38 protein-coding genes are annotated in these 44,506 nt (G+C 68.2%); 17 read left to right on the forward strand and 21 right to left on the reverse strand.

Annotated features, from left to right (window positions below; translation table 11 throughout):
* The first annotated feature begins 81 nt into the window (after positions 1–81).
* Positions 82–321, forward strand: a complete 240-nt coding sequence (locus ABD987_RS34340; RefSeq protein WP_345403881.1) for a hypothetical protein — start codon at positions 82–84, stop codon at positions 319–321.
* Positions 322–379: 58 nt separating this feature from the next.
* Here ABD987_RS34340 and ABD987_RS44725 read toward each other — a convergent pair whose 3' ends face one another.
* Positions 380–640, reverse strand: coding sequence for a hypothetical protein (locus tag ABD987_RS44725; RefSeq protein WP_486303888.1), 261 nt, complete (start codon positions 638–640; stop codon positions 380–382).
* Between ABD987_RS44725 and ABD987_RS34350 the strand changes: the two genes are divergently transcribed.
* From ABD987_RS34350 to ispG, 4 genes are all read left to right on the forward strand, one after another.
* The gene (locus tag ABD987_RS34350) at positions 527–1,384 is read left to right on the forward strand and encodes a hypothetical protein (RefSeq protein WP_486303889.1); all 858 of its coding nucleotides are present in this window, start codon (positions 527–529) and stop codon (positions 1,382–1,384) included. The two genes, ABD987_RS44725 and ABD987_RS34350, sit on opposite strands and share 114 nt — an antisense overlap.
* Positions 1,385–1,734: 350 nt before the next feature.
* The gene (gene dxs, locus ABD987_RS34355) at positions 1,735–3,732 is read left to right on the forward strand and encodes a 1-deoxy-D-xylulose-5-phosphate synthase (RefSeq protein WP_345403887.1); all 1,998 of its coding nucleotides are present in this window, start codon (positions 1,735–1,737) and stop codon (positions 3,730–3,732) included.
* Positions 3,723–4,730, forward strand: coding sequence for a 4-hydroxy-3-methylbut-2-enyl diphosphate reductase (locus ABD987_RS34360; RefSeq protein WP_345403890.1), 1,008 nt, complete (start codon positions 3,723–3,725; stop codon positions 4,728–4,730). The genes dxs and ABD987_RS34360 overlap by 10 nt, the downstream gene beginning before the upstream one ends.
* Positions 4,730–5,839: a flavodoxin-dependent (E)-4-hydroxy-3-methylbut-2-enyl-diphosphate synthase gene (gene ispG / locus ABD987_RS34365; RefSeq protein ID WP_345403893.1), complete on the forward strand. Its 1,110-nt coding sequence runs from the start codon at positions 4,730–4,732 to the stop codon at positions 5,837–5,839. The genes ABD987_RS34360 and ispG overlap by 1 nt, the downstream gene beginning before the upstream one ends.
* A 60-nt stretch (positions 5,840–5,899) precedes the next feature.
* On the opposite strand, the gene ABD987_RS34370 is transcribed toward ispG, so the two are convergent.
* From ABD987_RS34370 to ABD987_RS34380, 3 genes are all read right to left on the reverse strand, one after another.
* Entirely contained in the window at positions 5,900–6,199 is a 300-nt protein-coding gene (locus ABD987_RS34370; RefSeq protein WP_345403896.1) for a hypothetical protein, read from the reverse strand.
* An 83-nt stretch (positions 6,200–6,282) separates the two neighbouring features.
* On the reverse strand, positions 6,283–6,846 hold the full coding sequence (gene cysC, locus ABD987_RS34375; RefSeq protein ID WP_345403899.1) for an adenylyl-sulfate kinase: 564 nt from the start codon (positions 6,844–6,846) through the stop codon (positions 6,283–6,285).
* Positions 6,847–6,851: 5 nt separating this feature from the next.
* Positions 6,852–8,174, reverse strand: coding sequence for an alpha/beta hydrolase (locus tag ABD987_RS34380; RefSeq protein ID WP_345403902.1), 1,323 nt, complete (start codon positions 8,172–8,174; stop codon positions 6,852–6,854).
* A gap of 227 nt (positions 8,175–8,401) precedes the next feature.
* On the opposite strand from ABD987_RS34380, the gene ABD987_RS34385 reads away from it, so the two are divergent.
* The 8 genes from ABD987_RS34385 to ABD987_RS34420 all read left to right on the forward strand — a co-directional run bounded on the left by ABD987_RS34385 (position 8,402) and on the right by ABD987_RS34420 (position 18,842).
* Entirely contained in the window at positions 8,402–10,909 is a 2,508-nt protein-coding gene (locus tag ABD987_RS34385; protein ID WP_345403905.1) for a UbiA family prenyltransferase, read from the forward strand.
* Positions 10,902–12,032 carry a radical SAM/SPASM domain-containing protein gene (locus ABD987_RS34390; protein ID WP_345403908.1) on the forward strand — a complete coding sequence of 377 codons (1,131 nt, stop codon included), beginning with the start codon at positions 10,902–10,904 and terminating at the stop codon, positions 12,030–12,032. Before ABD987_RS34385 ends, ABD987_RS34390 begins: the two co-directional genes overlap by 8 nt.
* 9 nt (positions 12,033–12,041) lie before the next feature.
* The gene (locus ABD987_RS34395; RefSeq protein WP_345403911.1) at positions 12,042–12,524 is read left to right on the forward strand and encodes a hypothetical protein; all 483 of its coding nucleotides are present in this window, start codon (positions 12,042–12,044) and stop codon (positions 12,522–12,524) included.
* Positions 12,517–14,214, forward strand: a complete 1,698-nt coding sequence (locus ABD987_RS34400) for a prenyltransferase/squalene oxidase repeat-containing protein (RefSeq protein WP_345403913.1) — start codon at positions 12,517–12,519, stop codon at positions 14,212–14,214. Before ABD987_RS34395 ends, ABD987_RS34400 begins: the two co-directional genes overlap by 8 nt.
* Positions 14,215–14,285: 71 nt before the next feature.
* Positions 14,286–14,939, forward strand: a complete 654-nt coding sequence (locus ABD987_RS34405) for a TetR/AcrR family transcriptional regulator (RefSeq protein ID WP_345404014.1) — start codon at positions 14,286–14,288, stop codon at positions 14,937–14,939.
* A gap of 137 nt (positions 14,940–15,076) precedes the next feature.
* The gene (locus tag ABD987_RS34410) at positions 15,077–16,363 is read left to right on the forward strand and encodes an FAD-dependent oxidoreductase (protein WP_345403916.1); all 1,287 of its coding nucleotides are present in this window, start codon (positions 15,077–15,079) and stop codon (positions 16,361–16,363) included.
* Positions 16,360–17,553, forward strand: a complete 1,194-nt coding sequence (locus ABD987_RS34415; protein ID WP_345403919.1) for a cytochrome P450 — start codon at positions 16,360–16,362, stop codon at positions 17,551–17,553. The genes ABD987_RS34410 and ABD987_RS34415 overlap by 4 nt, the downstream gene beginning before the upstream one ends.
* Entirely contained in the window at positions 17,550–18,842 is a 1,293-nt protein-coding gene (locus ABD987_RS34420; protein ID WP_345403922.1) for a DUF6365 family protein, read from the forward strand. Before ABD987_RS34415 ends, ABD987_RS34420 begins: the two co-directional genes overlap by 4 nt.
* Before the next feature lie 18 nt (positions 18,843–18,860).
* Here ABD987_RS34420 and ABD987_RS34425 read toward each other — a convergent pair whose 3' ends face one another.
* The 8 genes from ABD987_RS34425 to ABD987_RS34460 form a co-directional block, all read right to left on the reverse strand.
* A complete protein-coding gene (locus tag ABD987_RS34425; RefSeq protein ID WP_345403925.1) occupies positions 18,861–19,892 on the reverse strand; it encodes a Gfo/Idh/MocA family protein in 1,032 nt (343 codons plus the stop codon).
* Positions 19,893–19,922: 30 nt separating this feature from the next.
* Entirely contained in the window at positions 19,923–21,161 is a 1,239-nt protein-coding gene (locus tag ABD987_RS34430) for an NDP-hexose 2,3-dehydratase family protein (RefSeq protein WP_345403928.1), read from the reverse strand.
* Positions 21,158–23,212 (reverse strand): hypothetical protein, encoded by a 2,055-nt coding sequence (locus tag ABD987_RS34435; RefSeq protein WP_345403931.1) that lies wholly within the window; start codon positions 23,210–23,212, stop codon positions 21,158–21,160. Before ABD987_RS34435 ends, ABD987_RS34430 begins: the two co-directional genes overlap by 4 nt.
* 14 nt (positions 23,213–23,226) lie before the next feature.
* On the reverse strand, positions 23,227–24,240 hold the full coding sequence (locus ABD987_RS34440; RefSeq protein WP_345403934.1) for an alpha/beta hydrolase: 1,014 nt from the start codon (positions 24,238–24,240) through the stop codon (positions 23,227–23,229).
* Positions 24,241–24,359: 119 nt separating this feature from the next.
* Positions 24,360–25,871: an AbgT family transporter gene (locus ABD987_RS34445; protein ID WP_345403938.1), complete on the reverse strand. Its 1,512-nt coding sequence runs from the start codon at positions 25,869–25,871 to the stop codon at positions 24,360–24,362.
* A gap of 41 nt (positions 25,872–25,912) precedes the next feature.
* Positions 25,913–26,944 (reverse strand): polyprenyl synthetase family protein, encoded by a 1,032-nt coding sequence (locus ABD987_RS34450; RefSeq protein ID WP_345403941.1) that lies wholly within the window; start codon positions 26,942–26,944, stop codon positions 25,913–25,915.
* Positions 26,941–28,065 (reverse strand): pyridoxal-phosphate dependent enzyme, encoded by a 1,125-nt coding sequence (locus ABD987_RS34455; protein ID WP_345403944.1) that lies wholly within the window; start codon positions 28,063–28,065, stop codon positions 26,941–26,943. The genes ABD987_RS34450 and ABD987_RS34455 overlap by 4 nt, the downstream gene beginning before the upstream one ends.
* The gene (locus tag ABD987_RS34460) at positions 28,062–28,607 is read right to left on the reverse strand and encodes a GNAT family N-acetyltransferase (RefSeq protein WP_345403947.1); all 546 of its coding nucleotides are present in this window, start codon (positions 28,605–28,607) and stop codon (positions 28,062–28,064) included. The genes ABD987_RS34455 and ABD987_RS34460 overlap by 4 nt, the downstream gene beginning before the upstream one ends.
* Before the next feature lie 313 nt (positions 28,608–28,920).
* On the opposite strand from ABD987_RS34460, the gene ABD987_RS34465 reads away from it, so the two are divergent.
* The 3 genes from ABD987_RS34465 to ABD987_RS34475 all read left to right on the forward strand — a co-directional run bounded on the left by ABD987_RS34465 (position 28,921) and on the right by ABD987_RS34475 (position 32,113).
* Positions 28,921–30,327, forward strand: coding sequence for a M20/M25/M40 family metallo-hydrolase (locus ABD987_RS34465; protein ID WP_345403950.1), 1,407 nt, complete (start codon positions 28,921–28,923; stop codon positions 30,325–30,327).
* On the forward strand, positions 30,324–31,352 hold the full coding sequence (locus tag ABD987_RS34470) for a class I SAM-dependent methyltransferase (protein ID WP_345403953.1): 1,029 nt from the start codon (positions 30,324–30,326) through the stop codon (positions 31,350–31,352). The genes ABD987_RS34465 and ABD987_RS34470 overlap by 4 nt, the downstream gene beginning before the upstream one ends.
* Positions 31,353–31,612: 260 nt before the next feature.
* Positions 31,613–32,113, forward strand: coding sequence for a sulfotransferase-like domain-containing protein (locus tag ABD987_RS34475; protein ID WP_345403956.1), 501 nt, complete (start codon positions 31,613–31,615; stop codon positions 32,111–32,113).
* 109 nt (positions 32,114–32,222) lie between these two features.
* On the opposite strand, the gene ABD987_RS34480 is transcribed toward ABD987_RS34475, so the two are convergent.
* The 9 genes from ABD987_RS34480 to ABD987_RS34520 form a co-directional block, all read right to left on the reverse strand.
* Positions 32,223–33,416, reverse strand: coding sequence for an aminotransferase class I/II-fold pyridoxal phosphate-dependent enzyme (locus tag ABD987_RS34480; protein ID WP_345403959.1), 1,194 nt, complete (start codon positions 33,414–33,416; stop codon positions 32,223–32,225).
* Positions 33,409–34,722: a lipopolysaccharide biosynthesis protein RfbH gene (rfbH, locus tag ABD987_RS34485; RefSeq protein ID WP_345403962.1), complete on the reverse strand. Its 1,314-nt coding sequence runs from the start codon at positions 34,720–34,722 to the stop codon at positions 33,409–33,411. The genes ABD987_RS34480 and rfbH overlap by 8 nt, the downstream gene beginning before the upstream one ends.
* A complete protein-coding gene (locus ABD987_RS34490; RefSeq protein ID WP_345403965.1) occupies positions 34,719–35,495 on the reverse strand; it encodes an AfsR/SARP family transcriptional regulator in 777 nt (258 codons plus the stop codon). The genes rfbH and ABD987_RS34490 overlap by 4 nt, the downstream gene beginning before the upstream one ends.
* A gap of 133 nt (positions 35,496–35,628) precedes the next feature.
* Positions 35,629–36,450: a class I SAM-dependent methyltransferase gene (locus ABD987_RS34495; protein ID WP_345403968.1), complete on the reverse strand. Its 822-nt coding sequence runs from the start codon at positions 36,448–36,450 to the stop codon at positions 35,629–35,631.
* 398 nt (positions 36,451–36,848) lie between these two features.
* Complete coding sequence (locus ABD987_RS34500) at positions 36,849–38,102, reverse strand: glycosyltransferase family 4 protein (protein WP_345403971.1); 1,254 nt, start codon at positions 38,100–38,102, stop codon at positions 36,849–36,851.
* A gap of 61 nt (positions 38,103–38,163) precedes the next feature.
* Positions 38,164–39,942, reverse strand: a complete 1,779-nt coding sequence (locus tag ABD987_RS34505; protein WP_345403974.1) for an ABC transporter ATP-binding protein — start codon at positions 39,940–39,942, stop codon at positions 38,164–38,166.
* On the reverse strand, positions 39,935–41,677 hold the full coding sequence (locus ABD987_RS34510; RefSeq protein WP_345403977.1) for an ABC transporter ATP-binding protein: 1,743 nt from the start codon (positions 41,675–41,677) through the stop codon (positions 39,935–39,937). The genes ABD987_RS34505 and ABD987_RS34510 overlap by 8 nt, the downstream gene beginning before the upstream one ends.
* 89 nt (positions 41,678–41,766) lie before the next feature.
* Positions 41,767–42,579, reverse strand: a complete 813-nt coding sequence (locus ABD987_RS34515) for an ABC transporter permease (RefSeq protein ID WP_345403980.1) — start codon at positions 42,577–42,579, stop codon at positions 41,767–41,769.
* Positions 42,572–43,528: an ABC transporter ATP-binding protein gene (locus tag ABD987_RS34520; RefSeq protein WP_345403983.1), complete on the reverse strand. Its 957-nt coding sequence runs from the start codon at positions 43,526–43,528 to the stop codon at positions 42,572–42,574. Before ABD987_RS34520 ends, ABD987_RS34515 begins: the two co-directional genes overlap by 8 nt.
* Before the next feature lie 356 nt (positions 43,529–43,884).
* On the opposite strand from ABD987_RS34520, the gene ABD987_RS34525 reads away from it, so the two are divergent.
* Positions 43,885–44,445 (forward strand): hypothetical protein, encoded by a 561-nt coding sequence (locus ABD987_RS34525; RefSeq protein ID WP_345403988.1) that lies wholly within the window; start codon positions 43,885–43,887, stop codon positions 44,443–44,445.
* Positions 44,446–44,506 lie beyond the last annotated feature (61 nt).

Below are 44,506 nucleotides of genomic sequence, written 5' to 3' on the forward strand. Positions count from 1 at the left end.
CCGCTACCACGACTACATCCCACCCCACCGAATACACCGGGGCAGCCGGCGTGGCAGGAACGCTACGCGCGGTTCCTGCGGGTGCTGGTCGTGTTGTCCGGTGCCGCCGAGCACGTCCTCGACCGTCGGATCGTCGACCTGCGCGCCCACGTCGCGGCCATGTCCACCGTCGCCTTGGCCGGCGACCGCGTCCCCATGGTCGCGACCACCCTGGACTGGCTCCGCGCCGACGGCCCGCTGGCGCCGATCGCGGTCCCGTTGCTGGGCACCGACAGCACGCCGATCTCGCCGTTCAGCTGGCCGCCGACGGGCACGTCATGACCGCCGCCGACGGTACGGACCCGACGGCCCCGGCCGCGGTGGTCGAGCAGCTCGGCTCTCACCTCGGCTGCGGCAGCGCCGCTTCACGCTGCTGCCGCAGCGCGGCGACGGCGCCGCGTTCACCGAGGTGCAGGGACGGGCACCCGGGGACAGCACCGCGCCGGCGGAGCTGGCGGATCTCATCTCCTCGATCTCCACCGTCGGCGTGCTCCAGCCCGTCCTCGTAGAGGAGATCACCACCGGCGACGGCAAAGCGCCGTCGATGCGGCTGGCCGCCGGTGAACGCCGCCTGCGTGCCACCCGCTGGGGCGCGGTCCACCTTCCCGACAACCCGCACTTCGCCGCACTGCCCGCCGTGATCTGCCCCGGCCCGTTGTCGGACGAGGAACGACGGATCTGGCAACTGGTGGAGAACCTCGCCCGGGAGAGCCTGCGCCCCGGTGAGCTGGCGGCCGCGCTGGTGCTCGATCGGTGCGCGGTACTGCTGGGGGAAACTTCTGGCCGGTGGGCATGCCGTTGCGGCCGAGGTCTACGCGATCGACGACCCGATCGCCCGGTTTGCGGCGATGGAACGCATCCGCGGTACCGACCGGTCCTGCGCCGCGCCGTGGTCGGAGGTGCTGTCCCGGCTGGGGCTGCAGCTGAGCCCGCGCAAGGCGCGGGAGCTGGTCCGCGCGTTCGCCGAGATGCCGCGCGAGGTCTGCGAGGAGATGGACGAGGCGAAGATCTCCCTGCATACCCGCATCCGCTACGTCGAGCTGCACCGCGGCCGCGCCCAGGCCGCCGCCGACATCTGGGCCGCGGTCAAAGACACCGGCCAGACCCGGCTGCTGACCACCCACGCCATCTACCCCCCCCGCTGGCAAGTCGAGGCGAGCACCGCGCGGATCCTCGGGGTGCCCGACACGACCATGACGGTGCTGTTCGGCTATGGCGAAGACCCACTCGTGGAACGATTCTGGGCCGCCCGGCACCGCGACAAGCTCATCGACCGGATCGCCGCGCTGCGGTTCGACCTGGTGCTCGCGCCGAACTAGGCGGAGAAGCACCGTGCACGAGGTGATTCAGGGCACGGAGCCGTCTCCGATGACGCCTGATGGCCTCCGCCGTTCGGCCCGGCAGGGTCGCACTGGACTCGGCGGCGGAGTTGATGCCCACGGCCGAGGGGGAGGCCTGGCCGGCACCCGCGATCGATCGCCTCGGCACCGCGCAGTCGCGGGATTCACCCACACCTGCCGTGGCAGCCAGGTTTCCTGGCGGGGCGGTCGAAGTTGGCTGGAGCCTGGCGTCGGTTCTTGGTGGTGGCCCACGCCAATACACCTGGGGTGCGGCTGTCGTTGACGTCCGTCGCTCCGGGATCGTGCGATGGTGGTGTTACCGACTCGGGGCTGCCATCGGAGGTGGGTGAAACCAGTGACACTACTGGAGACTGTGCGTGGCCCGGCCGATGTGCAACGGATGAATTATGAACAGCTTACCGGGCTGGCTGCCGAGATCAGGGACTTCCTCGTAGAGAAGGTTTCCCAGGCAGGTGGGCATCTCGGGCCCAACCTCGGGATAGTGGAGCTGACTCTTGCGCTGCATCGGGTCTTCGATTCACCGCGTGAGCCGTTGCTGTTCGATGTGGGCCACCAAGCCTACGTGCACAAGATCGTCACGGGCAGACAGACGAGCTTCGACGGACTGCGCCAGTTGGGCGGGTTGTCCGGCTATCCGTCGCGGGCGGAGAACGACCACGACTTCATGGAGAACAGCCACGCGTCCACCGCGTTGTCCTATGCGGACGGCATGGCGAAGGCATTCCAGCTCATCGGCCAGACACGGCACGTGGTCGCGGTGGTCGGCGACGGCGCGTTGACCGGGGGAATGTGCTGGGAGGCGTTGAACAACATTGCCGCTGATCCGAGCAGGCCCGTCGTGATCGTGGTCAACGACAACGGCCGTTCGTACGCGCCGACTTTTGGCGGGCTGGCCGATCGCTTGGCAGCCCTGCGCATGCGGCCCGGCTACGAGCGCGCTTTGCACGGGGTGCGGCGCGCTTTTCTGGCTGTCCCGTGGGTGGGCAGGCTGCTCTACGGGGTATTACACGCGGTCAAGCGAGGATTCAAGGACGCGTTGAGCCCACAACCGCTGTTCGAGGATCTCGGTCTGAAGTACCTCGGTCCCGTGGACGGCCATGATCTGCCTACGCTGGAGGCGGCGTTGCGGCGGGCGCGGGCGTTCGGCGGGCCGGTGCTCGTCCACGTGGTGACGTGCAAAGGCCACGGGTACGGCCCAGCTGAGAACGACGCGGCCGACCGAATGCACCAGATCAGCCCGCCCGCCGTGACGGTTCCCCGCCAGGCGGAGATCCCGCGTCCAAAATGGACTAATGTGTTCTCCGACGAACTGGTGCGCATCGGGAGCGAGCGGGACGAAGTCGTGGCGATCACCGCGGCTATGCGCGGGTCGACCGGATTGGACGCCTTCGCCGCGGCGTATCCGCGACGCTGTTACGACGTGGGCATCGCCGAGCAGCACGCGATGACCTCGGCGGCGGGGATGGCGGCGGCCGGTCTGCACCCGGTGGTCGCCATCTACTCCACCTTCCTCAACCGTGCGTTCGACCAGTTGCTGATGGACGTGGCACTGCACAGGGCCCCGGTGACCGTGGTGCTGGATCGCGCAGGGGTCACTGGACCGGACGGGGCCAGTCATCACGGGATGTGGGATCTGGCGTTGCTAGGCATGGTGCCAGGCATCCGGGTGGCCGCTCCCCGGGACGAGCCCACGCTCCGCGAAGAGCTGCGGGAAGCGCTCGCCGACTCCAGTGGTCCCACCGCGCTTCGATTTTCCCGCGGCACGGTGGCCTCCCCGATCAAGCCGCTATGTCGGGTGGGGACGGTCGACGTGTTGCGGAAAGAGGGGCAGCGCAACGAAGTGCTGCTGGTGGGCGTCGGTGCCTTCGCGGAGCTGGCGATGGCCACCGCGGATCGGCTGGCCGATCAGGAGATCGGGGTGACTGTGGTCGATCCACGCTGGATCTTCCCTGTTCCGCACGTGCTGGCCGGGATGGCCGCCGAGCACGACCTGGTGTGCACGATCGAGGACGCCGGGAGGCACGGCGGGTTCGGGTCTGCGTTCGCTACCGTCCTCCGCGACCGGGTGGTTCGCTCGCCGCTGCTGGATTTCGCCCTGCCCCAGCGTTTTCTGGAACATGGCTCGCGGTCGCAGCTGCTCACGCTGACCAGGCTCACAGCGCAGGACATCGCCTCGCGCATCACCGAGAAGGTAGCCGAGCACCGCAGAGAGGCCGAACAGGCGGAGCCGGGCCTGCGGGCACCACTTGTCTGTACTGAGCACACACGAGAAGGTGAGGTGGAATGTCAACCGAGCGGCGGTCCGACGCAAGAGGTCGCGCGATGGACATGACCGAGCCGCGCTGGCGGGCGGTGGCCGGAGCACGCACGGTGCTGCTGGCGTCGCCGAGGTCGTTCTGTGCCGGCGTGGAGAGGGCGATCGAGGTGGTCGAACAGTTGCTGCGCCGGCGCGGAGCGCCGGTGTACGTACGCAAGCAGATCGTCCACAACTCCCATGTCATTCATGACCTCCATAGCCAGGGCGCCGTGTTCGTCGAGGAACTGGACGAAGTGCCGGACGGCGCTGTGCTGGTGTTCTCCGCGCACGGAGTTTCCCCGGCCGTCCGGCAGGACGCCGCGCGACGGGGTCTGGAGGTGATCGACGCGACCTGCCCCCTGGTGGCGAAGGTGCACAGCGAGGCACGCCGGTTCGCGCGGCGGGGCAACACCGTTTTCCTCATTGGACACGCGGGGCACGAAGAGGTGGAAGGCACCTTCGGTCACGCGCCGGAACACACTGTCCTCGTCGAGAACGTGTCGGATGTGGAGCGTCTGGAGGTTCCGGATCCTGACAGGGTGACCTACCTGACCCAGACCACGCTCGCGGTGGACGAGACGGCGGCCGTAGTGAACGCGTTGCGTGCGCGGTTCCCCCGCCTGCGTGGGCCCGCGTCGGACGACATCTGCTACGCCACCACGAACCGGCAGGACGCGCTGCGCGCGATCGCGGCCAAGGCCGATGTCGTCTTGGTGGTCGGCTCGGTGAACTCGTCGAACTCCGTGCGGCTCGTCGAACTGGCACGCAGGTGCGGTACCCGGGCCCACCTGATCGACGACGTCGGCGACATTCGGCCGCGGTGGCTGGCCGGTGCGGACGTCGTCGGCCTGACCGCGGGCGCGTCCGCACCGCCGCGGCTGCTGGACGCCGTCGTCGACGTGCTCGGCGAGCTCGGTCCGGTCGAGGTCGCCGAGCACGTCACGACCAGGGAGACGGTCCATTTCGACCTGCCTTCCCCGGTTCGGAAACCGAGCACACGTCAGGACGAACCCGAACCGCGGGAGGAGCGGTGATGAGACAGATCGATCTGGGCATACCGTCGGTCACGGCTCTGCCCGCGGCACGCAGGACCAGCAGAAAGGTGATGATCGGCCCGGTGGCTGTCGGTGGTGACGCCCCGGTTTCGGTGCAGTCGATGACCACCACCCTCACGGCGGACGTGGATGCGACGTTGCAGCAGATCGCCGAACTGACCGCCGCGGGGTGCCAGATCGTGCGGGTCGCCGTGCCGTCGCAGGACGACGCGGACGCGCTGGGCATGATTGCCAAGCGCTCTTCGATCCCGGTGATCGCGGACATCCACTTCCAGCCGAAGTACGTCTTCGCGGCGATCGACGCGGGATGCGCGGGCGTGCGCGTGAATCCCGGCAACATCCGCAAGTTCGACGACCGGGTCGGGGAGATCGCGGCCGCGGCGGGCGCGGCGGGTGTTCCGATCCGGATCGGGGTGAACGCCGGGTCGCTGGACAAACGGCAGATCGCACGCTTCGGCGGTGCGACCGCGGAGGCCTTGGTGGCCTCCGCGTTGTGGGAGTGCTCGCTGTTCGAGGAGCACGGCTTCCGGGACCTCAAGGTGTCTGTCAAGCACCACGATCCGCTCGTCATGATCGAGGCCTATCGGCTGCTCGCGCGGCGCTGCGCCTATCCGTTGCACCTCGGGGTCACCGAGGCGGGGCCGCTGACACAGGGCACCGTGAAGTCGTCAGTCGCCTTCGGGATCCTGCTCGCGGAAGGCATCGGGGACACCATCCGGGTCTCGCTGTCCGCGCCTCCGGTGGAGGAGGTCAAGGTCGGCACGCAGATCCTCGAGTCGCTCGGCCTGCGTACTCGTCGGCTGGAGATCGTTTCCTGCCCTTCGTGCGGCCGTGCCCAGGTCGACGTGTACAAGCTCGCTGAACAGGTGGAGGCGGCGTTCTCGGGATTCCCCGTCCCACTGCGGGTCGCCGTGATGGGGTGTGTGGTGAACGGGCCCGGCGAGGCCAGCGCCGCCGACCTCGGTGTCTCCTCGGGCAACGGTAAGGGGCAGATCTTCGTGCGTGGCGAGGTGGTCCGGACCGTCCCGGAGAGTCAGATCGTTGAGGCGCTGCTTGAAGAGGCACTCAGTCGTGAGTGGACAGAGTGAAGACGGCGGAATGACGGCGCTACCCCGCACCAGGAGACTCGGGTGGCGCTGTGTTCGGCCTCAGAACGGGAGCTCGACACCGCCAGCGGACGTGTGGAGGAGCACCTCGTCGGCCGCTGCGATGTCCAGCACCGCTATGCCGAAGAGGTTGCGCACCACGGTGTCCACGCTTCTGGCGCCGTCCTGCGCGGGCTCCCCGGGCCCGGTCAGCGGTCTGGGCCCGGACCATGCGGCCGAGGAGGCGGCGCTGGTCGTCGCAGACACGACGACCAGCAGGTCGCATCGCCGCACGACATCGGGCAGCAGGTAGTCGAGCGACACCTGGGCCGCGGCCCAGGTGTCGTGTCGCTCCCGTTGCACACGGTCCAGACAGCGAAACGACCCGTGCGGGCTCCGGAGAACATCCTCGCTCGCCGGGTGTTCCGTGGCCGATGGCCGCGTGGTCACCGGATCGTTCCTTCGCCCGGGGTCGCGCTCGATTCGAGGATGAACCGCGCGAGCCGGTTCGCCGACACGTCCACCGGTTCGTCCGAGGTGTCGATGGACAGGTCAGGTGCGAGAGGCGGCTCGTAGACGGCGTCGACTCCGGTGAGGCCGCTGATCTCCCCACAGGCCTGGCGCGCGTAGAGGCCCTTCACGTCCCGCTCGCGGCAGGTGCGCAGCGGGGTGGCGACGTACACCTCGGAGAAGTCGATTCCCTCGCCGGTGTGCTGGTCGCGCAACGCCGCCCGCGCCCGGGTGAAAGGGCCGATCGCCGCCACGAGGACGACCACCCCGTTCCGCGCCAGCAGGGTCGCAAGTGTCCCGATGCGGGCGAGATTCAGCTCGCGATCGGCGGGGGAGAGCCCGAGTTCGGGCCAGAACTCATGACGGACGACGTCACCGTCCAGCACTTCCACCCGGGTTCCGGCGGCGGCCAGCAACGTGGCCGCCGCCGAAGCCACGGTGGTCTTGCCCGCGCTGGGCAGGCCGGTGAGCAGGATGGTCCTTCCCGGTTCGGCACGCATGCGGGCTAACTAGGCCATACGGCCGGGAACGACGTGGCGGCCGGCGGTGTCAGATCGGTCAGGAAGTCGTCGATAGCCTCACGGGCCGGGCGGCTGAGGTTGTAGGCGGTGGTCCCCGCGCCCTCGTAGGTGATCACCGTGGCGCCCGGGATCTGGCTCGCCACCGACTCACCCCACTCGTACGGCTGGCCGGGGTCGAACCGCGTGCGGACCACCAGGACCGGCAGCGGCCGGTCGATCACCAGCGGCCGCGGCGGATTCACCACCGGCGCGGACCAGCCCTGGATGCCCATGGCATTGCCCCACTGCATCGGGTTGTTCAGCGAGTACGGCGCCCGTTCCGCCATTGCGGTCTTGATGTCGAGCACGTCGTCCCAGGCCGGTGTCTGGAAGCCGAAGTCCGCGCCGAAACTAGCGTAGATCGTCAGAGGCTCGTCCAGGTTGCGCGGGTCGAGGGTTCCTTCGGCGGCATCGAGGACGATCTTCGCGAGGCCGTGCCAGTTGTGCTCGCCGGGCTGCTCGGCGGGGTCGACCATGCCGCCGACCTTCGCGGTCATCAGTCGTTCGCCGATGATCGGCGCTTTGCGCCGCCACCGCTCGCGGGCTTCGAGGAACGTCGCTCGCGCGTCCAGGCCGTACAACGCATTGCCCGGGGTGCGTTCGGCCCAGTCGGCGAACGCGAGGAAGACGTCGTTGACCGCGCCGGCCTTGGCCACCAGGTAGTCCTTCAGCGTGGTGACGCTGTGGTCGAGGTTACCGTCGAGCACCATCGTGCGGACGCGGTCGCCGTACAACTCGCAGTAGTGCTGGCCGACGAGTTCGTTCTCCCGGCTGCTGATGAAGTTCAGCTGCTCCTCGCAGAGGGCACGGCGCACCACTTCGATGTCGCGTGCGTCGGAAACCGCGTCCGCGTGCAGTACCGTCGCCGGGTCCTTGTCCAGGGTCTCCCGCGTCCTGGCGGCGACGTATTCCCGGAGCCGCTGGTATTCCTCCGCGTTCCGCGGACCGGACGAAGGCACCTTCCCCGCCGGTGCGCAGTTCTGCGGCCACGGGTCGAAACCCACCAGGTCGAACCGGTCTTTCAACGTGTCGGAAAGGCGCAATGCCTCGAATTCCAGTGGCATGAAATAGCGGATGAACAACACGCCAATCCGCTCGTCCTGCCGCCGGGCCCGCCGCCGGAACACTGTGCGTTCCATCGTCGGCCCGTCGGGCGCCGTCCAGTCGACAGGCACGGTGATGACACCCTGTTCGGCCGTCTCGTCGTCTTCACTGGCGCGCCAGGCTATAGGCGGCGGGCTGGTGATGATGTCGGTGGGCCGTGTCATGCGCGCTCCAGGTGCGAAACGGTGAGGTGAACCGAAAATCAATCTACGAGATCGTCTTCCTGGGTTTTTCGAGAAACGATCCAGGCCCGTTCCAGGCCGTTTGCCGGAACGCGCCAGCGCGGTCGCCGGATCTTGTCGTCGTCACGTGGCGGTGGCTACCGTTGCTGACCGTGCCTGTCCATCAGGAATCGGTCGAAAACCACCACCGCCGGCACGGGGGAGCAGGTATGCCACGGGCACTTTCCGCGCATGTCGAGACCTGGAGGCCCTATACGCTGGGCTACGTGGGCCTGGTCGGGCTGTCCGGTGCCGTCCTGGTACCCGGCGACCATCCGGTGTGGCGGCTGTGCTGCGCCTGGCTGGTGCCGACCCTGGGCTGGCTCGCCGGGCTCTACGGCGGCGACTACTTCGACCGGGCGCTCGACGCGATCGCCAAGCCACATCGGCCGATCCCATCCGGCCGGATGGCCCCGCGCACCGCGCTGGGCGCGATGATCGGCTGCGCGCTGGTCGGCGGCGTGCTCGGCGTGCTGCTCAACTGGCGCACGCCGTTACTGGTGTGCGCGGCCTGGGCGCTCGGCATCGCCTACAGCAAGTGGTTCAAGGGCCGTGGCTTGGCAGGGAACCTGGTGCGGGGCGGAATCACCGCGTTCGCGTTCCTCTTCGGCATGATGGCTACCGCGTCCTCCCCGCCGTTCGCGTTGGTGCCGCTGGCGCTCGTGTTCTGGTGCCACGACGCGGCGTCCAATCTCGTCGGCGCGCTGCGTGACATCGACGGGGACCGCGAGGGCGGCTACCGCACCCTGCCGGTGAACCGGGGTGTGCGGCTGTCGATGACGGTGGTGACCGCGTTGTACGTGGCGGCCGTGGTGATCGCGGCGGCGGCGCCTGCGCTGAGCGGCCGGCCCGCGACTGCGGTCTGGGCCGCGACGTTCGCGGTCGCCGTGCTGCTCGGCGCCGGCGCGGTGGGCACGCTGTACCGGGCGCCCCGGCCGATGCCGCGCCCGGTGGCCCTGCGGGCGCACGAGATCCTGGTCGCCGAACGGGTGCTCCTTGCCGGAGCGTTCGTTTCACTCGGGGGCGGCGCGCTCACCGGACTGCCGATTCTGGCCGCGGTTCTGGCCGTTTCGCTCGCCACGCAGCGGAAGATGCGGCACCGCCACGAATTCGGTGTGCCCGGCGCCGTGCCGGTCGACGCCGGGACCGTGCTCCGTTTCGTCGACAAACATCTCGGCACGGCCCGCCCTCCTGCCGGACTGGCGGGCTGGCACCGGCGCATCGACATCGAACTCGCCGAACCCGGCCTGCGAATACCCCTCGTCGTCGAAGGCGGCGTGCCGCGCAGGCGCGGCGACGGCGAGCACGAGGGCCTGCCGCTGATCCGGATTACCACCACCGGGACGGTGTTCCGCGACATCTTCCTACACGGCCGCAGCAATCCACGCCGCGCGTACCTCGCCCGGCAGGTCAGGATGGACGCGAGCGCGCGGGACATGATGTGCCTCAACCAGTTGTTCAACGCATGGCGGTCCGCCTCGCCGAAGCCTGCTACGTCCGCCAGAGCAGGGGAACCGGTTCGGCCCAGGGAAAACCGGTTGCCGGACACGATCGTGCTCAGCGACACCACTCTGCGCGACGGTGAGCAGATGCCAGGGCTGTCGTTCCACCCGGAGCAGAAACTGGACATCGCCCGGCGGCTGGCCGCTCTCGGTGTCCCGCTCGTGGAAGCCGGGTTCCCGGCGGTGTCCGAAGAGGAGGCACGCGCGGTGAGGGCGGTGGTCGACGCCGAACTCGACGTCGTCGTCCAGGCGATCGCCCGGCCGAAGGAGTCCGACATCCGCGCCGCCGCGGACACCGGCGCCCAGAGCATCGCGGTGTTCATCGGCACCTCCGATACACACGTGCGGGCGAAGCTCGGGCTGACCAGGGATGAACTGCTCCGCCGGGTACACGACGGGGTGGCGCGCGCCGCGCGGACCGGGCGGCAGGTCGTGTTCGCCGCGGAGGACGCCTCCCGCACCGATCCCGAGTTCCTTGTCCGGGTGTACACCGAGGCGGCGGACGCCGGTGCGGACGTGCTCGGTCTCGCGGACACCGGCGGGGTCGCCACCCCGTGGAGCATCGGCGAACTCGTCGACGAGGTGACGCGGGTCTGCCCGCTGCCGCTGGCCGTGCACTGCCACAACGACCTCGGCCTGGCCACGGCCAACTCCCTGGCCGGGGTGCTCGCGGGCGCTTCGGGAATCCAGTGCTCGGTGCTCGGGATCGGTGAGCGTGCCGGGAATGCGCCGCTGGAAGAGGTCGCGCTGGCACTGGAGGTGACCTTCGGCCACCGTACCGGGCTCGCGCTGCCCGCGCTCGAACCGTTGGCACGGCGGGTTTCCGGCATTCTCGGCCAGGAAACCGCTCCGTACAAGCCAGTCGTCGGCGGCAATGCCTTCGTGCACGAGAGCGGGTTGCACGTGGACGGGATCCTCAGCGATCCGGCTACTTACGAACCCTACGCGCCGGAGCTGGTGGGACGTGCTCGGCGGATCGTGTTCGGCAAGCACTCCGGCAGGGCTGGAGTGCGACAGGCACTCGGCGCTCACCGGGTCGATCTGACCGACGGCGAACTGTCGGCGCTGCTCGAGCGCATCAAGGACCGCGCGGGGCATCGGGGACATCTCGACCAGTTCGCCGTCGTCGAACTGGCCAAATCGGTCAGTGGACAAGAAGGAGTATTGCATGACTGACGTCGCCCAGCCCGATCTCGTGCGCAATTCCTGGATGCTGAACCTGATCGACGAGGCGAAGGCGGGAAGGCTTCCCACCCCGACTTTCGCTTCGTGGCTGATCACGAGGGCGTGCAACCTGAAGTGCTACTACTGCTTCGCCAGCGCGCGCAAGAAGGACCCCGACGAGCTGACCACCGGGGAGGCCATGCGGGTGATCGAGGACCTAGCCGACACTGGGGTGTTCTACCTCAGCTACATTGGCGGGGAACCCTTGCTGCGCAAGGACATCTACCAGCTGATCGACTACTCGACCGACCTCGGCATCTACACCGGGATCCACACCAACGGGATGCTGGTGCGCGAGGACACCGTGGCGAAGCTGAAGGACGTCGGCTGCCAGATCCTCGGCGTGAGCATCGACAGCCATGACCCGATCGTCCACGATCGCGTGCGCGGGGTGTCGGGCTCACTGGTCGGCGCGAAGCGCGCGGTGCTGGAGAGCGTCAAGGCGGGCATCCGGTGCAGCATCCGGATCGTGGTCACCGAGGACAGCCTGCCCGCGCTGCCGGATCTGTTCAACTGGGCCAGGGACACCGGTGTCGAAGAGCTGATCATCATCCCGATCTTCATGGTCGGCCGGGCCGCTGGCACGCCGGACGACCGCCGCGCCGACATCCTCGGCAAGGAACTGTTCTGGAAGGGCCTCGACGTCCTGCGCGAGGTGGCCAATCCGCTCGGCATCACCGTGCCGGAGGAGAAGGTGGCCTGCTGCGTTGGCATCGAGCTGAACACGCCGGACAAGGAAAACCACCACGCCGGGCACGCGTTCGGTTTCGAGCGCAGCACCGGCTGCCGGGTCGGCAAGTTCATCATGAACATCCAGCCCAACGGCGACATCTTCTCGTGCCCCTTTGTGCAGCACAAGATCGGCAGCCTGCGTACGCAGTCGGTGCGCGAGATCTGGGCGCATCCGCTTTTGCGGGCGGCTCGCGAAGGGGACATGGGGTGTCACGCCCGGTCGATCATCCACACCGGAAGGCCGGATGTGGTCGACCCGACCTACAACCGGTCGACCGAGGACCTGCTCGCGGAACTGCCCGCCGGGGCGAAGCCATTGTCGCTGACGCCGATCCAGAACTAGGAGAACTCCATGAGCGAGGTCGTTTCGCTGGAAGCCGTGCTCGAGATCCTGCGTGCCATGCACCGGATCACTGCGGAGGATCCGATCTGGCTGCGGCGCGGCAGGCGGATCACCATTCTCTACGAGTTCGAAGTGGACGGTGAGCTGCGTTCTTTCCGGAGCACCGCAGAGGGCAGCGACTGGTCCTTCACCGAGGGGACATTGTCCGACGACGAATGCAACATCGTGCTCCGGACCGATCCGGCAGCGCTGTACGAGGTGCTGCACGGGGTCACCGGGGGCAGGGAGGCCATGCTGAGCGGCCGGCTGAGTATGCGCAAGGACCCGGAGTTCCCGGACCTGCTGCTGATGCGAGCGATGTTCAACCGCTACACCAAGGCGAAGGAACGTGGCGTGCTCAACGACCTCGGGGTCGGGGACGTGCCGGAAAGCCTGGTGCTGCCCAAGAAGGTCGGTGCCGGTAGCGCGGACGGGGACGCCGGGAATGCCTGAACCGGCTTCCCTACGGGATCCGGCGCGGGAGACGGTTCGCCGGGCCGGGACGGCGGTGGAGCGAGCGGCGCGGGCGCTGCTCGACCTGCGCCGCCCGGACGGCGGCTGGTCAGGTGTCGTGTCGGCGGCTGCCGTGGCGACCGGAGCCGCCGTGATCGCCCTGCACCGGGCCGATCCGGCGGGCAATGCCGATCTGGTCGGCAGGGCGTGTGGCTGGCTGCGCCGTGTACAGGACTCCTCCGGCGGCTGGGGCGAGGACGTGGGCGCGCCCGCGACGCTGACGGCGACCGGAATCGCGATCGCCGGTCTCGCCGTCGCCGAACCCGGCGCGTCCGCCGGGCACATCGAACGCGGCTTGGCGCGCATCGACGCGATGGGCGGCATGGCCGCGCTGTCGGACCGGAGCCGGTGCGCGCTGAGCGCCGTGGTGCGGCAGTTCTTGGCGTATGGCGGGTTGTATGACCAGCGCCTGCTGCCGCGCGTGCCGGTAGAACTGGCTTTGCTGCCCAGGTCGTTGCGCAGCAAACTGTCCTTCACCGTGCCCGGCGCGATGTCGTGGGGCGTGATGCACGCGTACCGGCCGCGAAAGCGGAGCCCGGTGCGGACGCTGGTCGACCGGCTCGCCGTGCCGAAGGCACTGGGCTATCTGGCCGAGTTGCAGGACTTCGGCGGCGAGAGCGGCGGGTACGAGGAATCGCCGCTGCTGACGGCGTGTGTCTGCGTCGGACTCGACGAGGCGGGCGTCCGGCCGGACATCGTCGGCAAGGGGCTGCGGTATCTGCGGGAGACGATCCGGGCGGACGGGTCGTGGTCGGTCAACCGCGACCTGGAGATCTCGGTCGGCTCGTACGTGGTGGCAGGGCTGGCCGACGCCGGCTGCGACGACCTGGAGCGGACGCTGTTGTGGCTGCGCGGTGCTCAGCGGTTCGAACCGTTCTTCGCCACCGGCGCGCCGCCGGGCGGTTGGGGCTGGGCATGTCCGTCTGGCTGGCCGAACAGCGGCGACACCGCGTCGGTGTTGCTCGCGCTCGCGGGGTTCGACCTTCCCCCGACCGATCCTTCCGTCGCCGCTGGCGTCAGCTGGCTGCTGGGAACCCAGAACCGCGACGGCTCGTGGGGCTGCTTCTGCCGCAACTCGAGCCGGACGCTCGATGGGCCGTGTGCGGTCATGACGGCGGATACGATCACCGCGTTGCACCGGACCGGAAAGCTGCCGCCGGAGCACCCCGCGATCCGTCGCGCGCTGGCCTGGTTCCGCCGGGCCAGACATCCGGACGGGGCGCTGGACTGCCGGTGGTACACCGGGTTGACTGCGGGTACGGCCTGCACGCTGCGGGCGCTCGGGGAGATCGGCCACGGGACGTCCGACGTGGCTGTCGCCTGCCGGGAGTGGCTCGTCACCCAGCAGGGCACCGACGGCGGCTGGGGAGGTGGCGACGGGGAACCGAGTACGGTGGAGGAGACGGCGTGGGCCGTGCTGGGCCTGCTGGACGGCGCCTCCGGGGGCTACCGGACGCGAGAGGCGATCGATCGAGGGATCGGGTATCTGCTTGACCGGCAGCGCGCCGACGGGCTGTGGGATCCGGCCGTGCTGGGGGTCTACTTCTTCGACGTCCGCTACGCCTCCGACCATCACGCGAACGGGCACGCCCTCCAAGCGCTGGCACGCTATCGAGCGACACGCTGTTGACAGAGCAGTATACAATATGTTAGCTACATAATCCAGTGTACCTCCTGATGAAAATATCTGGGGTGTACACCATGGTGTCGCCAAGGATTTCAGGCACAATGACGGCTATGTCTAGTACGCCGACGGGAAACGCGCGGACCGCTGTGGGCACCGAGGTGAAGCGGCGCCTGATGAAGCGTCCCGAACGTCGCGAGCAGATCATCGCCGCGGCGAAACGGGCGTTCTCACGAGCCGCGTTCTCGGACACGCTCTTGGATGACGTCGCGCGCGAAGCGGGCATCAGCAAGGCGATCCTATATCGGCACTTCGACTCCAAAGCGGATCTGTACGAGGCCGTTCTGGACGATGTCAGCGAGCGCCTGCAGGCCGCCTTCGGTGGCGAGGCGAACCTGCACAACGCGAAGGTTGACGTGATCGTCGCGATGGCCGACGACGACCCCGAGGGCTTTCGGCTGCTGTTCGAACATCTGGCCAGGGAGCCGGAGTTCAGTGGTTACAACGACCAGTTGCAGGCGCTGTCCATGACGGTCACCCAGACGAGGATGTCGGAGGAACTGGGCGATTCGGGGAACGTCGACTGGGCCAGCCGACTGGTGCCCGCCCTGACTATCCGGGCCGTGCTGTCCTGGCTCGACGCCGGACGGCCGGACCGTGCGCACGCCGCGGAGATCGTGCACGACATCATCGCGGGCGCGCTCGAGGCGTTCCGGAAGCCGCGGCGCTAGCCCCGGCGTTCACCGGCGAAGGGGCGCGAGCCCAGGCCCACCGTGCCCGGCCGTCGAGTGGACCGCGGCTGGAAGGACTTTGGATCGGCGTCCGGCAAGCTGAACGGAGAGAGTCCGATCGGTTCGCCGGGGGTTTGATGACCAGGTATGACGTCGTGATCTGCGGGGCCGGGGTCGGCGGCCTTACCCTCGCCAGGGCACTCGGCATACGGGGCAGGCGGGTGCTGGTGCTGGACAAGCAACTGCGCAACGCCGAGCCGTACAAGGGAGAGGTGCTCCAGCCGCATTCCCTGCTGGTACTGGAGGAAATGGGGCTCCTGCCTCAGGTGCTCGGTGAGGCCGCGCTGGTCAACCGGCTCGTGTGCGCGCAGCCGTCGGGGAAGCTGGTCTGCGCGCTGGACTACCGGCAGTTGCCTCGGCCGTACAACCAGTGCCGGGTGCACTACTACACAGGCATCATCGATCTGCTGGCCCGCGACCTGCCCACCACGGTGGAACTGCGGCGGGGGGTGACCGCGAAATCACTGGTCGTCGAGGACGATCGAGTCACCGGCGTCCGCGTCACCGACGGAGGCGAAGCCGCTGTCGTGCGGGCAGGCCTTGTCGCCGCCGCGGACGGCTACGCGTCGGGGTTGCGCGGCGAGGCGGGAATCAAGGTCGAGATGGACCGGTACGAGCACCAGGTGGTGGCCTTCGACCTGACCGCGCCGGATCTAGCGCCGGACGCGGTCACCTACGTGACCCGCCACGGTATCCGGCTGCTGTACCCGATGCCGGGTGGGCGCGGGAGGTTTTACGCGCAGGTGCCGCGCGGTAGCTTCAACAAGGTCGGCCGCGCGGGCTTCGGCGACTGGGTGGACTGGTTGCTGGGCACGGTGCCCGACCTCGCTCCGCTCGGCGAGCGGCTGCGGGACGGGATCGGCGACGCGCGGGTGCTGTCCGCGCGGCGGTTCCTGTCGCCCGTGTGGCACCGGCCGGGGTTCGTCCTGGTCGGCGACGCCGCGCACGCGGTGCACCCGATGGCGGGACAGGGAATGAACGCCGCCATCGCCGACGGCCACGGCGTCGCCCGCCACCTCGCCGGGGTCGACACTTCGGCGCCGGAGGAGGTCGACGGCGCGGTGGCGTGCTACGTCGCCGATCGCGCCGCGAAGATGGAATTCGTCGGGCGGTTCAGCCACAACTTCGCGACCCTGTTCACGTCCACCACTTGGCGGGAAAGGGTGTTGGCACAGCACATCCTGCGGAGACACCGCTCGAACGAGCGGTTGTCGTTCAAGGTCATGTACAACCTGTCCGGCCTCGGTGTGCTCCGCTTCTCCACTCTCGACCGCCTGCACCAGCTGGGCCTGTTCGACCCGAGAGCCAAGGTTCGGCCCACCGTTCGTTGTGTTCCGCCGACAGAGATTGGTGCTACCTCGTGACCGCTGCCAAGTTGACCGGTGATCCAGTGAAGTTCCCGTTCGCCCGGCCGCACCCGACGCAGATGCCCCCGGAGTTCGCCGGAGCCCGCGCGGCCGAACGGCTGTGCCGGGTCGAGACCGTCACCGGTGAGCCAGCGTGGCTCGCCTCGCGCTACGAGGACGTCCGGTTCGTGCTCAACGACCCGCGGTTCAGCGCGCGGGTCCCCGCCGGGCCGATGGGCGCGGGCGCGGTCGCGGACAACTCGCTGTTCCAGGACCCACCGGGCCATACGCGGTTGCGCCGCCTGGTGAACCGGACCTTCACCAGTGGGCGGATCGAAAAACTCCGGCCGTACACGGAAAAGACGGTCAGTGCACTCGTCGATGCGATGCTGGCCGAAGGCCCGCCCCTGGACTTCATGACCGCCTTCGCCACTCAGGTGCCCGCCAGGGTGATCACCGAGCTGCTTGGTGTACCCGATGGAGCGCGTCAGGCGTTCCGGGACGCGGCGGCCGATTTCGTGCTGCTGGAGAAGGGACAGGGCAAGGAGGAGATCTACGCCAAGGGCGGACGTGTCGCCGAACTGATCACCCAGACTATCGCGGCCAAACGCGAGCACCCTGAAGACGACCTGATGACCGAACTGATCTCCGTACAGGCGGAGGAGGACGGCAGGCTCACCGAAGCGGAACTGGTCACCATGGGCCTGACGCTGCTCATCGCCGGGTACATGACCACTGCGGACGCCATCTCGATGGGCACGCTGTTCCTGTTGGAGCACGGTCTGCTCGGCGAGCTCTCCGGCAAGCCGGACGTCGTGGAGTCGGCCGTGGAGGAAATCCTGCGGTACGACCCGAAAGTCAGTTGCCCGTCGCGGGTGGCGAAGGAAGACCTCGACCTGAACGGGACACCCGTCAAAGCGGGCGAAATCGTGCTGGCTTCACAGCAGAGCGCCAATCGGGACGAGCGTCAGTTCGACGACGCCGCGCGGTTCGACATCCACCGCGAGCAGAACCGGCACATCGCGTTCGGCTTCGGGATCCACTACTGTCTCGGCGCCCAACTGGCGAGGATGGAACTGCGGGTGGCCTTCGCGGCACTGGCTGATCGGCTGGTGGAGTTGCGGTTGTCGCACCCGGTCACCGATCTGGAGTGGCGCACGAACCTGTTCGGCGAACAGCGCATCGGGAACCTCGGGGTCACCTGGTGAAGGCGCCCCGCCTGCTGTTCGTCGCCGTGTCGACGACCGGGTACGGCGAGGTTGGCATCGGCGCCGACCTCGCCGACCAGGCCGCCCGATGGGGCGCGCGAAGTCACTTCGTCCTGGAGACACACGCGAAGGCGCTGGTGGCTGGCCGCGGACACGGCTACACCCTGGTCGACCCCGGAATGGGGGAGTCGGTCCGTGAGGTGATGGCGGAAACCGTCGCCGAGGTGCGCCCGGACGTAATCGTGCTGTCCGACTACTTCATGTACTGCATGCAGTTGCGGTTCCGGTTCGGGGTCGAGCCGTGGTTCATCGAGGACTTCGGGCTGCCGCTGCTACCGATCGACATCTATGAGTGGGCGAACACCGACTTCCGGGTCGACATGTACGAAAACACGCTGCCGCTGAGCGACCGAATCCTCGGCATGCCGGTCCATCTGCGCCCGGTGCCTTCGTGCCACCCGGTTGCCGACGGCGCGGCGGGCCTGCCGTACCAGGCGAGCCGGCATGCCGACCGGGTGACGGCCCGGAGACGGACCGAGGTGCGATCGGAGCTCGGGCTCGGTGACGGGGATCGCCTGCTGTTCTTCCCTGTCTCGCAGTGGCACCGGCCTCCGCTCGGTACGGAGCGGGGGGAGGACGTGCTGCGGGTGGCGCGGCGACTGCCCGAGCTGCTCGCCTCCCACCTGTCGCGGTTGCCGGGGAACACGCACTTCGCGCTCGTCGGCTCACCCTTCGAGGAACTGAGGAAGCTGCCCGCGGAACGGACGCACTGGCTTTCGGTTGTGCCGCCGGAACAGTACGGCGAGCTGCTCGGTTCCTCCGACGCCGTCCTGTCGCTGCACATGCCGTCGCCGACCGTCGCCCGCGCGATGTTCGCGGACGTGCCCGCGTTCGCGATGGTCAACGGATACGAACTGCCCAAAGCCGGTGGCGCCGATGTGCTGGCGGACGCGATGGGCACGGTGTCACCGCGGGTGCGGGACTGGCTGGACGGTCTGGATGCCCGGGTCCGGCCGTTCCGGATGTGGCCCATGCGCTGGCGTTCGGTGGTCGATCCGCTCCTCGCGGGCAACCCGCTGGACGACGCCGTCGACGCGGCGGAGGTCTTCGACGAGGCGGCCTTCGTCGGCGGGCTCGCCCGGGTACTCGGCGACGACGTCACTCGCGACCGGCTTGCCTCGGCGCGGGCGCAGTATGTCGATCGGGTGACTACGCTCCCCGAGGGCGACGTGGCGCTGCGGGAGGCGTTGCGCCGCATGGGTGTCACGTCGCCCGGCAGTGCCTTGTAGATCGAGCTTTGTGGACGTTCAAGGGGCACCGCCGGGGAACGGGATCGCGAACGGGCCCGCGGTTTCCGTGAGCCGCCGTGCAGTGTGCCCCGCGTGCTCGCGTACCGCCGACACCAGTGCGGCCTGCCGCAGGATCGCCGCGCGCGCGGGGAGCGGGTCGCGCCCGGTGAGAACGTCCTCGGCGAACGACTTCGCCATCAGTGCGAACTGGTTGCTGGGCGGGAGAAGGATTTCGCGGGGCCCGTCAACGTCCTCCACTTCGATCACCGGCGCGCGGTCCGGGGGCGGGGTGAAGGCGCGTCCCAGCGAGAGCCTGCCGGTGGTGCCCCATACCGAGTAGGCGGAGCGATAGCCGAACCCGAATCCGAACTCCGCTTGGACGGCCGCGCCTCCGCAGGAGGCGAGCAGCGCGCAGCCGGAAGTGTCGACCTCGTGGACGGGGTCGTGCCTGCGGTACCCACCGACGACCTCCAGCTCCGACCCGGTCAGCATGGTGGCCGCGCGCAACGTGTAGACGCCGAGGTCGAGCAGCGCGCCGCCGGCCAGATCGGCGGACAACCGGATGTCCCCCGGAGTCCTCGGCGGTATCCCGAAGTCGCAGTGGAAGGTGCGCGGCGTGCCGATCACCCCTTCGGCGATCAGCTCGCGCACGGTCCTGTGCTGCGGGTGGTGGAGGAACGCGAAGGCCTCCACCAGGTGCAGCCCGCGCTCGGCGGCGATGCCGACCAGTTCCTCGGCCTGTCCGAGCCCGGTGGCGAGGGGTTTTTCCACCAGGACGTGCTTGCCCGCGTGCAGTGCTCGCGCGGCCCAGCGGGAGTGCAGGGAATTGGGCAGGCAGATATACACCGCGTCCACGTCGGGGTCGTCGAGCACGCCCTGGTACCCGGCGATCGGACGCCCGCCGAAGGCCGCGGTGAACGCCGCGGCCCGGTCGCCGTCGCGGCTGCCGATCGATACCAGGGCAACGGACGGCACCTCGCGCAGTGCGGGCAGCAGACGACGTTTCGCGACGCTCGCGCAGCCGAGAACGCCGAGGCCGAGACGGCGCACGGCCGCTCCTTTCCTAGAGGGCCTGCGGTTTCAGAGTTTCAGGTTCGCGCGTGCGCAGGCGAGCAGGGTCCTGGCCTGGACGTTGACGTGGTGGCCCTGGCCGACCAGGGATTCCAGCTGGCGGACGGAAACCCAGCGATAGTCGGGGCCGGGCTCGGCCGGATCGGTCGTGTACGCCACGAGGTAGCGGTTTACGCCGTGGTAGAAGCGGCCGCCCTCCTCCGACAGCACGGTATCGAAGAGGGGCTTGGATTCCAGGACGTGGCTGAGCAGGCCGTCCTCGTCGGCGTCAGGTGCCCGGTCGAGCGTGGGGCCGAGTTCGGCGACGTTGAGGGTGCCGGGTTCGACGTCCGCGTGCATCAGGACGTGGGGTGCGTTGTCGAGGTGCGTGGTCAGGAAGGCGATGACGTGGGGCCGCAACGGCGTGATCATCGGTTGCTCCCAGCTGCCCACCTCGCGCCCGATCGCGTGTACCCGCACGCCGACCAGCCGGAACGAGTCGTCGGCCAGCTCGGCCGGATTCGGCTGCCAGGAGCCGAGTTCGCACAGGCCGACCAGCTGGGCGCGCACGTCGTTGGTCATCCGGATGTCGTTGAGCCAGCTCATCAGGTCCTGCGTGGAGTGGAGTGCCCTGCCCTCGTACAACTCCGTCAGCGGTAGGCAGGACAGCACGGAACGGGCGTCCATGTTGAGCAGGTTGTCGACCGGCAGCAGCTGGTGCAGCTCGTCGAGGGTGAACCACCGATAGTTCTCGTGTCGCTCGACCTCGTCGGTGGTCAGCACGATCATGTTGCGGTTGCGCTTGCGGTAGAAGCATCTGCCCTGTTCGGACTGGAGCTGGTCGACGAGCACGCGGCCGCGGCCGGGGGCGGTGAACAGGTCCAGGTACCGCGTCGGCTCGCCGCGGTGCACACGGGTGAGGTTGCTCCGGGTCGCCTGCACGGTGGGGGAGAGCTGGACGCGGTTGATGTTGCCCGGTTCGACCTTGGCCTGCATGAGGAACTGCAACTGCCCGTCGAAGCGTTTGGCCAGGATGCCGAGCAGGCCGATCTCGTCCTGCCGGATGATCAGCTGCTTCCACCGGCGTTCGCCTGTGCGCACGTCGAGGCCGTGGACCGAGAAGAACTGGCCGGAGGAGTGCACGAGGTCGTGTGTGCCGGGCCGGAACTCCCACGAGCGGAGCTCGTCGAGCCCGACGAGCTCGACCTCGCAGCACAGTGCCTGATTGCGTTCGGCCAGCCAGTCGGCCGTCGTCATCGTCTCGATCACGGCCGGGCTCCCACTTCGTCGTCGGAGTCGGGACGGGAGGCGGGGACGACGTCGCGGGGGCCTGCGTCACCGTGCAGCGCCTCCCGCGCGGTGTCGAGCCAGCGGCGGGCCAGCGTGTCGTCCACGTCCCCGGCGCCGATGAGGAGATCGGCGTGACCGTGACGGGGCCGGATCGCCACCGCGCAGGAATGCCCGGCGGCGAACCACCTCGGGGTCACCGAGGCCGCTTGGGCCGGATCGAAGGCCAGCCAGCACCAGCGGTCGCGCCATCGCCAGCCCCGCCAGCGACTGCCTCGTGCGTCGCGCAGCCCCCCGCTCCCGGCGAGCAGCGTGCCGAGGTAGTCCGGAATCAGTGCGTTCTCGATGGTCCCCGGTCCGTGCTGCCTGATGCACACAGCAAGGGCGGGTACTCCCTCGACGAGGGCGTAGTGTCGGGCCGCGTCACCTTCGGCCGGCCACAGGTTCGCCACGGCCTGGCCGGGACGCAGCACTGCCCGCCACGCCAGGTCCGGTGCTTCCGGATCGGTGAGCGCTCCGGGGTGGCCGGGTGGCGTCTGCATGAACTGGTGCAGCTCCTCCAACAGGTTCCAGTGGTCACAAGGGTTTCCGACCACCAGCGCGGCGCCATCGCCTGCTTCCGCGCGGTCGCGGTGCACGAGCATGGTGAGTCGCGCGCCGTGGCGGGGCGACACCACCGCCCAGATGCTTTCGTTGCTCAGCACGAGTTCCGGTGTGCCGTCGCCGTCGACGTCGCGGAGCTCGGCGGCCGGACGGGCAGGGGGCTTCCCGCCCGACCACCGAGCAGCCTCGAGCACGGGACGCGCGAGCCGGGTGTGCGAGACCCCGGCGCGGACCCATGCGGCCAGTTCCCCGGACGGGCCGTCGCCGACGCGGTCACGCCACGCGGTTTCGTGTTGTCCGAGCATGAGCAGTCGTTCAGCGAGTGTCAGCAGTTGCTCGTCGGACTCGCCCGCTTCGCGGGCGCCCGTGGTCCGTTTCTCGACGTCGTCGAGAATTTCCCTGTGTGGCAACCATTCCGTGGCGCGGCTCCAACCGCGGTAGTCGGCACCCGCCTGCCAGCCGACCTCGAGCTCGCGATAGCTGCCCGCCTCGGGCACCGATCCGGGCACGGCGGCGTGCTCGTCGAGCCAGTGATCAAGGTGGACCGGGCGCAGCGCCGTATTCTCCGCCACCCAGCGCATGGCCTCGGCGTAGCGGCCACGGTCGGGCTCCCAGCCCGCCACCCCGGCACAGCGTTCCACGTCGTCGGCGAACACCAGCAGGACCGAGTCCGGCTCCGGCACGCTCCGCAGGATGTCGTCGACCAGTTCGTCCAGGAACCGCAGCCGGTCCGGACCGGACGGCGGGAGCAGATAGCGCAGGTGCGCGGGGAACGGCACGACCGTCAGCGGGCCGTGCCCGCCGTCGATCACACGAGGAGTGAGCAGCCTCGCGTCGGCCAGCCCCCGCGCCGAGCGCGGCGGGACCTCGCCCGGCCAGTCGAACGGTCCAAGCGCGTCGATCGAGGCTCGGTCGAACCCTGGATCGCCCGGGGCGGCGGTGACCGGCGCGAACAACCGGTCGTCGAGCAGGATCCTGCGGAAGCCGCCACCGGGCAGCAGTGGGTCGGTGAGTGTGGTGACCAGATCCGGATGCCAGACGCGCTCCGGTATCCACGCGGTGGGCAGCGCGCCGTCGGGCACGTCCAGATGATGGCGGAGCAACTCGGCCATTGTGGTGATCTGCAAGCGGTTCATGGCCGGGGTGAGCTCGGGCATGATCGGCTCGGAGTAGGTGCCCCCGAGCAGGGTCAGCACGCGATCGGCGACCAACGCGCGGACCCGCTCGAGAAACTCCGGCCGGTGCCAGGCCATCGCCTCGACCAGTGTGCCGGACAGGTGCAGCGCGGCGGGCACCCCGTACTCGCGATGCCTTTCGAGCACCGCCTGGTAGCCCTCGGCGATCCTGGTCAGTCCATCACGGTCGGCGTAGCCGTCGGTGATCACCAGCTGGTTGGCGTGGTGGACGAAGGCCATGGCCAGGCGCGACATCGGTAGCCTTTCGGTCAGGAACGGGTGCTGGTGGCGCCGAGCGCGCCGGTCAGGAAGGGGAGTGCGCGGCCGAGTTCGCGGTCCCAGTACGGCCAGGTGTGCGTTCCCTCGCCGTAGGCGTCCGTCGTCACGGCGGCGCCGGCCGCGGCGAGCTTGCTGGAGAACTCGGTGTTCTCGCGGGAAATGAACTGCTCGGCCGGATCGGTGCTGGAGCCCGGCGGGTCGAGTGGACCGGCGGCGCCGGTGCCGTACGAGACGAAGAGCTTCGTGCCCTTCAGCTTCGCGGCGAGGTCGACCGGGTTGTGCGCGGACCAGATGTCCGCTTGTTTCACCGGATCGCCCCACAGCGCGGTCGGATCCGCGCCGGTGGCCTTGACCTGTTCCTCGATCTGCCGGGAAACGGACTGTCCCGGCGCGTATTCGTAGGTGGTGTCGACCGTGCCGCTGAATGCGGCCGCCGCGGCGAAGAACCCGGGATTCCTTGCCGCGTAGGATATCGATCCGAAACCACCTCGTGAGGACCCCGCCACGGCGTAGCGGCCGTCGGCGCGGAAGACCGTCTTCAGCAGCGCGGGCAGCTCGGTCAGGTGGAAGGTCTCCCAGGCGGGTGAGCCGTACTCGCCGCCGTTCCACCAGTTCGAGAACCAGCCCGCCTGACCGGCGTCCGGCATCGCGACGATCACGCCGGTTCTCTCGGTGAGGCCTTCAACCCGCGAGTTCTTCGTCCAGGCCCGGTAGTCGCAGTCCGGTCCGGTGAGGCCGGTGCCACAGCCGGGGTGCATCAGCCACAGCGTCGGCCAGTGCCGCCGGGGCTCGGCGCGCCAGGTGGACGGCAGGAGCAGTCGCACCATGGCGCGCCCGCCGAGCGCGGGTGAGCCGACGGTCAGCTCGACCAGCCTGTCGTCGAGCCAAGCCGTCTTGACGATCCTGGCATCGTCACCACCCGGCGTGCCGTCGGCGGCGAACGCGGTCGATGCACCTGTCACCAGCGGCAAGCAGAGCGCGAACGCGAGCAGTCTCGTCCTCATGGTCACCTCCCGGAAGTCCGCCACATGACTGAGTATACTCAAGAGTCAACACTTGATAGTCAACATCTAAGTTGTGACACTTGTCGTTCAACAGTGGGGCTGGACCGGCTCTGGACGGGTCATGGTGAAGGGACTCCGGGCCCGAACGGGACGCCGAAGGCGAAGAAGGCGGCGAACACGATGGTCCACGCCACGAGCATCGGCAGCACGAAGACGCCGAGCCGGGCGAACAGCCCGGCGACGGTGGCTCCCGGGTCGTAGCGCCGGACGGTGTCGTGCAGGACGTAGACATATGGGTTCATCGGCGAGATCGGATGCGCCACCGAGTCGCCGACGCGGAACGCGGCCTGCGCCAGCGCCGGGTGGAAGTTCAGCCCGGCGAACAGGGGCACCACCACCGGTGCCATCAGCGTCCACAGCGCGGATCCAGAGGAGATCAGTAGGGAGAACGCGAAGGTGAGGAGGATCAACGCGACGAACGCGGTGAGACCGCCCGCGTGCGCCCAGGTGATGAGCGCGGCGCCGCGCACCGACAGCAGTTCGCCCAGGTTCGTCCAGGTGAACATGCCGATGAACTGCCCGGCCGCGAAGGCCACCACCACGTAGCCCGCCATCGCACGCAGCGAGTCCGCCATCATGGCCGGCACGTCGGCGGCCCGCCGCACGGTGCCCGTCGCCCGGCCGTGCACCACCCCGGCGAGCAGGAAACCTAGTGCCACGAAGGTGACGACGTTCTTCGTGAACGGCGAGGAGACCAGGCCGTCGCTGGCGCCCCGAAGCGGGCCGCCGGGGATCAGCCAGGAAGCCAGCACGACGACGAGGTAACCGCCGAGCGCGGCGAGTGCGCGACGCAGACCTCGACGCTCCACATCGGACAGTCCAGGCGGCTGCTCGGTGCCGCCGTCGTACGCGGGCAGCCGCGGTTCGATGAACCGTACCAGGACGTACGCCGTCACGATGGGCAGCACCAGTCCGGATGCGGCCTGGAAGAAGTAGTTCATCGTGACCGACGAAACGGCTCCGCTCGTCTTCGGCGTGACCGAAGCGGTCAGCGAAGAGATGTTCGCGTCGAACGCGCCCACGAGGAAACCGCCGGCATAGCCGCCCGCCGCCGCGGCGAACCCGCCGAGCGCACCGGCCACCGGTTTCCGTCCCACCGCTTGGAACGCAAGCGCGCACAACGGCGGCAGCACCACCATGGAGGCGTCGCCCATGACGTGACCCTGCGCGGCCAGGAGGGTCACCGCGACCGGCATCAGCCGGGCGGGGACCCGCCGGAGCCCACTCAGCACCGCGGCGCGCAGAAAACCGGTGCGCTCGGCGACCCCGACCGCCATCAGGGTGACCAACACGATGCCGAGTGGTGGGAAGCCGATGAAATTGCTGACGAAATTGTCCAGGAAGTACCGGACGCCGGCACCCGAGAGCATCGGCCGCACGGGTGAGGGGGCTGGGTGCCCCGGTACGGTCACGGTGGTGCCACACCAACCCAGCACCGACGAGACGACGGCGAGTGCGGCGAAGAAGTAGCCGAACAACAGGAACGGATGCGGCAACGCCGCGCCGGCGCGGGCGAGCACCTGGCGGAGACCGCCGCGGGCGCCCCGCTGGGGATCCGCTGTCTGGGTCATGATCCTCCGTAGGTGCGGGCGAACGCGCTTCCCGCCCGGCGTCAGTGGTTCCGGCTCGCGACGAACTCGGCGAACAGTTCCAGTCGCTGCCTGGGGAGCCCGGCCGGGAGCGTGCGCACGACGTCGAGCGCGTTCTCAAGGTGTTCGCGGCCCAGCGAGGCGGCGGCTTCGATACCCCCGGTCTCGCGCAACAGATTGCCGAGCGCGCGCAGGCCGTCCTCGGTGTCGTCCCCGCCTCGTACCGCTTCCCGCAGCGCGCGGCGGTCGGCCTCGGTGCCGGACCGGTAGCTCAGCAGCACGGGCAGGGTTAGGCGCCCGTTGCGCAGATCGCTCGTGGCGGCCTTGCCGATCGCCTCGGTGGTGCTGGTGTAGGCGAGCAGGTCGTCGAAGATCTGGAAAGCGGTGCCGAGCTTCGCGCCGTAGGTGCCCAGCCGGCGCACGTCTTCTTCCGAACCGCCGCCGAGGATCGCGCCAGCCTCACAGGCACTGGTGAAGAACGCGCCGGTCTTCTGGCCGATCATGAGCAGGTAGTTTTCGACCCCCCAATCCCGCGTCGCGCAGAGCGTGCCCTCCAATGCCTGGCCTCGGCACAGTTCGAGTCCGGCCCGGGACACCACGTCCAGCGCCCGGACCACCCGCTCGGCCGGGATCCCGCGCCCGTGGCATTCGGCGAGCGCGGCGAACAGGGAGAACAGCAGGCTGTCCCCGGCGACGATGGCGTCCGGGACACCGAACTTCCGCTGGATCGAGTAGCGGCCGCGGCGCATGTCGTCGTTGTCGATGATGTCGTCGTGGACCAGGCTCGCCACATGGCCGTACTCGGCGCCGAGCGCGGCGGGCAGCACCGCGTGCGCGTCTCCGCCGACGACCTCCGCGGCGGTGAGCATGAGCAGGGGCCTGCTGAGCTTTCCCGGCGGCAACAGTGCGTAGGCGCAGATCGCCGTGAGCAGTTCGGTTTCCCCGGCCCACCGCCGTTTCAGCTCGTCCCGCAGCAGGAAGTCCAGGTCGCCGACGGCTTCGGACAGCGCCTCTTCGGTGACGCGGTGTGGCTCGGCCTGCGTCGGCAGGCTCATCTCGCGCTCTTGCTGAAACTGCTGTCCGTACATCGGAACCTTCCTGGTGGTGGCGTCGGTTTCAGGCGGGGGAGCCGGACGGACGGCTCGAAGCGGGTGCCGGAGAGCCGGTCGAAATGCTCGGACGGGTCGATCCCCGCTTGGTCAAGCCATCGGTCGTCGTAGAGGGTGTCCAGGTACTTGCGGCCGTCGTCCGCGCACAGGCACAGGTACTGTCCGCCGTCCGCCAGCGACCCGCGGGCGGCATGGCGGAGGAACGCGGCGAGCGCGGCGGACGCCGAGCCTCCGAGCACCAGCCCGGTCTGCGCGGCCAGTGTGTGGCCGGCGGCGACGGCTTCGGCGTCGCTGAGCCATTCGCGTTCGTTGACGAACTCGCATGCGGCGAACGCCGACGGCCGGCTCGCGCCGAGGCCGGGGATGAGCCGAGGCCCGAGTGGTCCGCCAAGCGCGGCGGAGCCAACACTGTCCACGGCCACCACGCGGGTGCCGGGACTGACCTTCCGGAGGTACCTGGCGATGCCCGCGAAGGTGCCGCCGGTGGACACCGCGACGAACACGCCCGCGAGCCTGGATCCGTTCTGCCGCACCAGTTCCGGCCCCGAACCCGCGAAGTGCGCGAGCGGGTTCGCTGGGTTGCCGTACTGGTTCGTCCACACGGCGTCGGGGCTCTCGGACAGGTGCCTGGTGACCCGTTTCAGCCGTGCCTCCAGATACCCGCCGTGCTCGTCGGCCTCGGTGACCAGGTCCGTTCGCGCGCCGAATTCCTTCAACCGGGCCAGGTTCTCCGTCGAGGTACGCGGATCCACAACGGCGGTGAACCGATGTCCGCGCAGTCGGCAGAGCGCGGCCAGTGCGACGCCGAGATTGCCCGACGTCGACTCCACGATGTGGAGACGGCTTCCCGGTGGGTGTTCGGCCTCCGCCGCGATGAGCAGGCCCGCCGCCGTCCGGTCTTTCACCGAGCCGAAAGGGTTGTAGTCCTCGAGCTTCAGGCACACTTCCGCCTGTCGTCCCGTCACACGCACTCGCAGTCGGAGCAGCGGCGTGTCGCCGAGTGCCGCGGTGAACTCCGGCCAGGTGGCCGGGAGCGAGCGGCGGCTCGGCAGCTCCCACGCGGTCACCGCGCCACCCGAGCGGGTTCGCGGGAATCCTCGATGGCGCCGGGCTGTCCACTGTGGAGCATGAGCTGGAAGAAGAGGCAGTCGACGTATTCGCCGCCGAGGTCCACCAGTTCGCGCATGCGCCCGACCTCGACGAAGCCGAACCGCTTCGCCAGCGCGATGCTGGCCGAGTTGTTCGCCCACACCCGATTGACCAGCGTATGGAATCCGCGCTCCCGGGCGACGTCGATCATCCAGGCGCGCAACCGGGAACCGACGCCCTGTCCTCGTGCGGTGCGACGGACATAGGTGGCGAAGGTGGCCGTCCGGTGGAAGCACGGCTTGGTGTCGTAACGTGACAGTGCAACCCAACCACGCGCCGGGCCGCCGGACCCGTCCGTGAGAACCCAGACACCGTGGGGGTACCGATGTCCGGTCAGCCATTCGCCGCGTTTGCCGAGCGGGACATCGCTGAGATCGCAGGTCGCGATCCGATCATGTACGGCCTCGTTATAGATGTCCGTGATAGCACCGATATCGGTCTGTTCGGCCGCGCGGATCATGGGTGCATTCTTGCTCATCACAGATGATCTCATTTCCCCAGTGGCAAATTTCATTTCTTGACAGTTGGGCTGAGGATAACTCGGAATAGCCCGTTCCGGCAAGACGTGTGGCTGTTCTCCACCGTGGACCCAAGATAGTTCGACGATCGCTCCAGGCTGCCTCCAGGCCTGGTCTACGACGTGCCTACCAGCTGGTTTATCGCTTTCAAGAGTCTTGGGTGGAGCGGCGCCCCCTGGTACGTTCGGAGTTCGAACCAACTGATCGCCGTTGGTACCGACATTTGCTCGGCAATGTGAAAAGTGGGGAAATCGCGTGGTAGTTGCTACGGAAAATGTCGGCTGGTCCGGCGCGTTGCCGGAACTCACTTCGTATTTGCAGGCGCAGCGCGACCGGTTGGTCGAAGAGCTGTGCGAATTCGTCCGCATTCCCGGGGTCGCCGCCGACGACCCGGCGGCGGTGCGCCGCACGGCCGAAGCGGTTGCGGCCAAGTGCGAGAAGAGCGGCCTGGGCGCGCGGATCGAGGAAACGTCGGGCAACCCCGTGGTGGTCGCGAGCGTGGGGCCGGACGACGCGCCGCTGCGTCTGCTGACCTACGGGCACTACGACGTCTTCCCCGTGCGGGGGCAGGCCGGCTGGGAGACCGAGCCGTTCGAACCGACCCTGCGCGGCGACCGGATCTACGGCCGCGGTACCGGCGACAGCAAGGCCCAGTTCCTCGCCCATCTCAACGCGCTGGAGTGGTGGCAGCGTCATGGGGGCGGAGTGCCGATCAAGGTCACCATGGTGCTGGAGGGCGAGGAGGAGATCGGCAGCCCGCACCTGCCGGAATTCGTCGAGCGCAACCGGGACGAGCTGGCTGCGGATCTGTGCGTCTACTCCGACGGCGCCATGCTCGGGGGTGACCAGCCCGCGATCCTGTTCGGGTCACGGGGCGCGCTGTGCATGGACTTCGTCGCGCACGGCCCCGACCGGCCACTGCACTCCGGCAACTTCGGTGGCACCGTGACCAACCCGATTCTGCGGCTGTCCCGGCTGTTCACCGAGATGCTCGCGCCCAACGGCGACCTCGCGGTGCCCGGCGTGGAGCGGGGCCTCCCCGAGGTCACGGCCGCCGAACGCGCGGCGCTCGACCGCATGGTCTTCGACGAGGTCGCGTTCGTCGGTCAGACTGGCCAAAAGCCCCTGCCCGTCCAGTTCGGCGAGGCATACTACGAGCGGCTGCTGTACAAACCCAGCTTCAATGTGTCGGGACTGTCCGGTGGGCAGACCGATGTGCTCAAGACCCTCGTTCCGACTGAAGCGCTGGCGAAGGTCGATCTCCGGCTGGTGGGCGAGCAGGACCCGGACGCGGTGCTCGAGGCCATCCGCGCGTTTGTCCAGGAGCGGGGCTACGACGACATCGAGGTCCGCAAGCTGTTCAGCCAGCCGCCCTCGCGCACGCCGATCGAGCACCCGTACGCGGACGTCGTCCAAGAGGCCGTGGAGATCGCGTTCGGTCGCCCGGTGGCGCGGGTGCCGAGCCTGGCGGGCACCACCCCGGACTGGGTGTTCACCAAGCTGCTCGGCCTGCCCACCTTCATGGTGCCGTTCGGGCCAGTGGACGAGAACCACCACGGTCCCAACGAGTCCGCGAAGATCTCGCTGTATCTGGGCGGCATCCGCACCATTGCGAACCTGATCGCCCTGCTCGCCGTGCACCAGGAGAGGAAGCGCGCATGACCACGCAAGCTGCTGGCATTCCTGCTGTCGACGATGTCTCCGACCTGGCACCGGAGGAGATGGAACGCGCGTATCTGGAGTACCGCCGCGCGTGCTACAACATCGTGGCTCGCACGGCGGAGGAGAGGGGCGTGTTCGCGCTGCTTACCGAACCGGCCACTTTGGACACCTTCGCGGAGCGCTTCGGCGTGGTGGAGACAAAGAAGCCGGTGGCGGAATTACTGCTGAAGGCTCTGGTCAAGCGGGGTTTCGTGGTGTTCGATGGCGCCACGTACCGCACCGCGGCCGAGCAGCCCGAACCTTCCTTCGACGAAAGGCTGTTGAAGCTGGCCACTGGGCACAGCTCGTTTGAAGAGCTGAGGCATAGTGAGAACTACGTCGGCATCATCGACACCCTGAAGGTGGAGGGCATCCCGATCGCGGCCACCTTCGACGCCGCGCACCTCACGGTGTGGAATGAGGTGCTCCAGGCGCCGTTCTACCGCTATTCCCGGATCCAGGCCGTGCGCGAGATCGGCGGTGCCGGCCCGCACCTGCTGGACCTGGCGTGCGGGCCCGGCTTCGGGCTCGGCGAGCTGGCCGAGGGTGCCCCGGCCGAGGCGACGGTCCTCGGGGTCGAGATCTCCGACGACTTCGTGGTCGCGGCCACCGAGCGGCACGCCGGCGACGCGCGGGTGCGGGTCACGAGGGGCGACGTGACGAAGCCACTGGACTTCCTGCAGGAAGGCTACTTCGACGGCGCGATGATCGTCGGCGCGTACCACTTCCTCGCCGAGCCTCACCTGTTGTGGCGCAATGCTGGCAGGCTGCTGCGGCCCGGCGGGGTGTTTTGCGTGTCCTATGTGCTCTCCAAGATGGGGACCGAGGACCAGGAGATCATGGACCTGCGGTTCGCGCTGCGGCGTCCGGTGTCCTACCCGCCGACCCGGCCGGAAGTGCTGGACCTCGCGAAGGCGGCGGGTTTCGAACTCGAGCGGGAGTACGGCCTCGGCGCGTGGCGTTGGTACTCCTTCACCAAGCTGTGACGTCCGTGCGGGACGAGTCCGCCTGGGCGGAAGGACTGCGAGACCGGCACGACCCCGTGCTGCTCGTTGTGTCGCCGCCGCGGTGTGCCTCCACGGCACTGGCCCGGTGCTTCTGGGGGCATCCGCGGTTTCGGTGGTATTCACACGAGCCTTTCGACCGGTGGTACCACGAGAACGCGGGACTCGGCGACGTCGCCCAAGCCTTGCGGGAACCGCTGGACGTCGGCGAGCCTGGGGCTCGGGGCCTGGTGGTGAAGGAGATGACGTTCCAGGCGGGCGAGCACCTGGCGACCCTCGCGGCGACGGCGACGTTACCGGTGCTCGTGCCGGTGCGAGACCCCCGGCTGGCGGTCATGTCGCGGATGCGGCAGCGGGAGCGCTCCGGCGAGCCACCGGCGTTTCCGTCGGCGGAATCCGGCTGGCAGAATCTCGCCGACGCGCTGGAAGCGTTCCGGGCCAAGGGAATCGAGCACGTTGTCGCGGATGTCACGGCCTTCCGCAGGGAGCCTGGACCATGCCTGGCGCAGCTGTGCGCTCGGCTCGGCTTGGCGGGTGACGACCGGATGTCGTCCTGGAAACCGGTGCCTGGCCTGTGCCTCGGCCGGCTCGGCGGCGCGCAGGATCTCTGGTACGAAAGGGTTCTCGGCTCATCCGGCATCGAACCGCCGGACGAGCGCGTCCCAGAGGTCGACGAGTTTCCGAAGTTGATGCGTGCTCATCTCGCGATGGCCATGGAGCTGTACCGCTCGCTGACCGCGTGACGGGACGCCCTGCCGGATGATGACGCTCCACAACAGACACTCACGATATTGTGAAGGGGGTTTACGGTCGCGTGCGACCGTAAACCCCCTTCACAGCGTGGTGTGGGGCTCAGAGCAGCGGAGCGGCCTCGACGAGCATTCGGATCAACCGGCAGATCCGGCCGACCTCGTCGCCCGTCACGCCCGTTCCGGTGGGCAATTGCATGATCCGGCCCGCCACGAGGTCGGTCCGGGTCAGCGGACGTCGCACGTGCCGGTCCGGCGCCGATCGGTAGGGTTCGACACGATGACACGGCGGGTCGAAGTGTCTGCGGGTCAGGACATTCTCCGCGAGCAGCGCCGCGGCGAGCCGGTTCCGGTCGAGCCCGGCCTCGTCCGCGTCCACCTCGAGCACAACAAAGTGATGGCTGTTCCATTCGTTCGGCCCCGGCGTGCCGACCAGGATACCGGGCACGTCGGCCAACTCCGCCACGTACCGTTCGGCGTGCTCTGCGTTGATCCGCCGCACGGTGGACATCGCTTCCAGCGAGGTGAGTCCCATCGCCCCCGACGCCTCGCTCATCTTCGCGTTGATCCCGGCACCGATCACGTGGTTGTCGGAGTCGAAGCCGAAGAAATGCAGCGCGCGCACTCGATCGGCGAGCGCGTCGTCGTCGGTGACGATCGCGCCGCCCTCGAAGGCGTTCACGAACTTCGTGGCGTGGAAACTGAACACAGCTCCGTCGCCGAACGTCCCGATACCGCGGCCGCGGTAGCCGCAGCCGAACGCGTGCGCCGCGTCGTAGAGCAACGCGAGCCCATGCTCGCCCGCCAGCTCGCGCAGTGATTCCACCGCGCATTGCCGTCCCCACACGTGCACCCCGAGAATGCCGGAGGTCGCCGGGGTGACCAGCCGTCTCGCCTCGGCAGGGTCGAGGTTTCCCGTGTCAGGGTCGATGTCGCAGAACACCGGCGTGATCCCCGCCCAGGTCAGCACGTGCGCGGTGGCCACATAGGTGAACGACGGGACGATCACCTCGCCACGCAGTCCCAGCGCGGCCACGAGTACCTGCAGCGCCGCGGTCGCGTTGCTCGTCGCCACGCAGTGCCGGGTGCCCGCGACCTCGGCCACGGCCTGTTCGAATTCCCGCACCAGAGGACCGAAGTTCGTCAGCCGTCTGCTCTCCAGCGCACCCGCGATGCGCTTGAGTACCCGTTCCGGATCGGGCACGTTCGGACGCCCCACATGCAGCGGGCTGTCGAACTCCGGTGTGCCACCGAACACCGCGAGATCGGCAGGCCCGTGCTTCACCCGCTCAGCCATGACGTATCACGAACTCGTGCAGCGACGAGACGACGTAATCGACCACTTCGTCGGTGACACCGGGATGGACACCGAGCCAGAACGTCCGTTCGCTGATCGCGTCGCAGTTCTCCAGCGAGTCGGCGACCCGGTAGTCCTGACCCTGGTAGGCGGGCTGCCGGGTGAGGTTGCCGCCGAAGAGCAAACGGGTGCCGATCCGCCGGTCTTCGAGGAAGGCGAGTAGGGAGGCCCGGTCGAAGGGGGCGTCCCCGGCGATGGTGAGCGCGAAGCCGAACCAGCTCGGCTCGCTGTCCGCGGTCGGCTCGGGTAGCAGCAGCCATCGGACGTCGTCCAGGCCTTCCCGCAACCGCCGCCAGTTCCGCCGCCGGGTACGGATGAACTCCGGCAGCTTGTGCAACTGGCTCACCCCGAGGGAGGCCTGGATATCGGTGGCCTTCAGGTTGTAGCCCACGTGGGAGAACGTGTACTTGTGGTCGTAGCCGAACGGGAGCTTGCCCAGCTGGTAACCGAACCGCTTGTGACAGGTGTCGTCCTCGCCCGGCTCGCACCAGCAGTCCCGGCCCCAGTCCCGCATGGATTCGACGATCCGTGCCAGCGCGAGATCGTTCGTGGTGACACAGCCGCCTTCGCCGGTGGTGATGTGGTGGGCGGGGTAGAAGCTCACTGTGGACAGATGGCCGTAAGTCCCGGTCAGCTCGCCGCGGTAGGTGGAACCGACGGCGTCGCAGTTGTCTTCGACGAGGAACAACCCCCGCTCGTCGGCCAGCTGCCGCACTTCCTCGACCTCGAACGGATTCCCGAGCGCGTGTGCCAGCATCACCGCGCGCGTGCGCGGGCCGATGCCGTCGGCGATGCGCTGCGCGGTGGTGTTGTAGGTGCCGAGTTCGACATCGACGAAGACCGGCACCATGCCGTTCTGCACGATCGGGTTCACCGTCGTGGGGAACCCGGCGGCCGCGGTGATCACCTCGTCACCCGCGCGCAACCGCCGTTCACCCAGCGCGGGGGAGGTCAACGCGCTGAGCGCCAGCAGGTTCGCCGACGATCCGGAGTTGGTCAGGTGTGCCTTGCGCAAGCCGAGAAACCGCGCGAACTCCCGCTCGAAGGTGCGCGCGCTGCCACCCGCGGCGATGCGGAGTTCCAGAGCCGCCTCGACCAGAGCGACGCGGTCCTCGGCGTCCAGCACCGCGCCGGCGGGTCGGATCGGGGTGATCCCCGGCCGGAAGACACTGGCCGGAACCGCGTCGTGATACCCGCGGACCAGCTCCAGTATCCGCGCCTTCGTTTCTTCAGCGTGCGTACTCATCGCTTGGACAGGGCGGCTTCGGGCAGCCCTTCCACGAGGATCTGCTGCTGCAGTCGTTGTACGTCCGTCGACGGTGCGACCCCCAGTTCGTCGGCCAGCAGGCTGTACAAGGAGCGGAACGTTTCCAGCGCTTCCTTGCGCCTGCCGGACCTCGCGAGCGCTTCGATGAGCCTCGCGTGCAACCATTCATTGTACGGGTACTGCGAAGTCAGCGACTTCAGCTCGCCGACGAGCTTGCGGTGCAGCCCGCGGTCCATGTCGATCTCGATCCGCAGCTCCAGTGCCCGCAGCCGTTCCTCCTCCAGGTTCACCAGATATGGCCGGAGCACGGGGCCGACCATGACATTGGCCAGCGCGTTGCCGTGCCACAGGCCGAGTGCGGTGGTCAGCGTCTCCGAGGCTTCGGCCTGCTTCCCCTGGCCGAGCAGGTGCTGGCCGCAGGCGACGAGGCTGCGGAACCGGAACAGGTCCACCTGGTCCTGTTCCGCGCGGAACAGGTACCCGGGCGAGAGGGTGGTGATGAACCCGGTGCCGTTGCCACTGGTCTCGTTGAGCATCTGCCGGAGCTGGTAGATGTAGGTCTGAGCGGTCCCGACGGCGCTGCGTGGCGCTTTGGTGTCCCACAGCTCCTTGATCAGGGTGTCGACGCTCATCGCCTCGTTGAGGTTTATCAGGAACAAGGCGAGGACTTGCCTGACCTTCGGTGTCGCGGGGACGACCGTCCGCGCGTCGACGTCGACGGCCAGCGGCCCTAGTATTCTGAACTCGTACATCAAAACCCCCTCGTACGCGTTACAAAATTCGAGATACCTGTACAAACCGGACGGTCACACCCGGCCAGGACCGGAGGCCTCCGTCACGGCGTTGGCGCCAAGCGGAGTGAAAACTCCGGCTGATCCGTCGAAGTCAGTTCTTGTGCGCTACCATCATGACGTACCCCAGGTAGTCGTGTTCGAGCGAAGAGGCTCGCAGTGCGTACTCCCGATAATATCCGCTGAACACCTTGTCGGTCGTTTCTTCGATCTGCCGCAGCTTCGCCGGAAGATCGCGGTCGCTTTCCTGACAAGACAGCTGCAGTTGCGCGGTGAGATCGCGACGGGTCACCCGGTCGAAGCCGGCTTCTGCCAGCAGATCGTCATATTCCTCGACTCGGATCAACGGGTTGACCATGAACGTCTCGGTGAAGATCTTCTGCTGCTCGGTGCCGAGTGGCAGACGTTCGGTGTAGTCGGTCAGCGCGAAGCGGCCGTCGGATTTCAGTACCCGGTGGATTTCCCGCAGGCACCGAATACGGTCAGGCATGTACAAAAGGGACTCGATTGCCCAGGCGGCGCTGAACGAGTTGTCAGGATAGGGCAGGTTCATCGCGTCCACCTGTTCGAAGGTGACGAGATGAGAAGCGCTTTCGCGTTCGGCGAGACTTGTGCCGAGACGGACCTCTTCGCTGCTGACGGTGATCCCGGTGACCGTGGCGCCCGTTGTCTTCGCCAGTCGGACCGCCGGCCCACCCACGCCGCAGCCGACGTCGAGGACGTGCTGTCCCGGCCCTGCTCCGATCTCGCCGATGAGGTGGTCGGTGAAACGGTCTCTCGGGCTAATTCCGTCGTTCTCGGAGCCGTCCCAGTAGCCAATATGTCGATTGTCGCCCATGAGGATGTCGAACAGCCAGTGCATGTTGTTGTACAGCTCACCGACTTGCGCTGGGCTGAGTGTTCCGGATTTCGACATGTACGCAGGTTTCGACATGGACCACCGACTTTCGGGTAGGTGGAAGCCTCCTCGCCGGTTTTGCTCGCAACCTGAGGTCGCCGCTGGCGAAGTGTGCTCTGAGTGTAGTCCTTGAAGTGTACTTAATTTACCGTCCGCTTGGAAAGGACTTTTCGAACTGGCGACCCTTCGCGTAGGGGGCTATGTCTTGATTCTTCGATAAATCCGGATAAGGGGTTGGCTGGCTCCGAAAGGCGCACCGCGGCTATCCGCCACCCTGCTTGGTGGCTTGGGCGGCCTGGCGACAGGACATCGAAAACGGTGACGTCGTGTGACGCCTGTTGGCGGTCCGTATGCAGCGCACACAGTGCTGTTCTCCTGAAGTGGTAAGCGCTTTCCTGGAGGGTCTGGGCTCGGGTTCAGCGCATCAGGAGCTGGCCGGCGGGGATCTTCGGACGTGGCAGCGGCCGGGCCAGTCCGCGAACCGCGCGCCGGTAGAGGACGGTGGTCTGGGCCGCGATGACCGACCAGTCGAATTCGGTGGCCAGGCGGGCCCGCGCGGCGCGGGCCCGTCGTCGCGCTTCGGCAGGATGCGCGAGAACCGAGCAGATGGCGGCGGTCAGGCCCGGGACGTCGCCGGGCCGGAAGCACGTGCCGGTGCGGCCGTGCCGGACGACCTCGCTCAGTCCGCCGACTTCCGCCGCGACGATCGGTATATCCGCCGCGGCCGCTTCCAGCGCGGCGATGCCGAACGGCTCGTATCGGCTCGGCAGCACGACTAGGTCGGCGGCGGACAGCGCCGCCGCGAGTTCGCGTTCGACGAGGTGACCGGTGAACTGCACGGACGGCGCGACACCGTGTTCGCGGGCGAGTTCGGCCAGCCAATCCCGTTTGCGGCCGTGACCCGCGACGATCAGCCGGGAGCCGAGGTGCCGGCGGCGGACCTCCGGGAACGCGGCGATGAGATCCTGCACTCCTTTTTCCCATTCGAGCCTGCCGAAGTACAGCAGGGTCGGCCCGCCGCCGGGCGCGTTCCGCCGCCGCGAGGGGACGGTGCGGTCGATGGCGTTCTGCCAGTCCGCGGGGTCGATTCCGTTGTGCACCACGGAGATCCCTGCCGGGTCGAGGTCGAACAGCTCAGTCACCTCGGCCCGCATCGCCCGTGAACAGGTGATCAGCGTGTCGGCGCGGTTGGCCAGCCACCATTCGATGGAGTGCACCTGCCGATTGAGCCGCTCCGGCAGCGCACCGCCGTGTCTGCCGGCCTCGGTTGCGTGCATGGTCGTTACCAGCGGGACGTGGGCGGCGTCGGCCAGCGCGATCGCCGGATGCGCGACCAGCCAGTCGTGTGCGTGCACGACGTCGGGCGTCCAGGTTTCGAGCAGCTTGTGGCCCGCACGGATCATCGCGTGTCCGACCGCCAGGGCCCACGCCACGAGATCCTGGTCGAACGAAAGATGGGGCGGGTCTTCGGGAACTCGGACGATCCGGACTCCGTCCACGACGGAATCGGCTCCGGCGTGGGTGCTGACGTCACTGCCGGCGGGTTCGCGGCACAGCACGGTGACGTCCTCGCCCTGACCAGCGAGCTGTCTCGCCAGTGCGTGGACGTGCCGCCCGAGCCCGCCGACCAGCACCGGGGGATATTCCCATGACACGATGAGCACGCGCACAGTACCGACCTCCGTGTCTATCTCGGATGTGTCTTCGCCGCTTGTTCGTATTCGGACCCGGTCAGCCGGCCGATTTGGTGACCTGTCCGGGATTCGTGGACCACTCCGCCCACAACCGCGCATAGCGTCCACCCGCGTCGCGCAGCTCGTCGTGGGTACCTGATTCGGCGAGTCTTCCTTCGTGCAATACCACGACCCGGTCCGCCTTGGCCGCGGTCGAGAGCCGGTGCGCGATCACTAGCGTCGTCCGGTCGCGGCTGAGACCGTCCACAGCGGTCGAATACGCGGATTCCGTTTCGTGATCGAGGTTCGCGGTCGCTTCGTCGAGCACCAGCACGTCCGGGTTGGTCAGCGCCACCCTGGCGAGCGCGATCAGCTGCTGTTGCCCGGACGACAGCGCCGAGCCACGCTCGCCGACCGGCGTGGCGTAACCGGACGGCATCGCCTGGATCACCGCGTGCGCGCCGACCGCGTGTGCGGCGGCCTCGATGTCCTCGTCACCGAGTTGCGGACAGCCGTACCGGATATTGTCGCGCACCGACCCGGTGAACAGGAACGGTGTCTGCGGCACGTACCCGACCAGTTGCCGCAACCGGGACAGGCGGTAGCCGGAGATCGGGACCCCGTCGATGGTTACGTCGCCGGAGCCGGGGTGACAGAAGCCGAGCAGCAGTTTCGCGAGGGTTGACTTCCCCGCACCGGTCGGACCGACGACCGCGACGGTCTCACCGGGCGCGATGTCGATGGTCACACCGTCGAGCGCGAGGGTGCGCGATCCCGGGTAGCGCAGGGAGACCGCGGAGAAACGGACCCGGCCGTGCAGGCTGATCGGCTCTTCCTGGCCATGCCGTTCCGGTTCTGTGGCGAGGAACTCGCCGAGCCGCAGAAGGCTCACGGCGGCCCGCTTTCCGCCGTCGTAGAGCTGAGAACACTGCTGTACCAACGAGAACATGCGATCCAAGTACAGGATCAGCGAGACCAGCATCCCGGCCGAAAGCCGTCCCGCGCCGAAGAGGATCGCCGTGGCGACGGCCGTCGCGCTCGCAAAGTCGATCGCGGGGAAATAGACCGCGTTGAAGGACTGGATGCGTATCCGGGTGTCACGGTACCTGTCGCCGGCGCGCAGGATCCGGCGCTTGCTGTGTTCGTGCTGCCCGAACAGCTGCACTGCCCACATGCGCGCGACGCTCTCGCGCAGGAAGTCGGTGAACGAGGACAAATGGTCACGCGCCGCGTCGTAAAGCGCTGTGGTGCGCCTGCGTACCACAGCAGCGACCGCGAGTAGTACCGGCAAGCCCACCCCGAGCACCACCGCCGCTTCGCCGCTGGTGCTCATGAAAGCGATGAGCATCCCGAAGAAGGACAGGACACCCGCCGAGTTCGCGAGCAGGTCGTCACGGAGAAATTCCGCCACGGTGTTCGCGTCCGTCGTGATCAGCGTGAGCACGCCGTGCCGCTGCTCGCGCCGATAGTGCTGCAACGGCAGCGCGAACGCGTGCTGGGCCGTGAGTGTTCGCAGCCGGTGAGTCATCCGCTCGCAGGCCAGTCCGGTCAACCTGCCACCGGTGATGTTCGCCGTCCAGTTCAGCCCGATCAGGCCGGTGCCCGCAGCCACCGTTACGCCGATCACGTCCGCATCGCGTGGGGTGACCCCGTGGTCGATACCGAAGCGCAGGACCAGCGGGAGGAAGAGGTCCGTCGCGGCGACCACCCCGAGCAGCGCCGTACCCGCGAGGATCAGCCGCCACGAACCATGGGCGAACAGACCGAGCACGGCGAAGGGCAGTGCGCGGGGGCGGGCAGGTCGGTGGCGAGCGGGCCGCCAGGTCGTGTCAGGCACCGGTGCCCGTCCGATCCGGAGCACCCGCGGCACGCACCAGCCGCTGGTACGGCTCGCAGCGTGCGAACAGTTCGCCATGCCTGCCGTGCTCGACGACCCGGCCGTCGTCGAGCAGGAACACCTCGTCGGCCGCGGCCAGAGTGGACAGCCGGCGGGTGACGACGATCCTGGTCACCCCTGACATCTCGTGCACCAGGTGGTGATGGATCCGGGTTTCGGTCGCCGAGTCGACCGCGGAGGTCGCGTCGTCGAACAACAGCACCTCCGGGCGTCGCACCAGTGCACGGGCGAGGGCGACGCGCTGGCTCTGACCACCGGACAGGGTCGTACCCGTTTCGCCGACGAGGGAGCCGTAGCCCTGTGGCATCGCCGAGATGAACTCGTCCGCGCACGCGGCCTCTGCCGCGGCGACGACGTCGGCGAGGGTGGCGTTCTCTTGGCCACACGAAATGTTTTCGAGGACGCTGCCATGGAATAGCGCCGCGTCGGCGGTCACGGTGGTCACCGTCCGTCGCAGCGCGTCGAGCGGGAGTTCCCGCACGTCGACGCCGTCTACGAGAACCTTGCCGTGGTCGGCGTCGTAGATCCTGGTCACCAAGTCGAGCACCGTGGATTTCCCGGCCCCCACACCGCCGGTGAGCACCACTAACGAGTTGCGTTCGGCGCGCAGGGACAACTCGCGAAGCACCGGACGGGCTGGTTCGTAGCCGAAGGTCACGTTCGCGATCTCAACCGTCCGCCCCGCCCCGCAGGCGGGCAGTAGGCCTTCTCCGTCCTTAATGGATGGATGCGTGCGGATGAGCGTCAGCGCGCGCGTCACTGCTGCCCGGGCGTCGAAGAAGAAGCTGGACAGCCCGGTCAGCACGCGGGCGGAGCCGACGATCAGAGTGAGGTAACCGAGAAACGCGACGAGTGTGCCGAGGGAAAGTTTCCCGTGGAGCACGAGCAGCGCGCCGACGCCGAACACGGCGATCTGGCCGAGCAGCGGGACCACATTCATGAACGACAGGTAGTGCGTGGTCAACCGGACCACGCGAAGGCGTTGCGTGAGGACTTCCGTCGCGGCGGACCGGACAGTAGTGGTCTCGCGGTCCTCCTGTGCGTGACTCTTCACGATTTCGATGCCTGCGACGCGTTCGTTGACGAGGCCGGTGAGGTCGGCCGTGCGACGCTGCGCGTCCGAACTGGCAGGGAACACACGGTGGCGGGTGAGGCGGACGGACAGGGCGGCGACCGGCGCCAGCAGGGCGACCAGGCCGGTCAGCGCGGGGGAGAGCGTCAGCATGACGGCAAGGGAAACGACGAGCGAAACCGTACTGCCGAAGGCACTGGGCAGCGGGTCGAGTAGCCCCTCCACCAGGGCGGCGTCCCGGGTGGAACTCTCGAGGATCGGGCCAGAGCCGATGCCCCGCAGGCTGGCCGTGTCGAGCCGGTGTACCGCCCGCACCAGGTCGGTCCGGATGTCGCGCTGGACGTCGAGAGCCACTCGCGAGCCGAAGTACTGCCGCAACGAGTCCACAGCGAACTTGGCCGCGGCGACGAAGAGGAACATCAGCACGTAGTGCAGCGGGGCGTCCGTGAGACCAGCCACGACGTAGTCGATGATCCGCCCTTGCAACAACGGGATCAGTGAGGCGAGTGCTGAACCGGCGAGAGCGCAGCCGAACGCCGCGGCGAAGCGTACGCGGTAGCGCGCGATGTAGCCGATCAGCCCGGGCAATCCGGGTGAGTGCATGGCTTCGCCTCCTCCCAAGCGTCGTACGCGGAAACGGGTGCTCTCCCCGACGAGGGCGGACGCGGCTCGGGAGGGCTGGGGCCGGGGCGCTACTTACCGCTGTCCACGGTGTGGGTGGCTCGCCGCTTCGACGGTTCCGATGGCTGCCATTTGAACGTCCAGATGGACGCGACTGCGCAGACGACGGCCCAGGCGCTCATCACCAGCAGGTCGCGGCCGGCGAGCGCGTGCCCGGCGAACGCCTGCTGCATGAGCTGTCCGAACGGCTCGGCGGGCAGGTACGAGGAGACCTGGTTGAGCCAGGCGGGCAGCGAGCTGCTGGGGAAGAACACGCCGGAGATGAACATCAGCGGTAAGTACACAATGGACAGTATCGACCATGCCGACGCCGGGCTGCCGATGAATCCGCTGAGCAACGTGCCCAGCGCCGCCCAAGTCACGGTGCCGAGCAGCACCGCGGACACAATCGGCCCAGCCAACTCCAGGCGGAGGTCGACGCCGACGACGAACCTCGCGATCACCACGGTGATCGCCGCGGCCACCAAGGACAGCACCGCAGTGGCGGCGATCCGTCCCGCGAGGAACGCTGACGGGCGCAGTGGAGTTGCCCGCAGCCGCTTCATCACACCCTTCTCCCTGGCGGTGACGAGCCAGGTCGCGTGCGTGACGAAGGACATCGAGATGCACCCGAACACGACGGCGCCCGCCACCAGATAGGTGTGCGAGGCCGCGTCGTCGCCCGTGGTCGTCCGGAGGGCGACCAGGATGAGGATTGGCAGCATCAATGCCGAAGTCAGCGCCCGCGACGAGCGCAGCGTCAACTTGAGATGGTGGCTTGCCTGGCGGGCGAACGAGCCGGTCCACCCGGGCATCCGGCCAAGGACGGCGGATGTGTCAGACATGAGTGTCAGCTCCTCGGTGGGTGGTCTTGGTCGGGGGCGCCGTGCCCTCTTCGGCCTGGCGGATGAGATTCAGGTACGTTTCTTCGAGGCTGGCCGGGTTGACGGTGAGTCCGGCCAGGTCGCTGTGATGCCGGTCTGCCCACGCGAGCAAGCCCTTCAGAGCGGGTATCACGTCGCCGACCTTGAGTGTGACTAGCCCGTCCTTGGTCTCGGCCGACTCGGCGAGTGAGGTGGGAAGGGCCGCCGTCGAATCACCTTTCGCGCGGAACGTGATGTGCGTTTCCGATTCGAAAAGCTGGACGATGTTGGCTGGGCTGTCGTGAGCGACGAGCTTGCCGTCGGACAGCACCATGATCGTGTCTGCGAGCTCCTGCGCCTCCTCGAGGTAGTGCGTGGTGAGCAGGACCGTGGTGCCGCCCGCCTTGAGTGTCCGTACGGCGCCCCATAATTGCCGGCGTGCGATCGGGTCGAGCCCGGTCGTCGGCTCGTCGAGGAAGAGCACACGAGGGTTGCCGATGATGCCGACCGCGAGGTCGACCCGCCGCTGCTGTCCGCCGGAGAGCTGGCCGACGCGGACCTTCTCCTCGGATTCCAGGCCGACCATCGCGAGTACCTCGTCGACCGGGCGTGGGTTGGGGAACAGCGCACGGTAGTACTGGAGTGTCTCCAGTACGGAGAGTTCGGCCTCGAGGCTGGTGGCCTGGAGCACGAACCCGAGTTGTGCACGCAGACGCTGGGGCGCGTGCCACGGATCCTCGTCGATGACCCGTATCTCACCTCGAGTGCGTTCCCGGAATCCTTCGAGGATCTCCACCGTGGTCGTCTTGCCTGCGCCGTTCGGCCCGAGCATGGCGACAGTTTCGCCCTCGCCGATGTCGAAGCTGACGTCGGTGACGGCGTTGTGCTTGCCATAGGACTTCGTCAGGCCTCGCGCCGAGATCAACGCCATCGGGCTCCCTTGCTCGTCGAAGTGATACTTTGAAGTATACATTGCTGTGTCAACACCTATTGGCTAGCTTCGTGGAGCCGTGTTTTCGCAGGTGGATGCCGCTTGGGCGGCTCGGGGAGTGGGCGTGGTGGGAGTGATTTGGTTGTCGCCGAGCGCATCATGACGAGGACCCTTTGGTGTCGACGGCGCCGCGCTCGCGGTCTCGCTGGGCTACAGCCCGACGCCCCGACGCCCCGGCGCTCCGGCGGCTGACTGGCCTGGGACCGTTTCGACGTCGGCAACGCGCAGAGCGCGCTGGGCAAGGCCGTGCAGGGCCGGTCGTTGGTGCATAAGGCGTCCTCGGCGGGCTGAAGGCCATGCTGGCCAACGGGGTGCTGGCCTCGATCGAACGCCGCACGATGATGGGGGTCCAGCACGGTATGGGGCAGAGTGAGGAGGTCGACAAGGCCACCGGTGGCGCGAGCTCGGTGTTCCTGCGTATGAAGGCCACACCGGCGTCCGTGACGTCCAAGGAGGGCTCGCGGCTGGTGTGGGACGACCCCGAGTGCCTGCTCGCGCGTGCCGACTACTACGGCGCCAACGCCGCCACCTACGGGGTGATCAACCCGGCCAAGATGAGCCAGTACAGCGGGCATGTGAAGCCGATGCGGAATCCGTTCACGATCGCTACGTTTAAGAATCCGGCCAACGAGGTCATGTTTGGCGACGGGATCGACCTGCTCGGCCCGGAAGGCCCCAGCCGCATCCTCTGCGTCAGCACCAAGCAACGCAACGACCTGCACGCCATGCTCACCGCCAAAGGCATCACCAGGGGGCAACGCCAAGGTGTCCGGACGACAGGGGGAAGCTCATGTGCAGGGTGTTGTAGGTGCGGTTGTCGTGGTGTAGTTCGTGGGTGGTGCCTTGGGGTTTCTTGATGGGGGTGCGGATGCCGATGCCGGCGGTGTGGTAGGCCTTGTCGGCGAGGGTGGGCAGGTT

The sequence above is a fragment of the Amycolatopsis samaneae genome, assembly GCF_039541975.1.
GTDB lineage: Bacteria > Actinomycetota > Actinomycetes > Mycobacteriales > Pseudonocardiaceae > Amycolatopsis > Amycolatopsis samaneae.

What these genes read in the sequence shown, in the direction of transcription:
- ABD987_RS34360 (WP_345403890.1), top strand. Translation starts at nt 3,723, where the DNA reads ATGGACATGACCGAGCCGCGCTGGCGGGCGGTGGCCGGAGCACGCACG.
- ispG (WP_345403893.1), top strand. Translation starts at nt 4,730, where the DNA reads ATGAGACAGATCGATCTGGGCATACCGTCGGTCACGGCTCTGCCCGCG.
- cysC (WP_345403899.1), bottom strand. Translation starts at nt 6,846, where the DNA reads ATGCGTGCCGAACCGGGAAGGACCATCCTGCTCACCGGCCTGCCCAGC.
- ABD987_RS34380 (WP_345403902.1), bottom strand. Translation starts at nt 8,174, where the DNA reads ATGACACGGCCCACCGACATCATCACCAGCCCGCCGCCTATAGCCTGG.
- ABD987_RS34385 (WP_345403905.1), top strand. Translation starts at nt 8,402, where the DNA reads ATGCCACGGGCACTTTCCGCGCATGTCGAGACCTGGAGGCCCTATACG.
- ABD987_RS34390 (WP_345403908.1), top strand. Translation starts at nt 10,902, where the DNA reads ATGACTGACGTCGCCCAGCCCGATCTCGTGCGCAATTCCTGGATGCTG.
- ABD987_RS34395 (WP_345403911.1), top strand. Translation starts at nt 12,042, where the DNA reads ATGAGCGAGGTCGTTTCGCTGGAAGCCGTGCTCGAGATCCTGCGTGCC.
- ABD987_RS34400 (WP_345403913.1), top strand. Translation starts at nt 12,517, where the DNA reads ATGCCTGAACCGGCTTCCCTACGGGATCCGGCGCGGGAGACGGTTCGC.
- ABD987_RS34405 (WP_345404014.1), top strand. Translation starts at nt 14,286, where the DNA reads ATGGTGTCGCCAAGGATTTCAGGCACAATGACGGCTATGTCTAGTACG.
- ABD987_RS34410 (WP_345403916.1), top strand. Translation starts at nt 15,077, where the DNA reads ATGACCAGGTATGACGTCGTGATCTGCGGGGCCGGGGTCGGCGGCCTT.
- ABD987_RS34435 (WP_345403931.1), bottom strand. Translation starts at nt 23,212, where the DNA reads ATGTCGCGCCTGGCCATGGCCTTCGTCCACCACGCCAACCAGCTGGTG.
- ABD987_RS34440 (WP_345403934.1), bottom strand. Translation starts at nt 24,240, where the DNA reads ATGAGGACGAGACTGCTCGCGTTCGCGCTCTGCTTGCCGCTGGTGACA.
- ABD987_RS34445 (WP_345403938.1), bottom strand. Translation starts at nt 25,871, where the DNA reads ATGACCCAGACAGCGGATCCCCAGCGGGGCGCCCGCGGCGGTCTCCGC.
- ABD987_RS34450 (WP_345403941.1), bottom strand. Translation starts at nt 26,944, where the DNA reads ATGAGCCTGCCGACGCAGGCCGAGCCACACCGCGTCACCGAAGAGGCG.
- ABD987_RS34460 (WP_345403947.1), bottom strand. Translation starts at nt 28,607, where the DNA reads ATGATCCGCGCGGCCGAACAGACCGATATCGGTGCTATCACGGACATC.
- ABD987_RS34470 (WP_345403953.1), top strand. Translation starts at nt 30,324, where the DNA reads ATGACCACGCAAGCTGCTGGCATTCCTGCTGTCGACGATGTCTCCGAC.
- ABD987_RS34475 (WP_345403956.1), top strand. Translation starts at nt 31,613, where the DNA reads ATGACGTTCCAGGCGGGCGAGCACCTGGCGACCCTCGCGGCGACGGCG.
- ABD987_RS34480 (WP_345403959.1), bottom strand. Translation starts at nt 33,416, where the DNA reads ATGGCTGAGCGGGTGAAGCACGGGCCTGCCGATCTCGCGGTGTTCGGT.
- rfbH (WP_345403962.1), bottom strand. Translation starts at nt 34,722, where the DNA reads ATGAGTACGCACGCTGAAGAAACGAAGGCGCGGATACTGGAGCTGGTC.
- ABD987_RS34490 (WP_345403965.1), bottom strand. Translation starts at nt 35,495, where the DNA reads ATGTACGAGTTCAGAATACTAGGGCCGCTGGCCGTCGACGTCGACGCG.
- ABD987_RS34495 (WP_345403968.1), bottom strand. Translation starts at nt 36,450, where the DNA reads ATGTCGAAATCCGGAACACTCAGCCCAGCGCAAGTCGGTGAGCTGTAC.
- ABD987_RS34510 (WP_345403977.1), bottom strand. Translation starts at nt 41,677, where the DNA reads ATGCACTCACCCGGATTGCCCGGGCTGATCGGCTACATCGCGCGCTAC.
- ABD987_RS34515 (WP_345403980.1), bottom strand. Translation starts at nt 42,579, where the DNA reads ATGTCTGACACATCCGCCGTCCTTGGCCGGATGCCCGGGTGGACCGGC.
- ABD987_RS34520 (WP_345403983.1), bottom strand. Translation starts at nt 43,528, where the DNA reads ATGGCGTTGATCTCGGCGCGAGGCCTGACGAAGTCCTATGGCAAGCAC.
- ABD987_RS34525 (WP_345403988.1), top strand. Translation starts at nt 43,885, where the DNA reads ATGCTGGCCAACGGGGTGCTGGCCTCGATCGAACGCCGCACGATGATG.